The organism is Bradyrhizobium sp. AT1, from assembly GCF_001590795.1.
Classification (GTDB): Bacteria; Pseudomonadota; Alphaproteobacteria; order Rhizobiales; family Xanthobacteraceae; genus Bradyrhizobium.
Genome location: NZ_JXDL01000001.1, coordinates 2,625,690 through 2,667,162, shown reverse-complemented (window position 1 = coordinate 2,667,162; position 41,473 = coordinate 2,625,690). Strand labels below are relative to the sequence as shown.

The window sequence follows — 41,473 nt, the reverse complement described above, 5'->3', positions numbered from 1 at the left end:
ACCCCGAGCTGAGGCAGCGTCTGGAGACCGCCGTCGGCGGCGAGGTCCGCGGCAGCTCGCCGGAGGAGATGAAGACGTTGATCGAGACCGAGATCGCCAAATGGACCGGCGTGGTCGAGCGGGCGAAGATCCCGAAGATCTGAGCCGGGGAGGCGGCGGTGCGGGCCGGTCCCTCCCTCACGAATGCTTGATCCGGATCAACAAGCGCCGTTGGCATTGGTATATGGTATCGAGGAAGCGGTCCGTCTCCGAAAGGGAATTCGATATCGATGCGGTTCGTCCGTACCATCCTGGCATTTGCCATCGCCATCTCCTTGGCGATGCTGCCGGTTGGCGTGTCCGCATCAAGCCTTGCGATGTCGTCGGACGACACGCACGCGACCATGCAGATGGCCGTCGCCGCCGACATGTCGATGGATGATTGCTGCCCCGACATGAAGGCACCGGCTTCCAACACGGGCGGTTACAAATGTGGGATGGGCTTCTGCTGCGTCGGCGGGCTCGTTGCGCTCGATGACATCAGGCCCGTCGTCTTCGGGCATTTCGCCGTCGCGGCGAGCAAGATGACCCTCCCTGAGGATCAGGTCGTCTCTGTCAGCAGCAGCAGTCCTCCCTTCCGGCCTCCTCGAATCTGATCTCGCCAAGCCCAAAAACGCGTGCGGCATCCCCGCGCGCGAGGACTGACGTGCGCGCTTGCTGCGCCACGGCGAAAGATCAGATCATGAGGACAGCACAATGTTTGCCAAATTCAGCACAGCGGCGCTCGCCGCCACCCTTTCGCTTGCCGCTTCCGCCGCGATGGCGGGCGCCGGCGACTACGCCTTCGAGCCCGTCACCGCGCAAATGAAGAAGGGCGACGACGTCACGCTCTCGGTACGCCTCACCAACAAGCAGACCGGCAAGCCGGTGGCGGACGCCGTCATCTTCAATACCCGTGTCGACATGGCCCCGGACGGGATGGCCGAGATGGAATCTGCCGTCGCGCCGCTGCCGTCGCAGGAGCCGGGCGTCTACGCCTTCAGGACCGACCTGCCAATGGCCGGCCGTTACCAGGTCACGCTGTCGGCCAAGGTGCAGGGCGAGGCCGAGACCGTCACCGGCAAGGTGATCGTCACGGCGATCAAGTGAGCGTGCGGACGCCGCCCGCGGCGTCCGACCTTCCTCTTCCCATTCACATGGACGCGCGCTCGCCGCGCGAAGACACACCATGAAGACGCTGCGTCTCCTGACGATTCTCGCCCTCGGCGGTGGCCTCGCTGCGGGCGTGACCTGGTCCTCGAACGAGCGGAGCTGGTTCGTTCGTGCGGAAGTGACCCCGGCTGCGGTACCGGCGGACCGAACTCCGCTCTACTACCGCGATCCCAGCGGCGCGCCATTCTGGTCCGCTGCTCCGAAGAAGAATGACCACGGCCAGGACTATCTGCCGGTTTTCGACGACGATCGAGCCGCAGCCGCCCCGAAGCCGGCCCAGGCCGCGTCCTCGCGAAAGATCCTCTACTACCGCAATCCCATGGGCCTGCCCGACACCTCGCCGGTGCCGAAGAAGGATCCGATGGGGATGAACTATGTCCCAGTCTACGAAGGCGAGGAGGTCGACGACGGCACGGTAAAACTCTCGCCGGGCAAGATCCAGCGCACCGGCGTGAAATCCGAGCCGGTCGAACGGCGCGCGATCCACGTCGCGGTCAAGGCGCCCGGCACCATCCAGCTCGACGAGCGCCGCGTGTCGGTGATCGCGATGCGCGCCGAGAGTTTCGTGCAGAAGGTCGCTGACGTCACCACAGGCACGCGCGTGAAAGCGGGCCAGCCACTGATGGAGATCTACAGTTCCGCGGTCGCCTCCGCCGCGGCTGAATATCTCGCGACGATCACCTCTAAAACCACGGGAGGCGTCGAGGTGTACGGCCGCGGCTCACGGCAGCGGCTGGTCAATCTCGACGTCCCCGAGCAAGTCATCGCCGAGATGGAGCGGACGCGGGTCGCGCCCGTCACCGTGCATTGGTCGGCGCCGCGCGACGGCATCGTGCTCGAACGCAGCGCGATCGAAGGCATGCGCGCCAATCCCGGCGACGTGCTGTTTCGGATCGCGGACATCTCGCTGGTTTGGGCGCTGGTCGACGTCGCCGAGCGCGACCTCGGCAACGTTGCGGTCGGGCAGGGCGTCACGGTGCGCGCGCGCAGCTATCCCGACCGCGTATTCAGCGGCAGGATCGCCGTGGTCTATCCGCAGGTCAATCGCGACACCCGAACGGTGCGCGTTCGCATCGAGCTCGCCAACCCAGATGCAGCGCTGCTGCCTGACATGTATGTCGATGCCGACATCGACACGGCCGATCCCGCGCCCGTGCTGGCGATCCAGGACAGCTCGGTGCTCGACACCGGCACGCGCCAGGCCGTTCTCGTCGACAAGGGCGCGGGGCGCTTCGAGCCGCGCGAGGTGAAGCTTGGCCGCCGCGGCGGCGGCTATATCGAGGTGCGCGACGGACTCGCGGACGGCGAGGCAGTGGTCACCTCCGCCAACTTCCTGATCGATGCGGAAAGCAATCTGAAGGCCGCGCTCAAGGGCTTTGCGGAAGGAGCGCCGCCGGCGTCCGAACCCGGCCATGCCGCGGGAGAGCACAAATGATCGCCCGCATCATTGCCTGGTCGGCGCGCAATTTGCTGTTGGTGCTGTTCGGTACCGGTTTTGCGGCCGCGGCCGGCTTCTACGCGCTGATCCATCTGCCGCTCGATGCGATCCCGGATCTCTCGGACACCCAGGTCATCGTCTACACCGAATATCCCGGCCAGGCGCCGCAGGTGATCGAGGACCAGGTCACCTATCCCCTGACCACGGCGATGCTGACCGTGCCGAAGTCGAAGGTCGTGCGCGGCTTCTCGTTCTTCGGCGTGTCGTTCGTCTACGTGATCTTCGAGGACGGCACCGACATCTACTGGGCGCGCTCGCGCGTCCTGGAGTTTTTGAACGGCGCGGCGTCGCGGCTGCCCGCCGGCGTCAGCCCGACCATCGGGCCCGATGCGACCGGCGTCGGCTGGGTCTACCAGTACGCGGTGGTATCGAAAGAGTTGAATCTGGCGGACACCCGCACGATCCAGGACTGGAACCTGAAGTTCGCGCTGGCCAAGGCCGAAGGCGTCGCCGAGGTCGCCGGCATCGGCGGCTTCGTCAAGCAGTACAACGTGGTGCTCGATCCGCAGCGGATGCGCGACCGCGGCATCAGCATGCAGAAGATCCGTGACGCGATCCGCGCCAGCAACGCCGATGTCGGCGGGCGCACCGTCGAGCTCGCCGAGTTCGAATACGTCATCCGCGGCAAGGGCTACATCAAGAGCATCAACGATCTCGGCAACATCGTGCTGAAGACCTCTGGCGGCACGCCGGTGCTGCTCCGCGACGTCGCCCATGTCGAGCTCGGGCCGGACGAGCGCCGGGGCATCACCGAGCTGAACGGCGAGGGCGAGGTCGCAAGCGGCATCGTGCTGCAGCGCTTCGGCGTCAACGCCCTTGACGTCATCGAGAACGTCAAGAAGCGCTTCAAGGAGATCGCGAGCAGCCTGCCGAAATCGGTCGAGATCGTTCCGGTCTATGACCGCTCCAGCCTGATCTACGCGGCCATCGACACGCTCAAGCACACGCTGTTCGAGGAGAGCGTCGTCGTCGCGTTGGTCTGTATCGTGTTTCTGCTCCACGTCCGCAGCGCGCTGGTCGCGATCCTGATGCTGCCGGTCGGCGTGCTGATGGCGTTCGGCGCCATGAAGCTGCTCGGCCTCGGCTCGAACATCATGAGCCTGGGCGGCATCGCGATTGCGATCGGCGCCATGGTGGATGCCGCCATCGTCATGATCGAGAACGCCCACAAGCATCTCGAACGCGCCGAGCCCGGCCAATCGCGTGTGCAGATCCTGATCGATGCGGCGTCCGAAGTCGGTCCTGCGCTGTTCTTCAGCCTCTTGATCATCACCGTGTCGTTCATGCCGATCTTCACGCTGGAATCGCAGGAGGGGCGGCTGTTCAGCCCGCTCGCCTTCACCAAGACGTTCTCGATGGCGGCGGCGGCTCTGTTGTCCGTGACGCTCGTGCCGGCGCTGATGGTGATCTTCGTGCGCGGCAAAATCGTGCCGGAGAGCAGGAACGTCATCAATCGATTCCTGATCTGGATCTACCGGCCCGTGATCAAGGGCGTGCTGCGCGCCAAGATGGCGGTGATCCTCGCCTCGGTCGCCATTCTCGCCGTCACCGCATGGCCGGCTAGCCGGCTCGGCACCGAGTTCATGCCGACGTTGAACGAGGGCACGCTGCTCTACATGCCGACCACGCTGCCCGGCATTTCCGTCACCAAGGCGGCCGAGCTGATGCAGACCCAGGACCGCATCATCAAGTCGTTCCCCGAAGTCGCCTCGGTCTATGGCAAGGCGGGGCGGGCCGCGACCGCGACCGACCCGGCGCCAACCGAGATGTTCGAGACGGTGGTCAACCTGAAGCCGAAGGAGCAATGGCGTCCGGAGGTCACCGTCGACAGCCTGATCGCTGAGATGGACAAGGCGCTGCAGTTTCCCGGCGTCTCCAACGCCTGGACCATGCCGATCAAGGCGCGCATCGACATGCTCTCCACCGGCATCCGCACGCCTGTCGGCGTCAAGGTCATGGGCACCGATCTCGTCGAGATCGACCGCCTGGCGCGGCAGGTCGAACGCGTGATCAAGACGGTTCCGGGCACGTCATCGGCCTATGCCGAGCGCGGCATCGGCGGCTATTATCTCGAGATCGTGCCGGACCGCGAGGCGCTCGCCCGCTACGGCATCCTGATCCAGGACGTGCAGGACACCATCGCCGCCGCGCTCGGCGGCCAGACGGTGACGACGACCGTGGAGGGCCGGCAGCGCTTCACCGTGAACATGCGCTACCCGCGCGACCTCCGCGACAATCCCAAGGCGATCGCCAGCGATATCCTGGTGCCGATGCCGGCGGGCGGCGCGGTGCCGCTCGGCGAGGTCGCCAAGGTCGAGCCGGCGCGCGGTCCGACCTCGATCCGCACCGAGAACGGCCAGCTCGCGACCTACATCTATGTCGACATCCGCGACCGCGACATCGGCAGCTACGTCGCTGACGCGCAACGCGCGGTGACGGAGAGCATTCAGTTCCCGGCAGGCACCTACGTGGTCTGGAGCGGCCAGTACGAATATCTGCAGCGCGCGGCGGCGCGGCTCAAGATCGTCGTTCCCGTGACGCTCACGATCATCTTCCTGCTGCTGTACCTGAACTTCAGGGCGATGACCGAGACGCTGATCGTGATGCTGTCGCTGCCGTTCGCGCTGGTCGGCGGCATCTGGATGATGTGGTGGTTCGGCTTCAACCTGTCGGTCGCGGTCGCTGTCGGCTTCATCGCGCTCGCCGGTGTCGCCGCGGAGACTGGCGTCGTGATGCTGATCTATCTCGACCACGCACTGGCCGAGATGAAGGCAAGGCGCAACATCGAGGGCCGCGTCTTCACCCGACGCGATCTCCACGAGGCCATCATGGTGGGCGCCGTCGAGCGCGTCCGGCCCAAGATGATGACCGTGGTGGCCATCATGGCGGGCCTGCTGCCGATCATGTGGAGCACCGGAACGGGATCGGAGATCATGCAGCGCATCGCGCTGCCGATGATCGGCGGCATGATCTCATCGACGCTGCTGACCCTGATCGTGATCCCCGCGATCTTCGGGCTGGTGAAGGGGCGGGGACTGCCCGAGGGCGAGCAGCCGGCGCTCGCGGACGAGGCCGCCGTGGAAACGGTGAACGGCCTGCGCGCGTCGCAAGCGGCGGAGTAGCGTCGCGAGATGTCGTCCGCGAACGGAGCGCAGCACTGCGAGAGAAGACGATGTGGCCCTATCGCGCTTCCACCACTTCGCCGTCTTCCTTCACGAAACGGCCGACGGGATGATCGAGGAGATCGATGACCGCTTCCGATGGGCGGCACAAGCGTGTGCCCTTCGGCGTCACCACGATCGGACGGTTGATCAGGATGGGATGGGCGAGCATGTGGTCGATCAGCTCGTCGTCGGACCATTTGGGATCGTCGAGGCCGAGCTCCCTGTACGGTGTTCCCTTCTCGCGCAGCAGCGCGCGGACCGGAATGCCCAGCCCCGCGATCAGCTCCTTGAGCGTCTCCCGCGAGGGCGGCGTCTTCAGATACTCGACGACGACGGGCTCGACGCCGCTCTGCCGGATCATCGCCAGCGTATTGCGCGAGGTGCCGCAGGCGGGGTTGTGATAGATCGTGACGCTCATGATCGGTTCTCCGCGACTCACTGGCGCGCTTCCAGGGCCGTGGCAGCCTTGCCAGCGCCGGCTTCATACCAGCCCCGTGTCGCCTTGACGATGCGGACGACGGACAGCATCACGGGGACCTCGACCAGCACGCCGACCACGGTCGCGAGCGCAGCACCGGAGTCCAGGCCGAACAAGCTGATCGCGGCGGCGACCGCCAGCTCGAAGAAGTTGCTGGCGCCGATGAGGGCGGCTGGGGCGGCGACGCACCAGGCGACGCCAAATCGTCGGCTCAGCCAGTACGCCAGCCCCGCATTGAGATAGACCTGGACCAGGATCGGCACGGCGAGGATGGCAATGACGAGCGGCTGCCTGACGATCTGCTCTCCCTGGAATCCGAACAGCAGCACCAATGTGGCGAGCAGCGCAACCAGCGACAGGGGCTGCAGCATCCGCATGACGCGGTCGAAGCCGGCCACGCCGCTTCGCAGCAACGCTTTGCGCCAGAGCTGTGCGACGATCACGGGAACCACGATGTAAAGCAGGACGGAGAGCAGCAACGTCCCCCAGGGGACGGTGATCGATGCCACGCCGAGCAGCAGTCCCACCAGCGGCGCGAACAGGAACACCATGATCAAATCGTTCAGGGCGACCTGGCTCAGCGTGTAGTGCGGCTCGCCCTCGCACAGGTTCGACCACACGAACACCATCGCGGTGCAGGGCGCGGCCGCCAGCAGGATCAGGCCTGCGATATAGGAAGAGATCTGGCCGGCCGGCAGCAGCGGCGCGAAGAGGTGGCCGATGAAGAAGGAGCCGAGCAGCGCCATCGAGAACGGCTTCACGGCCCAATTGATGAAAAGGGTGACGCCGACGCCACGCCAGTGCTCCCGGACCTGACCGAGGGAGCCGAAGTCGATCTTCAGCAACATGGGCACGATCATGAGCCAGATCAGCACTGCGACCGGCAGGTTGACCTTGGCGACCTCGGCGGCTGCGACCGTGCCGAAGAAGCCGGGCATGACGTGCCCCAGGGCCACGCCGACGAGGATACAGAGCGCGACCCACAGAGTGAGGTATCGTTCGAAGATGCCCATCGTCACGCCACGTCGTTTCGGCTGGATGTCGCGCCGTCGGAGCGGCCGATCTCGCGCAGCCTGGTGCCGAGCGGAAGCTTGTCGATGCTCCTCAGCGGCAGGTTCACGAAGGTATCGATCCGATTCTTGAGATAGCGGAAGGCCGTGACGAACGCTGCCTGCCTCTCCAGCTCCGAACCTTCGGCCGCAGCGGGGTCTTCAATGCCCCAATGCGCCGTCATCGGCTGACCCGGCCAGATCGGGCACGACTCGCCGGCGGCGTTGTCGCAAACGGTGAAGACGAAATCCATCACGGGCGCGTCGGCGCCCGCAAACTCCAGCCAGCTCTTTGAGCGCATTCCGTCGCTCGGATAGTCCATGCTCTCGAGCGTGCGCAGCGCCAGCGGGTGAACTGCGCCTTTCGGCGTGCTGCCGGCGGAGAAGGACCGAAAGCGGCGGGCGCCGTCTTTGCGGAGGATCGATTCGGCGAGGATGGATCGGGCCGAATTGCCGGTACACAGGAACAACACGTTGTAGATCTGATCAGGCACGGCTTCGCTCCTTCCGTTTCGGCGAGCAGCAGGATTGCAGTGTCTCGACCACGGGGTTGCAGACTTCGGGGCGTCCGCCGCAGCAATCGCGCAGCAGGAAAACCGCGATGTCGCGGAATTCGTCGAGATTGGCGCGGTAGACGATCGAGCGGCTGTGCCGCTCGGACGAGACGAGGCGCGCCCGGCTCAGGATCGCCAGATGCGCGGAGAGCGTGTTCTGCGGGACCTCCAGCAGGCGGGCGAGATCGCCGGCGGCAAGTCCGTCGGGCTCGTGCCTGACCAGCGTCCGGAACGCTTCCAGGCGGGTCGGCTGGGCCAGGGCCGCGAGGGCGAGGACGGCTTCTTCATTTTCCATATATCCAGATTTATGGATTTAATGGAGAGGCGTCAACTTGAATCTCGTCCGCGGCCGCGCGATAATTCGAACATTCTAGAAATATGGTTTGACAGTCGGCGTGAACGGGCGCAACGTAGGCATCATGAAGATCGCCGACGCAGCAGCACGTCTGGAAGCCCTGGGTAATCAAACCCGGCTCCAGATCTATCGCGCCCTGGTTCGGGCCGGACACGCGGGCATGCCCGTCGGCCGCTTGCAGGAGAAGCTGAAGATCCCGGCGTCGACGCTGTCGCATCATATCAAGACCCTGGTTGCGGTCGGGCTCGTCAGCCAGGTCAGGGAATCCACGACGCTGATCTGCCACGCGAACTTCGACGCCATGCGGGGCTTGGTCGACTTCCTGGCGGCAGAGTGCTGTGCCGACGAAGTCGGATGCAAAGGTACGCAAACGGCGGCCTGATTTTTTTGCCGAGTTATTCCATGATTCTAGAAAGATGGGAGAAGCGGGATGAACGACAAGACGGTTGCGATCATCGGGGCAGGGCCGGTCGGCCTCGCGGCCGCCGCGCATGTGCTCGAGCGCGGCATGTCTCCCATCGTGCTCGAGGCCGGAGGTGAGGCTGCCCACGCGGTCCGCCAGTGGCAGCACGTGCAGCTTTTCTCGCCATGGGAATACAACGTCGACAAGGCGGCAGCGCGCCTGCTGGCGCCGACCGGATGGAATTCGCCGGACCCGCAATCCTATCCGACCGGCGGCGAGCTGATCGAGCGCTACCTCGCGCCGCTCGCGACGCGAACGCCGCTGCGCGAGACGATCCGGACCTCGAGCCGCGTCACCGCCATCAGCCGCGCCGGCTTCGACAAGGCGAAGACGAAGGGTCGGGAGCAGGCGCCGTTCGAGATCCGCTATCAGAACGGCAAGGGCCCGGAGGTGCTGCGCGCCGATGCCGTCATCGACGTGTCGGGCACGTGGTTCTCGCCCAATCCTGCCGGCAGCAACGGTCTGCCCGCGATCGGCGAGCGCGAGTGCGCGAGCCGCATCGCCTACGGCATGCCGGACGTGCGCGGCACAGATCGCGCCAGATATGCCGGGAAGACCGTCGCCGTGCTCGGTGCCGGCCATTCGGCGGTGGGCACGCTGATCGATCTTGCGCAGCTCGCCGAGGAAGTGCCCGGCACCAGGCCGGTCTGGCTCTTGCGCGGCACTGAACCGGCAAAGGCCTTTGGCGGCGGCAGCAATGACCAGCTTGCCGCGCGCTCTGAGCTCGGCTCGACCTTCGCTGCGCTGGTCGCGGCCGGCAAGATCGGGATCGAGACCGGGTTCGGCGTCACGCATGTGTCGGACGCCGAAGGCCGTCTCCGGATTTCGGCCGGCGCCTGCTGCGGCGCGCGCAGCGTGATTGCCGACGAGCTGGTCGTTGCGGCCGGATTCCGGCCCGATCTCTCGTTCCTGTCCGAGCTGCGCCTGCGTCTCGATCCCGCGATCGAAGCGCCGGTCGCGCTGGCGCCGCTGATCGATCCCAACGAGCACAGCTGCGGCACGGTCCGTCCGCACGGCGCGCGCGAGCTCGCGCATGACGAGCCGGGCTTCTACATCGCCGGCATGAAATCCTACGGCCGGGCGCCGACCTTCCTGATGATGACAGGCTACGAGCAGGTGCGCTCGATCGCCGCCGACATCGCCGGCGACAAGAAGGCTGCTGCTCGGGTCGAGCTGGTGCTGCCGGAGACCGGCGTCTGCACCCGCGGCGGCGTGGAGACGGCCGGTGCGGCGGGGTGCTGCGGCGGTCCGGCGAAGGAGGAGACGTCAGCCTGCTGCGCCGCCGATGAAACGGCCAAGAAGGAGGGCCGCGCCGGATGTGGCTGCTCGTGAGCAGCGTCGCTGCGGCCCGGACTGAGCGGCCGCTCGCCGTTGTTCTCGCTCTCGGCACCGCGCAGACCATTGCGTGGGCGTCGAGCTACTATCTTCCTGCCATCCTGGCGGCGCCGATTGCGAGCGATCTCGGTCTTGCGCCGACCCACGTGTTCGGTGCGCTGTCGGCCGCGCTCGTCATCTCCGGGTTGCTCGGCCCGCGCGTGGGGCATGCCATCGATACGTTCGGAGGGCGCAGCCTGCTTGCCACTTCGAATCTCGTCTTCGTGGCAGGTCTGCTCCTGCTGTCTGCGGCACATGGCGTGGTGGTGCTGATCGCAGCTTGGGTGTTGCTCGGGATCGGCATGGGGATGGGCCTGTATGAAGCAGCCTTCGCGACGCTTGCGCGCATCTATGGTGCCGATGCGCGACGATCGATCACCGGCATTACCCTGATCGCCGGTTTCGCCAGCACGCTCGGCTGGCCGCTTACGACGTGGCTGGCTTCGGAATATGGCTGGCGCGCGGCTTGCCAGGTGTGGGCGGCGATCCATATCTGTCTGGCATTTCCGCTCAATCTGTCGCTGCCGCGCGCCATTCCATTGGATCAGCAGCCTCGGCCGGATCCGGGCGCGAGCCAGAGATCCTGCCGGCAGAGCGAGACCTTCGCGATGGTGCTGCTGGCTTACATGTTCGCCGCGGCAAGCTTCGTCAGTTCGGGTGTCTCGGCAATTCTGCCGACCATGCTGGTTGCGTTCGGCGCGACCCCGGCGCAGGCCCTGCTCGCAGGAGCATTGGTCGGGCCGGCACAGGTCGGCGCCCGCCTTCTGGAAGCAGGATGGCTCGGCCGGTTTCATCCGCTGTTGTCGGCAAGGCTGGCCATGCTCATGAATCCGATCGGTGTGGTTGCATTGATCTTGGGTGGTCCCTTCCTCGCATCGACCTTCGCGGTGCTGTATGGCGCAGGCAACGGCATCATCACCATTGCCCGCGGTACGCTTCCCCTGGCACTGTTCGGACCATCAGGGTTCGGCAGGCGTGTCGGCATGATCTCGCTGCCCTCGCGGGTCACGGGCGCGCTCGCACCGCTCGCACTCGGGATGATGGTGGAGCATTTTGGCAGTAGCGCGCTATGGATCAGCGCACTGGCCTCGATCTCCGCGTTTTTCGCGCTGCTGATGCTGCGCACTGACCAGACGAGATAGGATCGACGGGAGGAGGGAAGCATTCGGAGCTTGAGCGGGGGGCCGCTGATTGCGGTGATGTGTGTCGGCCAGCTCGGCAATCTGCTGCCGCACGTGACGCTGTCCGCGAACCTGGCGCAGCATCTGATGCCGGCGTGGGGGCTGTCCGCCGCCGAAGGCGGGCTGATGGCAAGCGGCTACGCGTTCGGATACATGCTGGCCGTTCCGGTGCTGACGACGCTGACCGATCGCATCGACGCGCGGATCGTGCTGCTGTGCGGCTCCATCGTCAGCGGTCTCGCGACCCTGGCGTTCGGCATCTTCGCCGACGGGTTCTGGTCGGGCACCCTCATCTGGTCGCTCGCGGGGTTGGGCTTTGCCGGCGCCTACATGCCGGGGCTGAAGGCGTTGACTGACCGATTGCCGGCCGGCGACACCTCGCGTGCGGTGACGCTGTACACTTCGAGCTTCTCGGTCGGCGTCGGCCTGTCGTTCCTGGTTGCGCAAGTCCTCGCCGATCGCTGGGGTTGGCGGACCGCATTCTATGTCACCGGCGTCGGCCCGATCGCGATGGTGGCCGCGTGCTTTCTGATCGAGGAACGGCAGCCGGCGCCGAAGGCCGGACGTCTTCTGAACTTCGCACCCGTCTTCGCCAATCGCGAGGCGCTCGGCTACATCCTCGGTTACGGCGCCCACTGCTTCGAGCTCTATGGCATCCGCACCTGGCTGGTCGGGTTCTGGACCTTCGTCGTTGCGCATCAAGGCGCGCCGTCCTGGATGACGCCCGTGCTGATGAGCTTCTGCTTCGCCGTGATCTCGATGCCCGCCAGCATCCTCGGCAACGAGGCCGCTTTGAAGTTCGGACGGCACCGCGCGATCACGGTCGTGATGATCGCGTCGGCTTGCGTCGCGCTCGTGATCGGCTTCAACGCAACGGCCCCTTCATGGGTGCTCGCGCTGCTGCTGATGATCTACGGCCTGACGGTGCCGGCGGATTCGGGTGCGCTGACCGCAGGCATGTCTGCTGCGGCCGTCTCCGAGCATCGCGGTGCAACCTTGGCCCTGCACTCGACGGTCGGCTTCGGCCTGTCGGCGCTCGGCGCCTGGGGCACCGGCGTTGCGCTCGACATCGCCGGCGGCACACAAAGCGCGAGCGGCTGGCTGCTGGTGTTCATCGTGCTGGCGGCCGGAATCGCGCTGGGTCCGTTGGCGCTGCTCTGGGCGCGGCGGGCGATGCAGGACTAGAACTTCTCAGATCCATCGCCCGCAGCGTCCTCGTCAGCCTGGAGGATGGTTTCCGACAGCAGCGCGGCGGCTTTCTGAAGAGGCGCGATGAAGCGGTCCAGCTCGGCGAAGCTCACGCGGGCGACGGGAAGGGAGACGCCGAGACAGGCGATCAGTTCGCGGTCCGGAGACAGGATGGGGACGGCGCAGCCGACCACCCCTCGCACATATTCTTCGTTGGTCTTGGCCCAGCCGCGCTTGCGGGTCTCGTCGAGAACCTTCATCAGACCATCGACATCGACGATGGTAGTCTCCGTGTACTTGGTGAGTACAAGTGCACGGCACAGCTTCTCGCGCGCCCGCTCCGGCAACCGGCTCATATAGATCTTGCCGGTCGAGGTGCAGTGGAGCGGCGCCGCCTGGCCCGGATTGAATTGCAGCCCCTGCGGTTGCGACACGCGGACACTGTCGACATAGGCCACGACATTGTCCCGCACCACGCCGATCTCGCATTGCTCGCCGATCTCGGCCGCGACAGCGCGCAGCACGGCGTGCCGGCGCGCGGTGCGGAAGGCCGCGCCGATGACCTTGGCCGACAGCGTGACCAGTTGATTGCCGACCACGTAGCGCTTGGTCCCCAGCGCCTTCTGCAGAAGCCCGCGCTGCTCGAGATTGCCGATCAGGCGATGCGCGGTCGGCAGCGGGAGGGCCAGCGCGCTGGCGATTTCAGCGACCGAGACCGCTCTGACCTGGCCGGCGACGTGGCCCACGATGGCGAAGGCCCGGTCGAGCGGTCCATCGGCATTGATATCCGGCATCTGTCCTCCCTCGGCGACGTATTACGTAATTATCATTTTTCGGAATAAATACTATTGAAATATGAAAATTAGTCTCGACCGCTCGTCCGCATTGCTCATATCGTTGGCGTTGCCGACAAATGATCGGGATTTGTGCAGTGCGTCCACAGCTCCGGGCGCGCTCATCGGGAGAACGGGATGTCTCGCCATTACGACGTCGATGCCGTGCGGAAGGAATTTCCGGCCGTCGGGCGTATCACCTATCTCGACTCCGGCTTCCAGACCCCGCTCGCGCGGCCGGTCAAGGCGGCGATCGATCTTTTCCTCCGCGAGGGTCTTGAGACGGCCGGCCCGAAAAGCGTCTGGCTCGACCGGGTCGAGCAGACCCGCGAGAAGCTGGCGCGGTTTCTCGGCGTGACGGGCGATGAGATCGCCTTTACCAAGAACACCTCGGAAAGCATGAACATCGCCGCCAACGCGCTGCCGCTGCGCGCCGGCGACAAGGTGCTGATGATCCACGGCGATCATCCCAACAACGCCTATGCGTTCCTCAATCTCAGGCGCAAGGGCGTCACGGTCGATTTTGCGCCGATGACGGAGGTCGTGAACGCAGACAGCCTTCGTCCGCATATTGGCGAGAAGACCCGGGCGATCTCGATGTCGCAGGTGACCTTCCACGCCGGTCATCGTTTCGACGTCGACAGCGTCGGCGCGCTCTGCGCGGAGAAGGGGCTCTATTTCGTCGTCGACGTGATGCAGGCGATCGGCGTCGTGCCGATCGATGCGAGAGCGATGCGCGCGACCTTCATCGGGTCGGGCAGCCACAAGGGCCTGCTCGTGCCGCAGGGGCTGGGCCTGCTGGTCTGGGACAAGTCGAGGACCGAGCTCGCGCCTGCCTATCTCGCCGCCGCCGGCCTGGCGGAGGTTCCGGCCGATCTGATCGCCCGGCCCGACAAACTGGAGCTCGCCGCCAGCGCGCGCCGCTTCGAGCTCGGCAACTTCAATCTTCCGGCGATCCATGCGCTCGGCGCCTCGCTCGACATGATCGAAGCCCTGGGCGTGCAGAACATTCAGAACCATTGTCTCGATCTCGGCGATCATCTCATCGCTGGCCTCGACGCGCTGGATATCCGCCTCGTCGGTCCCCGCGAGCGGCGGCACCGCGCGCCGCACATCTACGTCATCGCGCTGCCTGCCTCCGAATGGCTCGGCCATTTCGAAGAGAACGGCATTCGCGTATCGCCCGAGCGCGACGGCATTCGCGTGTCGTTCGGGATGTTCAACGATTTCGCCGACGTCGATCGCCTGATCGACATCATCAAGCGGCGCGGCGTGAAGCCGTCATTCAGGGCCGCCTAGACTGTTTATTCAGAGGGGAGATGCACATGACTGGTTTTGCGCGTGTCTGGGGCGTTCTGTCCGGCCTTGCGGCCGCTACCGCCTTCGCTGCGCCGTCGATCGCGGCCGACAGTCCCACGCTCGCCAGGATCAAGTCGAGCGGGGCCGTCACCATCGGTCATCGCGAGGCGTCCATTCCGTTCTCCTATCTCGGTCCCGATCAAAAGCCGATCGGCTTCTCGATGGACCTCTGCGCGGCGATCGTCGAGAGGGTCAGGACGGAGCTGAACCTGCCCAATCTCGCCGTCAAATATACGCCGGTGAACTCGTCCAACCGGATCCCGCTCATTCAAAGCGGCACCATCGACATCGAGTGCGGCGGCACGGCGAACGACAGGAAGCGGCAGGAGCAGGTCTCGTTCTCGGTCGCCACCTTCGTCAGCCAGCCGCGCTGGCTGGTCAAGGCGGATAGCGGCCTGAAGACGGCGGGCGATCTCAAGGGCAAGACCATCGTCGTGACCCAGGGCTCCAATGCCGTCGGCTTCGCGCAAGGCGTAAACGCGAAGGAGCAACTCGGCTTCAATATCGTCCAGGCGAAAGACCACGCCGAATCCTTCCTGATGCTGAATACCGGCCGCGCGGCCGCCTTCATGGAAGACGATATCCTTCTCGCCGGCCTCAAGGCCGCGGCTCCGAAACCGGATGCGCTGATCTTTCTCCCCGAGGGCTACGCCAAGATCTATTATGGCTTGATGTTCACGAAGGGCGATGCGCCCTTCAAGGCGCTCGTCGACGACGTTCTGTCGAAGCAGATGGCCTCGGGCCAGTTTGAAAAGACTTACGCCAAATGGTTCACGCGGGCGATCCCGCACAAGGGCGAGAACCTCGCTTTCCCGCTGACGGACGAACTGCAGCAGCGGATCGCCCATCCCAGCGACGCGGTCGATTAGCCGGAGAACAGGAATGTCGGTCGCACGCTGATCCTCTCTCGCATCCGAAAGCTTCGAGGTTGGCCATGTTCGCAGTGCTCTTTGAACCGACGGCGGATGGTCAGCGCTATATCGACTGGCTGTTGTCGGGCCTCGGCTGGACCCTGGCACTGGCGTTCTTCGGCTGGTGGATTGCCTTTGCGGTCGGGATCGTCGTCGGCATCGGCCGCACCGTGCAGAATCGGGCGTTCGCGGCGCTTGCGCGGCTCTATGTCGAGGTCTTCCGCAACATCCCGGTCCTGGTGCAGATGTTCCTCTGGTACTTCGTCCTGCCGGAGATCCTTCCCACGACGCTTGGAAACGCGATCAAGCAGATTCCGCCGCCCTGGGGATCGTTCTTTCCGGCGCTCATTTGCCTCGGGCTCTACACCGCTGCCCGGATCGCCGAGCAGGTCCGTGCAGGGATCGAGGCCCTGCCGAAAGGACAGACCGAGGCGGCGAGCGCGCTCGGGCTCAGCCCGTATCTGACCTATCGCCACATCATCGTGCCGCAGGCACTGCGCTTGATCGTGCCGAGCCTGACCAGCGAGGTGATGGGCATCTACAAGAACACCTCGGTCGCACTCACGATCGGGCTGATGGAGCTCACGGCCCAGGCGCGCCAGATCAGCGAAGCGACGTTCCAGACCTTCACCGCGTTCGGCGCTGCAACGCTGATCTACCTCGCGCTGGCGCTGATTGCGTATCAGGGGATGGCGTTGATCGACCGGGCCGTGCGCATCCCCGGCACGGCGCGGACAGACGATGATATCGCGCCGAACCTCGCCGAGGACATTCAACAGGCCGGCGCGTTGCCCGCGGGGATGGAGATCGCGAAATGAACAGCCTCGATTTCTCGATCGTTCTGCAGGCGTGGCCCTATCTCTGGTCCGGATTGCTGTTTTCGTTGGCGCTCACCGCGGTCGCCTTCGTGGTCGGCATGGTCCTCGGCACCTGCTTTGCGCTGTTGCAGCATTTCGAGGTGCCGGTGATCGCAAAGATCGTGCGCGGCTACATCGCGCTGGTCCGCTCGATCCCGCTGATCCTCGTCCTGTTCTGGTTCTTCTTCCTGGTGCCGATCGTGCTTGGCCATCTCAGCGGAAGCGGGCGGCCGGTCCCGATCGGCGCCACCTGGACGGCCTTCATCACCTTCGGCCTGTTCGAGGCGGCCTATTATTCGGAGATCATCCGCGTCGGCCTGCGCGCCGTGAACCGCGGGCAGTTCGAGGCGTGCCAGGCGCTCGCATTGTCCACCTTCGAGACCTATCGCAGCGTGATCATGCCGCAGGTGCTCCGCGTGGCGAGCCCGATCATCCTGAGCCAGACCATCATCCTGTTCCAGGACACCTCGCTGGTCTACGTGCTCTCGCTCACCGATCTGCTCGGCGCAGCCTCGAAGCTGGCGCAGCTCAATGGCCGCCTCGTCGAGATGTATCTCGTGATCGTCGTGGTCTACCTCGCGATCAGCTCGGCGGCCTCGCAAGGTGTTGCGCTGCTGCGCAAGCGCTATGCGATCGCCGGAGCGCGTCGATAGGCAATCGGATGAGACATCCTGCTTCCTGGGAGACGAAAATGGTGCAGCAGACCGTTGTGGACGAGACGCGCCGACCGCCGGCCATCGTCGCCGTGGAGGGGGTGGTGAAGCGGTTCGGCCGCTTCACGGCCCTGAACGACATCAATCTCAGTGTGAGGGCAGGTGAGAAGATCGTGCTTTGCGGTCCGTCGGGTTCGGGCAAGTCGACGCTGATCCGCTGCATCAACCATATCGAGACGCATGATTCCGGCCGGATCGTCGTCGACGGCGTCGAACTGACGGACCGGATGGGGGACATCAACACCGTCCGCCGCGAGGTCGGCATGGTGTTCCAGAGCTTCAACCTGTTTCCGCATCTCTCGATCGTCGAGAATTGCATGCTGGCGCCGATGAAGGTGCGCGGCCTGTCACGCGCGCAGGCGCACGAGCGCGCACGGGGTTTCCTGCGCAAGGTGCGCATCCACGATCAGGCGGACAAATATCCGGGACAGCTGTCCGGCGGCCAGCAGCAGCGTGTCGCCATCGCGCGCGCCCTCTGCATGCAGCCGAAGATCATGCTGTTCGACGAGCCGACGTCCGCGCTCGACCCCGAGATGGTCAAGGAGGTGCTCGACATCATGGTGGAGCTCGCGCGGGACGGCATGACCATGGTCTGCGTCACGCACGAGATGGGCTTCGCCCGCGAAGTCGCGGACCGTGTGGTTTTCATGGACCACGGGGCGATTGTCGAGGAAGCCGATCCCGAAACCTTCTTCCGCGCGCCACGCACGGAGCGGGCGAGGGATTTCCTCGGCCAGATCATTCATTGATCGGGGAGGAGCGTTCCTCGCGATGATGCCGTTCTGCCTGCGTTTTGCCCGACGGGTCAAAGCAGCGTCATTGCGAGCCATCGTGTCGTCATCGACGACTGAAGACCCCAATGATTTCAATGCCCCCGCTACTGTGCATGGGGTTGTTTTCGCACTTTTGGTTATGAGGCTGCCGAGCCAGCCGCGCCTCACCGCCGGCCGCGCGGCGCCTCGGCCTTGGCGGGCTGCTCGGTCTGCGGTCCGCAGCTCGCGGCCGCAAGCGTTGCCTGCGCCTGCGGCATCAGGCCGGGCTCGGGAGCGAGCGCCTTCATTACGATCAGGCCGGTGGTCGAGGGAGAGTCGATGATCAGGCGGTCGGCCGCGGTGACCTCTTCGTCCTCAGGCAGCTCGTTGTGCTGCGCCTCCGTCATCAAATCGAGCTCGATCACCTTGCGACCCGCCGAGCGGTCGTTGATGGCGTAATAGGCGATCTCGTTGCGGGTGTAGAACGACACCGAAGTGTAGGCCTGGCTCACCGGCACCGTCAGCTTGATCGGCCCGCTTGTGAGGTCGTAGCGGCAGATCGCCAGCGCGAAGGCCGGGTCCATGAACGGCATCGGCGAGGTCTGGGGATCGGCGAGCGGAAGCTGGCTGACGCCGTTGAGTTTGGTCATCGGCGTCAGCCGCGAATAAGCGTCCTGCGTCGCGATCCGCGGCAGCGCCAGCACGCTGACGAGGTGGACCACGAGACCCAGCACGATGCCGGCAACGACGGTGAACAAGAGCCGGATCATGAGCAGCCCACCGTCGCGATGGAGGGCATCGGCGCATCGCGCTGGGTGCGCGTCGCCACCCCGACCGGGGTATCGTAGAGGCGCAGCATCAGCGCGTAGCGCTCGATGCCGCCGGTCGGCAGCCAGTTGCCGGCGCGCGAGCGCGAGGCGATGCGGATCTCGAACGATCCGTCGGAGGACCGCACGATCTCCTGGCTGGTGAAGCCGTAGCGCTGCAGCGAGTTGGCGACGAGGTGGCCCTTGCGGTCGTACAGCGTCAGCGTCCAGAACCGCGCCGGCGGCGTCACGCCGGAGACGATCACGTCGCAGCGGCCGTCGAGCGCCTTCTTCTTGTCGTCGGTGGTGGCGGTGAAGGCGACGCCGTCGCCGGTGCCGATCGGCAGCTCGCCGTTGCGCACGATGGTGGCGCGCGAATAGGGATCGACATCGGCGGTGCCGGTGCGCGGCCGCGCGGTCCAGGCGCCGATCGTCAGCGCGCCGATCTCGGTGCCACGCGTTGTCGTCATCCAGGTCGCGCCGACGCCAACCACGCCTGCGAGAAGGAGCGCCGTCAATGTGATCAGGATCAGACGCACTTGTTTCGATCAGTTCTTGCGCGGGACGGAGGCGTTGGCATTCTCTTCCGCATAGTTCTGCGGGAAGGCGAGTGCGCTCGTCGCCGAGGACGGCCCGGCTGGCTTGGTGTCGGCATCCGCCGATTTCTTGGCCGTCTTGGCGGCGTCATCGAGCAGCTTCTCGACGCGCACCAGGATGTCGGCGCCGCGCTTGGTCAGCACCGGCGGCGGACCCGGCTTGGTCTCCAGCACCTTCGGCGCCGCGTTGGCCTGGGCGTTGCTGACATGCTGCGGCGGCAGCTTCTGGCCCATGCCGATGCCGGGGATCTCCCGGACCTCGACGCCCTGATGCGCCGCGAGCATGATGTCGTGCCAGGTCTGCGCCGGCAGCGAGCCGCCGGTCATGCGGTTGGTCGGCGAATAGTCGTCGTTGCCGTACCACACCGCGCAGGTGAAATTGCCGGTGTAGCCGACGAACCAGGCGTCGCGATACGCGTTGGTCGTGCCTGTTTTGCCCGCGGTCGGAATGCCGTCGAGCGCGGCGCGGCGCGCGGTGCCTTCGCTGACGACGTGGCTCATCATGCCGGCCATGTCGGCGGCGACCGAGGCGGGGATCGCCTGTCGCGGCTTCGGCCCGTCGCGGTCCCAGCGCCAGACGAGATCACCCGCGCCGGTGCGCACTTCCAGCACGGAATGCGGCGTCACCGCCTTGCCGCGGTTGGGGAAGGTCGCATAAGCGACCGCGTGCTCGAGCACGGTGACTTCGTCCGAGCCGATCGGCAGCGACGGCGTGTCGGGCAGGGGGGCCTTGAGGCCGAAGCGGCGCGCGACCTCGACGATCTTGGCGCGGCCGACCTTGGCCGGGTTCGACGCCTTGGGCTCGTTCTTCTGGCCGATCGCGATCGACAGCTTCACCGGCACCACGTTGATCGAGCGCGTGATCGCCTGCGTCAGCGTCACCGAGCCGGAATAGGAATGGCCATAGTTCTGCGGGCACCAATTGCCGATGCAGACCGGGCCGTCGACCACGATCGAGTTCGGCGTGAAGCCGTTGAGCAGCGCGGTGGTGTAGACATAAGGCTTGAACGACGAACCCGGCTGGCGATAGGCGTCGGTGGCGCGGTTGAACTGGCTGGCGCCATAGTCGCGGCCGCCGACCATGGCGCGGATGCCGCCGTCGAGATCGGACACGACGGTTGCGGCCTGCGTCGCGTGATAGTCGCGGCCGAACTGGCGCAGCTGGTTCTCCACCGCGTCCTCCGCGGCCTTCTGCACGTTGGTGTCGATGGCGAGGCGCACCACGAAGACGCGCTCGGTGTACGACTTCGGGAAGGTGTCGACCAGCTTGCGCATCTCGTCGAAGGCGTAGTCGAGATAGTAGTTCGGCGAAGCCTCGTCGCGGCGGTCGACGGCGAAGGCCGGATTGCGGCGGGCACCGAACACCTGGCCCTCGGTCATGAAGCCGGCATCGACGAGGTTGTCGAGCACGACGTTGGCGCGGGCACGCGCCGCGGGCAGGTTGATGTGGGGAGCGTATTTGGTCGGCGCCTTGAACAGGCCGGCGAGCATCGCAGCTTCCGCCAGCGTCACGTCGCGGGCGGATTTGTTGAAGTAGAAATGCGCCGCGCCGTCGACGCCGAAGGTGCCGCCGCCCATATAGGCGCGGTCGAGATACAGCTTGAGGATCTCGTTCTTGGTCAGGCGCCATTCCAGCCAGACCGCGAGGAAGGCCTCGTTGACCTTGCGCTCGATGGTGCGCTCGTTGCTCAGGAACAGGTTCTTGGCGAGCTGCTGGGTGATCGAGGAGCCGCCCTGGCGGACGCCGCCTGCCTGCGCGTTGGTGACGAGGGCGCGCGCGGTGCCGGCGATGTCGATGCCGAAATGCTCGTAGAAGCGGCGGTCTTCGGTCGCCAGCGTCGCCTTGATCAGCACGTCAGGAAAATCTTCCAGCGGGATCGAGTCGTTGTGCTTGATGCCGCGGCTGCCGATCGGGTTGCCGTAGCGATCGAGGAAGGTCACCGCGAGGTCGGACTTCTTCAGCCAGTCCTCGTCCGCGGTCTCGCGGAAGGCGGGGATGGCGAGGGTCAGCATCACGACCAGGCCGCCGAGGCCCAAGGTCGCGGCCTCCGACAGCGGCTCGATGAACACCCAGCGCTTCCACCGCCCGACATAGAAGCGGTCCATGAAGGTCGAATAGCGCTCGTAGAGCTCGCGGATGCCCTTGGCCGAGGAGAACAGCGAGGAGTCGATGCGCGCATCGAGATCCAGGAAGAAATTCCGGATCCTCTGCTTCCAATGCGGTGGTATGATCTGGCGCACCTAGAACCCTTGAGGCTCGCTTCGAAAGCGTTCAAGCACCCGGCCGGGGCGGCATCGAGACGTCTTGGGGGAATGTTGCGGCAAACCCAAGGCGCCCGGCCGGCATCCGAGGGACTTGCTGTTCCTTCTAGCCGAGCGGGGGCCATAAACCAATGGTCACGCTCGCGATTTTGAACAACAGGCTGAATTGACCCCGGGTCATTACGGGCCTCAAAGGCGCATTGCTTGCACCACCCCGGCCGCTCGCCCTAGATGACCTTCGCCGTCACTCTTTCGAATCTTGTTGAGGCGCATGACCGCAGCTCCCAAACGACCTTCAAGCCAGGAAGGATTCTTCTGGAAAACCAAGACCTTGGAAGAGATGTCGGGGCCCGAATGGGAAAGCCTGTGCGACGGCTGCGGCCGCTGCTGCCTGAACAAGCTCGAGGACGAGGACACCGGGCACATCTATTTCACCCATATCGGCTGCAAGCTGCTCGATGGGATGAGCTGCGGCTGCAAGGACTATCCGAATCGGTCAGACAAGGTTCCGGATTGCGTCCGTCTGACCCCGGCCAATGTCCGCACCCTGAACTGGCTGCCGCCGAGCTGTGGCTACAAGCTCGTCGCCGAGGGCCGTGACCTCTATTGGTGGCATCCGCTGGTCTCCGGCGATCCCAATACCGTGCATGAGGCCGGCGTCTCCGTACGTGGCCGGGTCGAGGGCAGCGAGGAGGACACCCCCGACGAGGAACTCGAGGACCACATCGTGCAATGGCCGGCACTGCTGCCGAAGCGGGCCCGCCTGAAGAAGCGGCCCTGAGCCGCTGTGCGCAGCGGTCGCACGCCGAGGCACTTCACATTCAAAAGTTGAAGCGCTAAGGTGGTTGTAGATTTAAGACGATAATTATTCAGGTTGTTGCAAGTTATTGAGGTACCCTAAATTTTTGAGGGGTCCGATGAATACTGACCCGGTTCACCCGATACCGACCGACGACGAGAGCAAGCCACCAGAACCGACCACCGCGCTCTGCCTTTCCGGTGGAGGATATCGCGCGATGGTGTTTCACATCGGCGTCCTTTGGCGCCTCTACGAGACGGGGCTGCTGGAGGGCGTCAAGCGCATATCGAGCGTTTCAGGCGGGTCGATCACTGCCGGCATGTTGGCGCTGGCGTGGCCCGGCCTCAGTTTCAAACCCGGCAGCGTCAACAGCCATTTCATTCCTAAGTTTGTCGCGCCGTTGCGCGCCTTCGCCGGCATCACGATCGATGCCGAGTCGGTCATCCTGGGCGCGCTGTTACCGGGCAGCATCGGCGACCGTATCGCCGAGGCGTACGACGATCACCTGTTTCACGGCAAGACGTTGCAGGACATGCCTGACGAACCGCGCTTCGTGATCAACGCAACCAATGTGCAATCGGGCGTTCTCTGGCGTTTCATGAAGCCCTATATGCGCGACTATCGGGTTGGCGAGGTGAAGAATCCGAGGATTCCCCTGGCGCAGGCGGTCGCTGCGTCGTCCGCGTTTCCGCCGGTCCTGTCCCCGTTTGAACTGCATCTGAAGGACACGGACTTCGTGCCGGGTACCGGGCTCGATCTCCAGCGACCGCCATTCACGACGCGCGTCGTTCTCAGCGACGGCGGGGTCTATGACAATCTCGGGTTGGAGACAGCATGGAAGCGGCACCAGACCGTTCTGGTCAGTGATGCCGGCGGCAAGACCCGAGAGGAGGAGCAGCCGGAGACGGACTGGCCGCGGCATTCCTACAGAGTTCTCAACCTGATCGACAACCAAGTGCGTTCTCTGCGCAAGCGCCAGGTCGTCGACTCCTTCAAGTCGGGAACGCGCAAGGGCGCCTATTGGGGCATCCGCACCGACATTACCGATTACCAGCTGCCGGATGCACTCAACTGTCCGCTGGATCGCACGATGCGGCTTGCCGAACTGCCGACGCGGCTGAAGAAGCTCGACCCGAAGACCCAGGAACAGCTGATCAACTGGGGTTACGCGGTTTGCGATGCGGCTGTGCGCAAGCATGTCGCGGCGGTCGGGCCGCCGCCGGCCTTTCCCTATCCGCAGTCTGGGGTCTGACGCAGAGGTCCGAACGTGGCAAAGCAACGCAAGCAGGGACGCGGATCGCGTCGGGGCACGCCGAAATCGGCAGATGCGCCCCTATCGACCGCGACGGAGGGAGCCGAATCCGGTTCGAGCGCAGCTGAAAATGCACCGGCTGCCAAGCCGCAGTCCGGCACGGCGCAGCCTCCGCCGAGCGATGCTGCCACCAAGGCGGACAGGCCCCTGCAGTTCTCGGTTCCGGCGGAACTCGTCGAGCATATCCTGTTAGGTCCGGTCGACGACCGCCGCGTGCTCCAGGATTCCCCCTTGCTGGGTGACGTCTGGGCCGCCTATGCGCTTGATCCGGGCCTCGTTCAGGACGTGTTGATAACACCGCACAAGAACGTCACGGCCGCGGCCGTTGCCCAAATCATCCCGCGGGGGATAGATCTGCGCCAGCAGGAGCGCCAGGCCGAAAATCCACCGCCATCGAAGCGGCCGAAGGTGAGGGCGAAGGTCGCCTATCTGCAGGGCCTCGTGGGAGCGAGGCTGTATTTCGACGAAGTGCTCCGCATCCTCGTGCCTCTGACGCAATGGTGGAGCCAGTCGAAGCTTCAGGAACGAATACTGAAGATCGACCAGGCCAACCTGTACGCGTTGCTCCAACGAGAGCCCGATCAGCGCGGCGACGATCATAGGAATTTTACGTCACTCGAAAGGTACATCGCGCTCGCGGGCTTGATTTATTGGATCGGCAAGCTCGAGCGTCCGACCATTCCGGGCAGCGCCCCGCCTGAGCCGGTACCGCATCTGCCGCGGCTGCAGATCGATGAGGCATTCCGCGCCTATCTGCCCCACGTCCCCGAAATCATCGCGGGCATGTTCGAGCTTTACGGAGTGATTCAGGCCAATCCCAAAGCGCTTGCATCGGACGATCCCGACGACGACGAAGCCGGGAGCGAAGGCTACATCTTCCAGGTCTCGCTCAACCGCGTCGCGGCGGCGGCGCTCGACCGCTCCGTGCCAGCCGTGAAGGCCGATGCCGCGCACTCCCTGTTCAAAGTGAACTGCAAGAACATCATTTGGGCGGTGCTCGATTCCGGCATCGACGCCGACCACGAGGCCTTCGCCGAGCACGACAACCCCGACAGATCGCGCGTCAGGAAGACGTTCGACTTCACGAGAATTCGCGAGATCGTCAGCAACGACGAGGGCGACATCGCCGCGGCCGAACTCGAGGACATTGCGAATGCCGCCGGCATCGAACCCGCCGTGGCGTCGGACTATCTGAAGGAGATTGCCGCGAACGCAAGGGCAAAGCGTCCCATCAACTGGGGGGTCGTCGAAAAGCTGATCACGCTCAAGAACCCGCCGCAGCCGGTCAGTCTGCATGGTACCCACGTCGCGGGCATCATCGGCGCCGATGGACGCAGGACTGGCCATCCCGACGGGATGTGTCCCGACATCCGCATCTACGATTTCCGCGTTCTGGGCAAGACCATCGATGACACTGAATTCGCGGTCATCGCCGCTCTGCAATACATCCGCTACGTGAACGAACGGCACAACTACATCACGATTCACGGCGCCAATCTCAGCCTGTCGATCCCGCACAACGTTCGCAATTACGCCTGTGGGCGCACGCCGGTGTGCAACGAATGCGAGAGGCTCGTGGAGAGCGGGGTCGTGGTCGTGGCCGCGGCGGGTAATCGCGGCTTCCAGAAGCTCACGACCACCGACGGCGGCGTTTTCGAAAGCTATGCCGCGTTCAGCATCACGGATCCCGGAAATAGCGAGAGCGTCATCACGGTCGGGTCCACGCACGGCAATTGGCCGCACACCTATGGCGTGAGCTTCTTCTCGAGCCGCGGCCCGACGGGCGATGGTCGCCTCAAGCCCGATCTGGTGGCGCCGGGGGAGCGGGTGCAATCATGCATCATCGGAGGCAATCACCAGGAATGGGGCCCTGAATCCGGTACCAGCATGGCCGCGCCGCACGTCAGTGGCGCCGCGGCGATGCTGCTGGCGCGCTACGAGGAACTGATCGGCCAGCCTCGGCGGGTCAAGCGCATCCTGTGCGAGAGCGCGACCGATCTCGGTCGCGAACGAAGTTTCCAGGGCCACGGCATGCTCGACGTGCTGCGCGCCTTTCAATCCATTTAGGGGAGGCGGACATGTTCTTCAGTCTCGATGTCTTGCGGGCGCGCAAGGGCGATTGTCTGATGCTTCATTTCGGATCGGAGCAGGATCCACATCTGATCTTGATCGATGGCGGTCCCTCGGATGTGTACGAGCCCTTTCTCAAGCCGCGGCTGCAAAAGATCCATGAAACACGCGATCTGGGCGAGGAGGCGCTACCGGTCGACGTCGTCATGGTAAGTCATGTCGACGACGACCACATCAAGGGAATTCTCGACCTCACCAGGGAGCAGCGCACCAACAGCCCCGACGTGCGTCTCGCCGTGACCAGCCTGTGGCACAACAGTTTCGACGACTTGCTCAAGACCAAGCCCGATCAGTTGGTGGCGGGTTTTGGCGTCGCCTCGGTCGAGGCGACGGCCGCGGGAGGCGAGGCGGGCCTGGATTCCGGAAGCGTGCTGGCCAGCATCGGGCAGAGCATGCTCAGGGATGAGACCGCCATCGAAAACGAGGATATGCATCAAACGGTCGAAGTGCTGTCCAGCATTCCGCAGGGGCGCACCTTGCGGGACGATGCCAAGGCCCTCGGCTGGAAGCCCAACCACAAATTCAAGGGCAAGCTGATCCTTGCGGCCGAAACCGCGAAGCCAGTGACGCTCGGCGATCTGACGATAACGGTGGTTGGGCCGATGCAGCCGGAACTGCTGGCCTTGCAGGAAGAGCATGACAAATGGCTGCGCGCGCAAAAGGAGAAGAAAAAGAAATCGCCCGAAGCCGCGCTGGCGGCTTTCGTCGACGAATCCATTCCGAACCTGTCCAGCATCGTCGTCCTCGCCGAACTCGGGGGCAAGACGATGCTGCTGACGGGCGACGCCCGAGGCGACAAGATTTTGGAGGGAATGGAGCAGGCCGGGCTGTTGAAAGCGGGCGGCAAGAAGCACGTTGATCTCTTGAAGGTTCCGCACCACGGCAGCGACAACAACATGGAGACGATCTTCTTCAACCGCCTGCCGGCCGATCACTACGTCTTCTCCGGGGATGGCGAGCATGGCAATCCCGAACGTGCCACGCTCGAGATGCTGCTGCAGGCTCGGGGCGCCGACGCTGACTACACGATCCACCTTACGTATCCGGTCGAGGAAATAGATATCGCGCGACAAGCAGACTGGGAAAAGGAGCAAGCCAAAGAAAAGGCCAGAAAGAAGAAAAATCCGGCGTCAAAAAAGCCGGTCAGGGAGAATTGGTCGCCGGCAAAACACAGCCTTGCCGCTCTCTTCAAAAACAATCCCAAGCTCGCCGGGAAAGTGGTGATCGTCGATCCCGACAAGCCGCATCTGATCGATCTGCTCAAGCCGCTGGACCTGTAGGGTCCGGGACTTTACGGGGGCTGCTTTCGGAAGCCGTCCCGAGCCGCCCGGACCTGGGAGGCCAGAAACGTCACTCACGCAATCGCGATGGTGCGTCGGTGGGATGCACCCATGCGCGGCGGTGCCTGCCGGAGAAGGACTTTGCCGTCTATGTTGCTACTATAGAACGAATCCTTCGCGGCGTTGCGCCGCCACACGACGTCCGAGCGAAATGAACAAGTTCGACCGGCAGAGCAGTTCTGCCGACACCCAGACTTTGCCTGACGATATCGCCGAAGAGCTGTCCCGGCTTCCGAGCGAGGTGATCAGCGTCGATGACGCGCCGTCCATCGCGCCGCCGGTGCCGCTGTCGCAGGACGAGGTCCGCACCATCGTCATGAGCCTGATGCTGACGATGTTCCTGGCCGCCCTCGACCAGACCATCGTGGCGACCGCGCTGCCGACCATCGGGCGCCAGTTTCAGGACGTCTCCAATCTCTCCTGGGTGATCACCGCCTATCTGCTCGCCTCGACCGCGGTCGCGCCGGTGTTCGGGACCTTGAGCGACATCTACGGCCGGCGCGCCATGATCATCATCTCGCTCAGCCTGTTCGTGGCGGGCTCGGTGCTGTGCGCGATCGCCCCGAACATGCCCATGCTGATCCTGGCGCGCGGCCTTCAGGGCCTCGGCGGCGGCGGCATCATGCCTGTCGTGCAGACCGTGATTTCGGATGTCGTCTCCCCGCGCGAGCGCGGCCAGTACCAGGCCTATTTCTCCAGCGTCTGGATGGTCGGCGGCATTTTGGGCCCGGTGATCGGCGGCGTCTTCGCCGAGCATCTGCACTGGTCGATGATCTTCTGGATTAACCTGCCGCTGACCGCCGCGGCGCTCGCGCTGCTGCTGCCGAAGATGAAGAAGATTCCGGTGTTCCACCGCAAGCGCAAGGTCGACTGGCTCGGCGGCGTGCTGCTGATGGCCTCCGCCGTCGTCTTCATGCTGGTGCTGACCTGGGGCGGCACGCGCTTTCCCTGGCTCTCGCCGACGGTGCTTGCGATGGTCGGCGGCGCGGTCGCGCTCGTCGTCAGCTTCGTCTGGCACGCGCGTCGCGCGGATGAGCCGTTCCTGCCGCTGCCGTTGCTCGGCGGAAGCGTCGTGCCGTTCGGGCTGATGGCCGGCGGTTGCGCGCTCGGCGCCATCACGGGTCTCACGGTCCAGCTCCCGCTCTATTACGAATCCGTCTATCACCTCAGCGCCAGCGAGGCGGGCCTCGCGCTGATTCCGCTCGCGGCCGTCTCCACCTGCGGTGCAGCCATCGCCGGCCGTACCATGGCGCGGGCCAAGCATTACAAGCGCGTCGCCATCGTCGGCACGTCCTGGGCCGCGCTGTGCGGCCTTGGCCTCACGCTGACGACGCTTCCGCTATGGGGCCTGTTGACGCTGATGGCTGCGTTCGCACTCGGCCTCGGCACCACCTTTCCGGTTTGCGTCGTCTCAATCCAGAATTCGGTCGCACGGCCGCAGGTCGGCACCATCACGGGTGCGTTGAACTTCTTCCGCTCGCTGATGTCGTCCTTCACGGTCGCCGCTTTCGCAGCCATCCTGCTTATCGCGCTCGGCATCGACGTTCCGCTTGCCGGCGAGCATCACGCCGCAGGCGCCGTTGCGATTCCCACAGAGGACATGCGCCACGCCTTCCGCTACGTGTTCGGCGCCGCCACCGCGCTGATGACCGGGGCCGCGCTCTGCCTGATCGCGATGGAGGAGCGGCCGCTGGCCGGCCCCTCGGCGCAGCAACCCGTCGAGATGGCGGAATAGGGCTCAGCCGCCCCGATCGGTATAAGGCTGCTCTGCGACGTTGCCCCCGGCGGCCTGTCGCGCCGCCGCTGCAAGATGGGCCTTGAGCTGCGCCAGCGACTCGGCGGACCAATCATGGACATCGGTGACGGCGACCCAGGCATCAACGTAGTGCTCGGGCGCGTAGACATGGCCAAAGCCCATTGGCGTATGGGTCGCGACCGCCATGTCGAGGGCGAGCTGCAGCATCGTCACGACGGGATACCATCGCAGCTCCGGTGACACATCCGGCCCGCGTGGCAACGACATCCAGTCAGGGGCTCGATAGGCGTCGCGATAGGCGAAGAAGCTGATCGCGTCGCTGGCATATTGCAGATAGACGACGCGCATCGGGCCCCAAGGCGCATCTGCCGGTACCGTCGGCCCATCCTGGTTCATGAAGCGCACGAAGCGGCCGTCGCGGAATTCCGGCAGCCAGGCCGGCGTGCCCGGATTGCGGTTCGCGGTGATCCAGCGCCAGATGCGACTTTCGAACGGCGCGCCGCTCCAAAGGGCGCCCGCAATGGGATCGCCGATCGTCTCGAACAGCTCTGCGGATTTTTCCGAGTTCATCGCGCCGAGGCTCAGTCCATGCAGGTAAAGCTTCGGCCGCCGGTCCTTCGGCAGCGTGGTCCAGTAGCCGTAGATTTCGGCAAACAAAGCGCGCGCGGCTTCCGCACCGAACTCGGGCTGAAACAGCAGCGACAGCGGACTGTTGAGATAGGAATACTGCATCGCGACACTGGCGATGTCGCCATGGTGGAGATATTCGACGGTATCCATCGCGGCGGGGTCGATCCAGCCGGTTCCGGTCGGCGTGACCACGATCAGGATCTTGCGGTCGAAGCCGTGCTGCCGCTTCAGCTCGTCGAGAGCGAGCCTGGCGCGCGCTTGCGCCGTGTCGGCGCCACCGAGGCCCACATAGACCCGCACCGGCTCCTTCGCGGGCCGTCCCGTCACGGCGTTGATCTCCGTTGCGGTCGGCCCCGAGGCAATGAACCTGCGCCCCATGCGTCCGAGCTGCTTCCACTTCACCAGCGAGGCGGGACTTCCCGTCCGTTCCGGCGCGGTCGGCTGCGGCCGTTCGGGCTCAAGCAAGGCGTCGACTTCGCGAAAGGACGAATCGAGTGCGTTGAACGCCGTGCGGATCAGGACATTGGTGGCGATCGACCAGAACAGCAGGCCCGCGGCGAGCACGCCGAGGACGTTCGCGATTCTCTTCGGAACGATGCGCCTGGTCCGCGCGGCAATGAAGCCGGCGGCGAGCACGAACAGCCGCGCCAGCACCAGCAGCACGACGAACGTGATCAAGGCGACGACGCAGACCTTGAGCGGATGGGCGGTCTCGACCGGTGCCATCTTCATCACGGCGCGGATCGAGTTCTGCCATCCGGCCGCCCGCCATAGAAAGAGGATGACGACGAGCAGGCAGGCGACCGCGACCAGCGCATTTGCGGTCGATCTCACGCGTGCCGACGGCTCGGGCAATTCGAGATAGTGCCACAGCCAGCGCCAGACATTGCCGGCGAGATAGCCGATCCCGAAGCAGGCGCCGGCGACGGCGCCCTGCGTGAGATAGCTCCGCGGGACCAGCGTCGGCGTCAGCGAGGCCGCAAAGAACAGGGCACCCAGCATGAGGCCGACGCCGGACAACGACAGCAATTGCTGCCGCATGAGCCACGCAAGTTTGCTGAAAGCACCCACGGGGCGATTATCCTCAGCTGTTGTCGGACAGACCACTCTTGCGCGGCAACCGAATCGTGAATTCAGTGAACTTGCCCGGCTCGGTCGCGACGTCGATCGTGCCGCCGTGCTGCTTCACCACGATGTCGTGGCTCATCGACAGTCCGAGCCCGGTGCCTTCGCCGGCCGGCTTGGTGGTGAAGAACGGATTGAACATCTTCTCCTTCACCGCGTCCGGGATGCCGGTGCCGTTGTCGCGAATGCGGATCTCGATGTGATCGCCGCGGTCGCGGGTCGCGGCGGTCACGACCGGCGCGTAGCCGGCCGCCGCGTTCTCCGCCTTGCGCTTGGCGACCGCATGGAATCCGTTCGAGATCAGGTTCAGCAGCACCCGGGTGATCTCCTGCGGGAACACATCGGCCGAGCCTGCCGCGGGATCGAAATCGCGTTCGAGCGTCACGTCGAACTGCGGCTTCTCGGCCCGCGCGCCATGATAGGCGAGGTTGAGGCTCTCCTCGACCACCGCATTGATGTCGCTCAGGCGATGCTCGCCGCCGCCCTCGCGCGAATGCAGCAGCATGTTCTTGACGATGGAATCGGCGCGCCGCCCATGCTGCACGATCTTGCCCAGATTGTCCTTCAGCAGCCCGGTGAGCTCGCCGATCTCGGCGCGAACGTCGTCTGCGAGGCCGACAGGTGCGAGCACCTCGTTCAGCTCGTCGGTCAATTCGGCGGAGAGCGAGGCGAAATTGTTGACGAAGTTGAGCGGGTTCTTGATCTCGTGCGCGATGCCGGCGGTGAGCTGGCCGAGCGAGGCGAGCTTCTCGGTCTGGACCAGCCGGTCCTGCGCGGCGCGCAGATCGTCGAGCGAGCGGGCGAGCTCCCCGGTGCGGGTCGCGACCTCGTTGAACAGGCTGACATTCTTGATTGCGATCACCGCCTGGTCGGCAAAAGTCTGCAGCAGCCGCACGTGATGATCGGCGAACGCACCGGTCGCGCGTCGCGTCGCGATGATGATTCCGATCGCCTCGCCCTCGCTCATCAAGGGCGCGAACAGCATGCTGCGATAGCCCCGCGCACGCGCGATGTCGCGCGCCGCCGGCTCGAGCTCGGTGTCGGGCAACTGCGCCGCCGTGCCATTCGCCACGAGCGAATAGGGTGGAAATTGCGCGAACGGCACCGGGAACGACGCCTGCAGCACCTGGTCGCCGGCCGGATCGGTCGGCGTGAAGGCGGCAAGGTGCGCGGCACCGTCGGCATAGCGCAGCACCGCGGTGGAGAAGCCGCCGATCAGCCGGTTGGCGTTGGCGGCGATGGCGTCGAACACCGGCTGCACGTTCGAGGGCGAGGCCGCCATCACCTTCAAAATGTCCGCCGTGGCGGTCTGCCGCTCCAGCGCTTCGCGCGTCTCGTTGAACAGCCGCGCATTCTCGATTGCGATCACGGCCTGGTCGGCGAAGGTCTGCAGCAGTTGCACGAGGTCGGGCGCGAATGCGCCGGGCTGGGCGCGCGTGACGCTGATCATGCCGACCGGCGTTCCCCGGTTCATCAGCGGCATGAACAACACGCTGCGAAAGCCGCGCAGCCGGGCCAGCGCGCGGTTCAGCTCGGGGACGTCATCGGCCTCACTGTCCGGAAACTGGATGGTCTCGCCGCCGCGCACCAGGGCGAAGGTCGGAAAGTCCGCGATCTTGCGCGGGAAAGAAGCCTTCAGCCCTTCGTCCGCCTCCGGGCTGGTCGGTGTGAACGCCACGAGATGCAGCTCGTCGCCGATGAACCGGAGCACGGTGGCGGAGAAGCCGTCGAGCAAGCGCCTGGAACTGGACGCGATCGCCGCGAACACCGGCCGGGCATCGGAGGGGGAGGCCGCGATATTACGCAGGATCTCGGCGCTGGCGCTCTGGCGATCCCGCGCAATCGCCAGCTCGCTGCGCAGCCGGGCGTTCTCGGCTGCGAGTTCCTCGGCGATATCGTTGGGACGGTCAGTCATCCGCAATCCGGCTCGATGCCGCGAGCTGCGCGGCACCAAGCCGGATTATCACATCCCCCGTAGCTGGAGCCAGCTTTCGACGGGCCTCACGTGCCCGGCCGCGACACCTCGGTTTCCTTGCTGGTGATGAACTCCAGCAGCACGGGCACGCCTTCTTTGGTCTTCTGGATGCCCCGCCTGATCGCGGGGATGATGTCCTCGGGCCTCGACACCCGCTCGCCATAGCCGCCGAAGGCGCGCGCCATTGTGGCGTAGTCGCCGGAGATGTCGGTCGAGCGGTATTTTTCGGTCGAGATCGGCATCACTTTCAGTTCGATCGCCATCGAGAAATTGTTGAGCAGGATCGACATGATCGGGATGCGTTCGCGCACCGCCGTCTCGAAATCCATTCCCGTGAAGCCGATGGCCGCATCGCCCCAGACATTGATGCAGAGCTTGTCGGGCCTTGCGAGCTTGGCGCCCATCGCGAGCCCGAGGCCGTAGCCGAGTTGCGTCGTCTTGCCCCAGCCGAGATAGGTGAGGGGTTTTGTCGATTTCCAGAACGGCGAGAGCTGGTCGCGCGGGCTGCCGGCGTCGTGCGTGATGATGGTGTTGTCGATGTCGACGGTGTGCTGCAGGTCCCACAGCACGCGATAGGGGCTGAGCGGCGCGTCGTTGCTGGTGAGCTTCGGCATCCATTTCGCCAGCCATTCCTCGTGCGAGGTCGCGATCTCGGCCGCAACGGCGGAGGCATCGCGATCGGATGTGACGGTCTTGCCGATCTCCTCCAGCAGCGCGTCGAGCACGAGGCCGGCGTCGCCGACCAGGCCGATTTTCGCTTCCACATCCTTGTTGAGATGATTGGGATCGAGCGTGGAATGGATGATGGTCTTGCCCTTCGGCATCGCGATGCCGAAATTGGTCTCGGTGAATGAGCAGCCGATGCCGAAGATGACGTCGGCTTCAGTGAGGAATTTCGGCACCGCACGCGGCACGGCGAGGCCGCCGGAGCCGAGCGAGAGCGGATGCGTTTCCGGGAACGATGATTTGCCGCCGAGGCTGGTGGTCACCGGGATCGCCAACCGCTCGGCGAGCCGCTTCAATTGCGGCCAGGCCTGCGCGTAATGCACGCCCTGGCCGGCATAGATCACCGGACGCTTGGCGTTGACGAGCAGGCTGGCCGCCTCCTTCACATGCACGGGATCGGCGCCGTAGCGCGTGCGCAGCACCGGCGTGTAGTCGAGCGGCTCCGGCACCTCCTCGTTCCACATGTCCGAGGGGATCTCGACGATGACGGGACCGCCGCGGCCGTTCTTCAATTTCGTGAAGGCGCGGCGGAATATGTTGGCGACTTCCGCGGCGAGGATGATCGGCTCGGACGATTTCGAAAACGGCTTCATCGCCTCGCTGGAATTGAAGTTCGGCTCAATATGCGCAAGCCGGCGCTGATAGCCCATCGGCAGCACCAGCACCGGAACGGATTCGCCGAAGCACTGCGCGACGCCGCCCATCGCGTTCTCTGCGCCGGGCCCATGCTGCATGCAGAACGCGCCGATGCTGCGTCCCGACGTCACGCGCGAGATCGCATCCGCCATGTGGATGCCTACGCGCTCCTGCCGCACCATCACCGGGCGGATCTCGGCCTTGGCCGCGTGCTCGATCAGATGGTTGACGGGATAGCCGCAGAGGATCTCGATCCCCTCGCGCCGCATGATTTCCGCAATGGCGGTGCCGAGCTTCATGACGTCTCTCTCCCTGGCGAGGCCGGTTGATCCGGCTGGTTGGGGAGAGAGGATCAGGAATTACCCTGGGCGTAAAGCGCGTGCGGCAGGTGCGGCGGTAGGCCAGCTATGCATCGCGGGCGTGCACTGGCTTCGGCTGGCGATAGTGGCCGCGGCCGATCGCCCTCGGCGGCTCGCGCTCCAGCAGGCGCGAGGCCGCAACCAGATCCGGCGTCTCGAAGCCCTCGGCGAAGCCTTCATAGATCGGGGCCAGCAGTCGGACAGCCTTGATCCTGCGGTCGGTCCCGATCCAGTGTGCGGCGAGATCGGTGGCGATGCGCAATTCGAATGTCGCCGCTCCGATGGCGCGTGCTTCGGCGAGTGCCTGTTGCAGCCGTTTTTCAGCGCGTAGCGGCTCCCCGGAATGAAGAAGGACCGCTGCGTCGACCCGCTGAAGTTCTGACCGGCACCAGCGCTCGCCCTGACGTTCCTGATGGCCGATCGCCCGCGTGATGGCCTCGCGCGCCTCCGCGATCCGCCCTTGCTGCAAATAGGCGCGGGCGAGGACCGCGAGATAGCTGCCTATCCGCATCAGGAAGCGGCATTCGATCAACTCTTCGATCGCGGTTCGAATATGCTCCACCGCGCGCGGATCGCCACGCAAGTCGCGAAGGCAGGCGGAGAAATAGCGCTCGACCGGAACCCAGCGCGAGATGCGCTCGCGTTCCAGGTTGCGACGCAGCCGCATCGTGTAGCTCTCGAGCGCGTCGAGATTGCCGGTTTCGAACGCGACAGGAAGGGCGGCGAGGCCAAGTGCGTTCGATTGCGATACCCAATGACCACTGCGGTCCGCGGCATCGACCGCGTCTTGGGCCAGCCTCGCCGCGTAGTCGGGTTGTCCCTGCATCCAGGCCACGAAGGGCAGGTTGAAGCGGACGGTGATGAACCGGTAGACCTCGTTCGCGTCTTTGCGCGAACGGCCCTCTGCCAGGGAATAGTTTGCCGCAAGACGATCCAGAACCGGGCGGCTCTTGCTCAATTGGCCGGCAAAGGCGCGGGCCCAGGCCAGTGCCCGGTCGGCTTCGGACGTTGCCGTCAGGTCGCGTTCCCGGTCGGCCAGCGCGGTGGCCTCCTCGAGATAGGTTATGGCGCGCGGGAGCTGGCCGATCTGCAACAGGTAAAAGGCAAAGCCCACCAGCGCACGTTGCTGATACTCGATGTTGCCGGCCCGCCGTGCAAAGGCGATCGCATCGAGCCAGGCAACCTCGTTTTCATTCGACATGTTGCGGGCGTAGAACAGGCTCCATCCAAGGGCGCAGGCGAGCTTTGCCTTCGACAGATCATCGCACGCGACCGTCTTGGCCAAAGCGAGCGCACCGTTCAACCGTGCCTGCGCTTCCGACAGGATGGAGGTTTCCGACCACAGGGTGATCGCCGCAACCGTGAGCTTGATTCCCAGATGGGCATCGCCTGCCTCTCCGAATGCCCAAGAAAGCGCAGCTCTCAGATCGGCGATGCGACCGAGGTAGCGCTGGGTCCAATCGGTCGGCTCGCGCCAGTTCCACTCCTCCTCGGACTGCTCGAACAGCGCGAGGACGCATTCTGCATGGCGGCGCAGTGCCCGGCCGCAGGCCGGATCGGCCAAGCGTCGCTCGGCGGCATACCGCCGCGTGCTGTCGAGCAGCCGATAGCGCAGGCTTGCGCCGCGCGCCTGTGCACTCAACAGCGATTTGGCGACGAGACTGCCGAGGCCGGTGACGACGTCGACCGGGGTGATCCCCGCCGCCTCTGCGACGAAAACCGCATCGCCGGCGTCAAACGCCTCACTGAACACCGACAGCAGGCAGAATAGTCTCGCCTCGTTCTGCGGCAACAGACGAAAGCTCCAGTCGATTGTCGCCATCAGGGTTTCATGGCGCGGCGGTGCGCCCTCGGCGTCGGAGGCGCGAAAACCCAATTTCCGATCGAGCAGCGCCACCAATTCGCGAGGGGTGAACTTGCCGATCTGGGCCGCCGCCAGTTCGATCGCCAGCGGAAGGCCGTCGAGCGCGTGACAGATCGAGGCGACGTCCTCGCAATCGTCACCGGCGAACTGGTAGTCCGACCATTCGGCCGCGCGACGGACGAACAGCTGCACCGCCGGAAACCTGACGGCCTGATCGACGGTGAGGGCGAGGCCGGGTTTCGGTGAGGCCAGCGAACCTAGCCGCACGATATGCTCGGCGGCGGTGCCGAGCGGCTCGCGACTCGTCGCAAGCAGCCTGGACGGCGATGTATCCGTCATGAACTTGCCGGCAAAGATCGTGGCGGCGGGCAGCACATGCTCGCAATTGTCCAGGATGAGCAGCATCTGCCGCGGCCTCAAATAATCGAGAGCCGCAGCCAGACCGTTGTCCGTGTTGCCTCTGATGCCCAGCGCCGTCAGCAGCGCCGCGCCGAACAGCGTCGGATCGGAGATCGTGGCGAGGTCGACGAAGCAGACGCCGTCGCGGCACCGTGGTGCAAACGCCTGGGCGACGGCCACCGCAACCGTCGTCTTGCCGATCCCTCCCGTGCCAGCCAGCGTCACGTGCCTGTTGTCAGCCAACAGATCAGCGATTTCGGCGATGTCCGCTTCGCGACCAACGATGCCGCGCAACAATGGCGGATTGGACAGGGAAGGCGGATCGGCAAGCGCCAGATCGTCCTCGACCTCGCCGATACCGATTTGCACGTCCGCGATGAACTTGTACCCGCGGCGCGCCACGGTCGCGATGTAGAGGGGCTCGATCTGGGTATCTCCCAGCGAGCGCCGCAGGCTCCACATGTTGACCTTGAGATTGCTGTCGTGGAGGAAGGTGCCCGGCCAGGCCGCAGCCATCAGCTCATTCTTGCTGACCAGATCGCCGCAGCGCTGTACCAGCACCTGCAGGAGCTCGAATGCGCGTCCGCCCAGCTTGACGGGGCGCCCCTCGAGAAGGAGCAATTGGCGGCGGGGAACCAGTCGAAATGGGCCGAAGCAGTAAGTGAGTTCCCGTCGGCGTGTGCCCCGTTGTTGTGTTTCCGTGGCAGCCCGCATTGACCATTGCCAGTCGATCGAAAGGATCGCTTGCAATTATCATGCGCTGCAAAGCTGTTGAAGTGACCGGTTCTGAATTCGCACGATTGCTGCCGGCGGAATGGCTGCGACAAAACCGCTCGCGCGGGCCGGCTATTTCTTAGGCACGCCGAGAACCGCCATGTGCAGGACTTCGACTCCGCCATCGGCAAGTTCCGGAAGCTTGGCGAACCACGCCTGCACATAAGGCATGGCATTATGTGCGTCGAAATCGGCCTGGCTGGCGAACACCTCGTAGAAGATGAAATGACCCGGTTTGGCGCGGTCTTCCTGGAGAAAATAGACCAGGTTCTTGGGATCGCCGCGAACCAGGTCGATCAGCGGAAGCGTGACCGCACGCAACGCGTCTTCCTTCCCGGCCTTGGCGCGCACCTGGGCGACCACCGAATAGGCGCCTTCCGGAATCTCCTGATAGCGCACGCGCGGGGCTTCCTGCGCGACGACCGATGCCGTCGGCATGGCCATCGCGGCAGCGAAGAGCAGGGCGCCAAGCAAATTGCGGACGAGCTTTTGCATGATGCAATCCTCCACATTGAGATCATGGATGCCTTGTCGGGCGACCAGCGGAAGCCGGTCGCCCGACGATTGATGGTCAGCGCACGATTGTCTGCTGGCGCTTCGCCAGGGCCTCGCTGAAGCGCTGCTTGACCGGGCCGAGCGCTTTGACGAATTCGAGCTGCTCGCCCTCCGGCCCCTTGCAATAGATCAGCTCCCAGCCGTTCGAGGGTTCCGCGGTCACCCGGTTGGTGTTGGCGCTGCGAGGAGCGGCCTTGCGATCCGCCTCTGTCATGACGCGGATGGTACGGTTCGCTCTCACCTGCGTCATGCCGCGGCGCGCGGATTCGGCTTCGAGGTCGGCAATGAACTTGTTGAAGTCGACATCGTCGCGAACATGGAAGCAGATGTGCATCATGCGCGGGAAAGCCGGACTCATGTGCTCCAACGGTTCGGCAAAGCTCTTCGCGCTGCCCATGGGCTGGTCGGCCTCGCGATATTGCAACAGTTCGAGCACCATGTTGTCGAACTGGATGAAGCGGACATCGAGCCGTTGCGCTCCGCTTCTGAGGTCGGGAACCCCGATGGTCCGCGGATTGATCCCGCGCACGTTCGCCTCGATCTCCTGGTCGGCCAGCAGCGTGTTCTGTACGCCGTCGCCCTGGAAGTCGCCGTGACGGAAGACCTCGGTGCCGCCCAGCACCTCCGTATAGAATTGATAAGCCCGCTCCATGTTCTGCACCGTCAGCCCGAAATGCTGGACGCCCTGCAGCCGCGCACCGAGCGGCGCCTCGTCGCGCTCGGTTGACGACATGCCGCCCGGCACCGCGGACGCGGCTGACGGGATGCTGCCGACCGCAAGACCGGTGATCATCGCGGCGCCTGCCGTGCGAAGCAGGGTGCGGCGCTCGATCTCGGCAACGTTGCAGGTTTCGTTGGTCATTCTCGTCTCCTCGGTCTGTGGGTGATGTCATGTGCCGGTCAGCCGGCGTCCGGAAGCGGAGCCGCCGGATTGACGAGACCGGCCGATCGAAGTTCGCGCCAGAAATCGCCGGGTATTGATTGGTCAAGCGCCGCGCGGTCCTCGGCGATGCGGCCGGGCCGGCTCGCCCCGGGGATCACGGCGGCGACGACCGGGTTTGCCAGCGCGAACTGCAGGCCAGCCGCCTTCATGCCGATGCCGTAGCGGTCGGCGATGGCCTTGATCCGCGCCACCTTGTCGAGGATTTCCGGGGGCGCCGGCGCATATTCGAAATTCGGGCCGCCGACGAGCGCGCCCGAACTGTAGGGGCCGCCGACGATGATCGCGAGCTCGTGTTCCGCCACCATCGGCATCACCCGCTGAAGAGCCCGCGCATGGTCGAGCAGCGTATAGCGCCCCGCGAGCAGGAAGCCATCGGGGCGCGGCTCTTCGAGCGCGAGCAGCAGCTCGATCGGCTCGACCCGGTTGACGCCGAGGCCCCATGCCTTGATCACGCCCTCGTCGCGCAGCCGGTCCAGCGTCCTGAACGCGCCCTTGCGCGCGCTTTCGAACACCGACAGCCACTCGTCGCCGTAAAAATCCTGCGCGACGTCATGCACGAAGGCGATATCGATGTGGTCGATGCCGAGTCGCTTCAGGCTGTCCTCGATCGAACGCAACGTCGCATCGGCGGAGTAATCGTTCACGATCCGGTTCGGACGGCCGTATTTGAAGACGCCGCCCTTCTCGCCGAGGTCGCGTGCACCGACATCCTCGACCTCGTCCAGGATCAGGCGGCCGACCTTGGTGCTGACGATGTAGTCATTCCGCGGCCGGCCGGCGAGCGCCGCGCCCAAGCGGATCTCGGCGAGGCCCGCGCCGTAGAACGGCGCGGTGTCGAAATAGCGGATGCCGTCATCCCAGGCCGCTTTCACCGTCGCGAGCGCTTCCTGCTCCGGGATGTCGCGAAACATGTTGCCGAGCGGCGCTGCACCGAAGCCGAGCTTGCCCGGCAGAATAGTCTTGAGGGCCATGTTGCGAATCCTTGCGTGTGACGGCCGTGGGACCGATCTCAATCGGCCGGGGAGGTGTCTGCGCTTCTGATGAAGGCCGCGACCTCGCGCGGATGCGCCAGCATCACCGCGTGGCTGCTCTTGATTTCCGTCACCTTCGCGCCCGAGCGCTTGGCCATCATGCGCAGCAAGGACGGAGGGATAATGTGATCCTCCATCGTCACCATGTAATGGGTCGGCTTCGTCTTCCAGGCCACGCGGTCGACCTTGGTCTGCACCGCCTGCAATCCAAACGGCAATTGCGCCGCAGCCATGAAGCGGGCCGTTGCGGCATCGACGCCGGCGGCGAACGCGGTCGGGAATTTATCGTGGTCGACGAAGAGATAATTGCCCTCCTTGACCAGCGGACCCGCGTGCTCGCCGGGCGGCACGGGTATTTCCGACAGCGTGCTGACCGACTCCCCAGCCTCGGGCGCATATGCGGCGAGATAGACGAGGCTGCGAACCTTCGGGTTGTCGCCGGCCTCGGTGATGACCATTCCACCATAGGAGTGCCCGACGAGAATCACCGGATGCCGCGCCTTGGCGATCACACGCTCGGTCTCCGCGACATCGTCACGCAGCGAGATCGTCGGCTGCTGGACGACGAGCACTTCATAGCCTGCCTTCGAGAGAATGTCGTAGGTGTCCTTCCAGCCCGAGCCATCGACGAAGGCGCCATGGACCAGGACGATGGAGACGGTCTTCTCGGCGGCCACCGCGGGGGCGGCCGTTGCGATCGACATTGCGGCAAGTGCAGAGATAGCAGAGATAGCAGAGATAAGCGTCTTCATACCAGGCTCCAATCCTCGATGCGGCGGCATTGCCGTTGAAGAGCCTTTCACTAGCGCAGGCAGGCGTTGCGGTATTTCCGATTCCTGCGCGATGACGGACGCATCTTGCTGATCTCGGCTTTGGCAGCCGATCGCGCTGCGTTTCAAGTCTTTGCTGTGCCTGCGTTTTACCTCTTTTAACCGCGCCGCCTCTGGACTTCGCTATCGCCGCTTGTGAGAAATTCAGAGATCGGCGTGGCAGCGGCCCGGGCTGCAACTCATCACCGGATGGAATGATCGCTCGCTCGCGATACGGAGCCGGGATTCGCCGCAACGAAGCGGAGGTCATATGGCGCTCGTGACGCACGGAGATCAGAAATATCAGAACAGCGAGAAGCTCGCGGCGGCCAGCGACTGGCCGGGACTGAGCATCGAGCATCGCAAGTTCGAGGCGGGGCGCCAGGCAACGCCTGTCCCCATCTGCACCGAGCTCGTGATGTTGCTGTCAGGCGGCGGCATGGTGTGCCGCGCCGGCAATGGCGAAGTCCAGCAGAGCCTCGCCCGGCCGGGCATGAGCTACCTCGTGCCGGTGGGGACGCAGGAGAGTCACCTCGAGCTTTCGGACCGGATGGAATGCCTTCATCTCTATCTGCCGCCGGCGCTGCTGGACCAGGCCGCGCTCGCGGACTTCGATATCGATCCGGCCAAGGTCGAGATTGCTTATGCCCACGGTCTGGCGGACCAGATCCTCTTCCACATCTGCTCGCCGCTTCGCGACCTGCTCCATCGCCCGCGCCAGCCGAC

General features: G+C 64.9%; 35 protein-coding genes (1 of these 35 running past the window's edge). 19 read left to right on the top strand and 16 right to left on the bottom strand.

All coding sequences use genetic code 11. The features are described 5' to 3' along the window. The first annotated feature begins 269 nt into the window (after positions 1-269). The 4 genes from SE92_RS12665 (at position 270) to SE92_RS12650 (ending at position 5,811) form a co-directional block, all read left to right on the top strand. A complete protein-coding gene (locus tag SE92_RS12665; protein ID WP_063196003.1) occupies positions 270-635 on the top strand; it encodes a hypothetical protein in 366 nt (121 codons plus the stop codon). A gap of 100 nt (positions 636-735) precedes the next feature. Further along, the gene (locus SE92_RS12660; protein ID WP_063196002.1) at positions 736-1,128 is read left to right on the top strand and encodes a FixH family protein; all 393 of its coding nucleotides are present in this window, start codon (positions 736-738) and stop codon (positions 1,126-1,128) included. A gap of 79 nt (positions 1,129-1,207) precedes the next feature. After that, positions 1,208-2,626, top strand: a complete 1,419-nt coding sequence (locus tag SE92_RS12655) for an efflux RND transporter periplasmic adaptor subunit (protein ID WP_063196001.1) — start codon at positions 1,208-1,210, stop codon at positions 2,624-2,626. Then, positions 2,623-5,811 (top strand): efflux RND transporter permease subunit, encoded by a 3,189-nt coding sequence (locus tag SE92_RS12650; protein WP_063196000.1) that lies wholly within the window; start codon positions 2,623-2,625, stop codon positions 5,809-5,811. The genes SE92_RS12655 and SE92_RS12650 overlap by 4 nt, the downstream gene beginning before the upstream one ends. A gap of 58 nt (positions 5,812-5,869) precedes the next feature. On the opposite strand, the gene arsC is transcribed toward SE92_RS12650, so the two are convergent. Genes arsC through SE92_RS12630 form a run of 4 tightly spaced genes read right to left on the bottom strand, consistent with a single transcriptional unit; the run spans position 5,870 to position 8,229 of the window. Beyond that, positions 5,870-6,271 (bottom strand): arsenate reductase (glutaredoxin), encoded by a 402-nt coding sequence (arsC, locus tag SE92_RS12645; RefSeq protein WP_063195999.1) that lies wholly within the window; start codon positions 6,269-6,271, stop codon positions 5,870-5,872. Positions 6,272-6,288: 17 nt separating this feature from the next. Then, the gene (gene arsB / locus SE92_RS12640; protein WP_063195998.1) at positions 6,289-7,344 is read right to left on the bottom strand and encodes an ACR3 family arsenite efflux transporter; all 1,056 of its coding nucleotides are present in this window, start codon (positions 7,342-7,344) and stop codon (positions 6,289-6,291) included. Positions 7,345-7,346: 2 nt separating this feature from the next. After that, positions 7,347-7,874, bottom strand: a complete 528-nt coding sequence (locus tag SE92_RS12635) for an arsenate reductase ArsC (protein ID WP_063195997.1) — start codon at positions 7,872-7,874, stop codon at positions 7,347-7,349. Continuing rightward, positions 7,867-8,229, bottom strand: coding sequence for an ArsR/SmtB family transcription factor (locus SE92_RS12630; RefSeq protein WP_063195996.1), 363 nt, complete (start codon positions 8,227-8,229; stop codon positions 7,867-7,869). Before SE92_RS12630 ends, SE92_RS12635 begins: the two co-directional genes overlap by 8 nt. Positions 8,230-8,353: 124 nt before the next feature. Here SE92_RS12630 and SE92_RS12625 point away from each other — a divergent pair, with 124 nt between their 5' ends. Genes SE92_RS12625 through SE92_RS12610 form a run of 4 tightly spaced genes read left to right on the top strand, consistent with a single transcriptional unit; the run spans position 8,354 to position 12,492 of the window. Beyond that, positions 8,354-8,671 (top strand): ArsR/SmtB family transcription factor, encoded by a 318-nt coding sequence (locus tag SE92_RS12625; RefSeq protein WP_063203492.1) that lies wholly within the window; start codon positions 8,354-8,356, stop codon positions 8,669-8,671. Positions 8,672-8,719: 48 nt separating this feature from the next. After that, positions 8,720-10,084, top strand: a complete 1,365-nt coding sequence (locus SE92_RS12620) for an NAD(P)-binding domain-containing protein (protein ID WP_063195995.1) — start codon at positions 8,720-8,722, stop codon at positions 10,082-10,084. Further along, positions 10,069-11,268, top strand: a complete 1,200-nt coding sequence (locus SE92_RS12615; RefSeq protein ID WP_063195994.1) for an MFS transporter — start codon at positions 10,069-10,071, stop codon at positions 11,266-11,268. The genes SE92_RS12620 and SE92_RS12615 overlap by 16 nt, the downstream gene beginning before the upstream one ends. Before the next feature lie 57 nt (positions 11,269-11,325). After that, the gene (locus tag SE92_RS12610; protein WP_063195993.1) at positions 11,326-12,492 is read left to right on the top strand and encodes an MFS transporter; all 1,167 of its coding nucleotides are present in this window, start codon (positions 11,326-11,328) and stop codon (positions 12,490-12,492) included. Here SE92_RS12610 and SE92_RS12605 read toward each other — a convergent pair. Continuing rightward, complete coding sequence (locus tag SE92_RS12605; RefSeq protein WP_063195992.1) at positions 12,489-13,289, bottom strand: IclR family transcriptional regulator; 801 nt, start codon at positions 13,287-13,289, stop codon at positions 12,489-12,491. The two genes, SE92_RS12610 and SE92_RS12605, sit on opposite strands and share 4 nt — an antisense overlap. A 177-nt stretch (positions 13,290-13,466) precedes the next feature. On the opposite strand from SE92_RS12605, the gene SE92_RS12600 reads away from it, so the two are divergent. The 5 genes from SE92_RS12600 (at position 13,467) to SE92_RS12580 (ending at position 17,917) form a co-directional block, all read left to right on the top strand. After that, the gene (locus SE92_RS12600) at positions 13,467-14,627 is read left to right on the top strand and encodes an aminotransferase class V-fold PLP-dependent enzyme (protein WP_157095376.1); all 1,161 of its coding nucleotides are present in this window, start codon (positions 13,467-13,469) and stop codon (positions 14,625-14,627) included. A 20-nt stretch (positions 14,628-14,647) separates the two neighbouring features. Further along, complete coding sequence (locus SE92_RS12595; protein WP_157095374.1) at positions 14,648-15,556, top strand: amino acid ABC transporter substrate-binding protein; 909 nt, start codon at positions 14,648-14,650, stop codon at positions 15,554-15,556. 65 nt (positions 15,557-15,621) lie between these two features. Continuing rightward, positions 15,622-16,416, top strand: a complete 795-nt coding sequence (locus SE92_RS12590; protein WP_063195989.1) for an amino acid ABC transporter permease — start codon at positions 15,622-15,624, stop codon at positions 16,414-16,416. Beyond that, complete coding sequence (locus SE92_RS12585) at positions 16,413-17,108, top strand: amino acid ABC transporter permease (protein ID WP_063195988.1); 696 nt, start codon at positions 16,413-16,415, stop codon at positions 17,106-17,108. The genes SE92_RS12590 and SE92_RS12585 overlap by 4 nt, the downstream gene beginning before the upstream one ends. Positions 17,109-17,146: 38 nt before the next feature. Continuing rightward, entirely contained in the window at positions 17,147-17,917 is a 771-nt protein-coding gene (locus SE92_RS12580) for an amino acid ABC transporter ATP-binding protein (RefSeq protein WP_063195987.1), read from the top strand. A 188-nt stretch (positions 17,918-18,105) separates the two neighbouring features. Here the strand turns inward: SE92_RS12580 and SE92_RS12575 are convergent, their stop codons facing one another. The 3 genes from SE92_RS12575 to SE92_RS12565 are packed head-to-tail and all read right to left on the bottom strand — an operon-like array spanning position 18,106 to position 21,563. Continuing rightward, on the bottom strand, positions 18,106-18,690 hold the full coding sequence (locus SE92_RS12575) for a DUF1254 domain-containing protein (protein ID WP_063195986.1): 585 nt from the start codon (positions 18,688-18,690) through the stop codon (positions 18,106-18,108). Next, positions 18,687-19,265, bottom strand: coding sequence for a DUF1214 domain-containing protein (locus tag SE92_RS12570; protein WP_063195985.1), 579 nt, complete (start codon positions 19,263-19,265; stop codon positions 18,687-18,689). Before SE92_RS12570 ends, SE92_RS12575 begins: the two co-directional genes overlap by 4 nt. 9 nt (positions 19,266-19,274) lie before the next feature. After that, on the bottom strand, positions 19,275-21,563 hold the full coding sequence (locus SE92_RS12565) for a transglycosylase domain-containing protein (protein WP_063195984.1): 2,289 nt from the start codon (positions 21,561-21,563) through the stop codon (positions 19,275-19,277). Positions 21,564-21,855: 292 nt separating this feature from the next. On the opposite strand from SE92_RS12565, the gene SE92_RS12560 reads away from it, so the two are divergent. The 5 genes from SE92_RS12560 to SE92_RS12540 all read left to right on the top strand — a co-directional run bounded on the left by SE92_RS12560 (position 21,856) and on the right by SE92_RS12540 (position 28,900). Next, positions 21,856-22,365: a YcgN family cysteine cluster protein gene (locus tag SE92_RS12560; protein ID WP_063195983.1), complete on the top strand. Its 510-nt coding sequence runs from the start codon at positions 21,856-21,858 to the stop codon at positions 22,363-22,365. A gap of 136 nt (positions 22,366-22,501) precedes the next feature. Then, positions 22,502-23,635 carry a patatin-like phospholipase family protein gene (locus SE92_RS12555; RefSeq protein ID WP_063195982.1) on the top strand — a complete coding sequence of 378 codons (1,134 nt, stop codon included), beginning with the start codon at positions 22,502-22,504 and terminating at the stop codon, positions 23,633-23,635. Positions 23,636-23,650: 15 nt separating this feature from the next. After that, positions 23,651-25,762 carry a S8 family peptidase gene (locus SE92_RS12550; RefSeq protein WP_245324556.1) on the top strand — a complete coding sequence of 704 codons (2,112 nt, stop codon included), beginning with the start codon at positions 23,651-23,653 and terminating at the stop codon, positions 25,760-25,762. 11 nt (positions 25,763-25,773) lie between these two features. Further along, a complete protein-coding gene (locus SE92_RS12545; protein WP_063195981.1) occupies positions 25,774-27,105 on the top strand; it encodes a ComEC/Rec2 family competence protein in 1,332 nt (443 codons plus the stop codon). Positions 27,106-27,316: 211 nt separating this feature from the next. Next, entirely contained in the window at positions 27,317-28,900 is a 1,584-nt protein-coding gene (locus SE92_RS12540) for an MDR family MFS transporter (RefSeq protein WP_063195980.1), read from the top strand. A 3-nt stretch (positions 28,901-28,903) separates the two neighbouring features. Here the strand turns inward: SE92_RS12540 and SE92_RS12535 are convergent, their stop codons facing one another. From SE92_RS12535 to SE92_RS12500, 8 genes are all read right to left on the bottom strand, one after another. Then, positions 28,904-30,592 (bottom strand): alpha/beta hydrolase, encoded by a 1,689-nt coding sequence (locus SE92_RS12535; protein ID WP_063195979.1) that lies wholly within the window; start codon positions 30,590-30,592, stop codon positions 28,904-28,906. 43 nt (positions 30,593-30,635) lie between these two features. Further along, on the bottom strand, positions 30,636-32,591 hold the full coding sequence (locus SE92_RS12530; RefSeq protein WP_063195978.1) for a GAF domain-containing sensor histidine kinase: 1,956 nt from the start codon (positions 32,589-32,591) through the stop codon (positions 30,636-30,638). A gap of 86 nt (positions 32,592-32,677) precedes the next feature. Further along, positions 32,678-34,366: a thiamine pyrophosphate-requiring protein gene (locus SE92_RS12525; RefSeq protein ID WP_283806816.1), complete on the bottom strand. Its 1,689-nt coding sequence runs from the start codon at positions 34,364-34,366 to the stop codon at positions 32,678-32,680. Between the two features lie 52 nt (positions 34,367-34,418). Continuing rightward, a complete protein-coding gene (locus SE92_RS12520) occupies positions 34,419-37,385 on the bottom strand; it encodes an ATP-binding protein (RefSeq protein WP_245324555.1) in 2,967 nt (988 codons plus the stop codon). Positions 37,386-37,481: 96 nt separating this feature from the next. Continuing rightward, complete coding sequence (locus SE92_RS12515) at positions 37,482-37,904, bottom strand: putative quinol monooxygenase (RefSeq protein WP_084251963.1); 423 nt, start codon at positions 37,902-37,904, stop codon at positions 37,482-37,484. Positions 37,905-37,980: 76 nt separating this feature from the next. Continuing rightward, complete coding sequence (locus SE92_RS12510) at positions 37,981-38,826, bottom strand: VOC family protein (protein WP_063195975.1); 846 nt, start codon at positions 38,824-38,826, stop codon at positions 37,981-37,983. A gap of 38 nt (positions 38,827-38,864) precedes the next feature. Further along, positions 38,865-39,878, bottom strand: a complete 1,014-nt coding sequence (locus tag SE92_RS12505; protein WP_063195974.1) for an aldo/keto reductase — start codon at positions 39,876-39,878, stop codon at positions 38,865-38,867. Positions 39,879-39,916: 38 nt separating this feature from the next. After that, entirely contained in the window at positions 39,917-40,642 is a 726-nt protein-coding gene (locus SE92_RS12500) for an alpha/beta fold hydrolase (RefSeq protein ID WP_084251802.1), read from the bottom strand. Positions 40,643-41,018: 376 nt separating this feature from the next. On the opposite strand from SE92_RS12500, the gene SE92_RS12495 reads away from it, so the two are divergent. Further along, positions 41,019-41,473, top strand: the beginning of a protein-coding gene (locus tag SE92_RS12495) for a helix-turn-helix domain-containing protein (RefSeq protein WP_063195972.1). 472 nt of this gene lie beyond the right edge of the window; the window shows 455 of its 927 coding nt (coding positions 1-455); it begins with the start codon at positions 41,019-41,021; its stop codon lies off the right edge, out of view.

Excerpts from the sequence above, each read along its gene's own strand:
- SE92_RS12510 (WP_063195975.1), bottom strand. The coding sequence starts at position 38,826 with ATGACCAACGAAACCTGCAACGTTGCCGAGATCGAGCGCCGCACCCTG.
- SE92_RS12630 (WP_063195996.1), bottom strand. The coding sequence starts at position 8,229 with ATGGAAAATGAAGAAGCCGTCCTCGCCCTCGCGGCCCTGGCCCAGCCG.
- SE92_RS12575 (WP_063195986.1), bottom strand. The coding sequence starts at position 18,690 with ATGATCCGGCTCTTGTTCACCGTCGTTGCCGGCATCGTGCTGGGTCTC.
- SE92_RS12655 (WP_063196001.1), top strand. The coding sequence starts at position 1,208 with ATGAAGACGCTGCGTCTCCTGACGATTCTCGCCCTCGGCGGTGGCCTC.
- SE92_RS12660 (WP_063196002.1), top strand. The coding sequence starts at position 736 with ATGTTTGCCAAATTCAGCACAGCGGCGCTCGCCGCCACCCTTTCGCTT.
- SE92_RS12540 (WP_063195980.1), top strand. The coding sequence starts at position 27,317 with ATGAACAAGTTCGACCGGCAGAGCAGTTCTGCCGACACCCAGACTTTG.
- SE92_RS12625 (WP_063203492.1), top strand. The coding sequence starts at position 8,354 with ATGAAGATCGCCGACGCAGCAGCACGTCTGGAAGCCCTGGGTAATCAA.
- SE92_RS12590 (WP_063195989.1), top strand. The coding sequence starts at position 15,622 with ATGTTCGCAGTGCTCTTTGAACCGACGGCGGATGGTCAGCGCTATATC.
- SE92_RS12595 (WP_157095374.1), top strand. The coding sequence starts at position 14,648 with ATGCACATGACTGGTTTTGCGCGTGTCTGGGGCGTTCTGTCCGGCCTT.
- SE92_RS12515 (WP_084251963.1), bottom strand. The coding sequence starts at position 37,904 with ATGCAAAAGCTCGTCCGCAATTTGCTTGGCGCCCTGCTCTTCGCTGCC.
- SE92_RS12505 (WP_063195974.1), bottom strand. The coding sequence starts at position 39,878 with ATGGCCCTCAAGACTATTCTGCCGGGCAAGCTCGGCTTCGGTGCAGCG.
- SE92_RS12605 (WP_063195992.1), bottom strand. The coding sequence starts at position 13,289 with ATGCCGGATATCAATGCCGATGGACCGCTCGACCGGGCCTTCGCCATC.
- SE92_RS12585 (WP_063195988.1), top strand. The coding sequence starts at position 16,413 with ATGAACAGCCTCGATTTCTCGATCGTTCTGCAGGCGTGGCCCTATCTC.
- SE92_RS12545 (WP_063195981.1), top strand. The coding sequence starts at position 25,774 with ATGTTCTTCAGTCTCGATGTCTTGCGGGCGCGCAAGGGCGATTGTCTG.
- arsB (WP_063195998.1), bottom strand. The coding sequence starts at position 7,344 with ATGGGCATCTTCGAACGATACCTCACTCTGTGGGTCGCGCTCTGTATC.
- SE92_RS12665 (WP_063196003.1), top strand. The coding sequence starts at position 270 with ATGCGGTTCGTCCGTACCATCCTGGCATTTGCCATCGCCATCTCCTTG.
- SE92_RS12615 (WP_063195994.1), top strand. The coding sequence starts at position 10,069 with ATGTGGCTGCTCGTGAGCAGCGTCGCTGCGGCCCGGACTGAGCGGCCG.
- SE92_RS12650 (WP_063196000.1), top strand. The coding sequence starts at position 2,623 with ATGATCGCCCGCATCATTGCCTGGTCGGCGCGCAATTTGCTGTTGGTG.
- SE92_RS12555 (WP_063195982.1), top strand. The coding sequence starts at position 22,502 with ATGAATACTGACCCGGTTCACCCGATACCGACCGACGACGAGAGCAAG.
- SE92_RS12610 (WP_063195993.1), top strand. The coding sequence starts at position 11,326 with ATGTGTGTCGGCCAGCTCGGCAATCTGCTGCCGCACGTGACGCTGTCC.
- SE92_RS12600 (WP_157095376.1), top strand. The coding sequence starts at position 13,467 with ATGTCTCGCCATTACGACGTCGATGCCGTGCGGAAGGAATTTCCGGCC.
- SE92_RS12500 (WP_084251802.1), bottom strand. The coding sequence starts at position 40,642 with ATGTCGATCGCAACGGCCGCCCCCGCGGTGGCCGCCGAGAAGACCGTC.
- SE92_RS12580 (WP_063195987.1), top strand. The coding sequence starts at position 17,147 with ATGGTGCAGCAGACCGTTGTGGACGAGACGCGCCGACCGCCGGCCATC.
- SE92_RS12530 (WP_063195978.1), bottom strand. The coding sequence starts at position 32,591 with ATGACTGACCGTCCCAACGATATCGCCGAGGAACTCGCAGCCGAGAAC.
- SE92_RS12560 (WP_063195983.1), top strand. The coding sequence starts at position 21,856 with ATGACCGCAGCTCCCAAACGACCTTCAAGCCAGGAAGGATTCTTCTGG.
- SE92_RS12620 (WP_063195995.1), top strand. The coding sequence starts at position 8,720 with ATGAACGACAAGACGGTTGCGATCATCGGGGCAGGGCCGGTCGGCCTC.
- SE92_RS12535 (WP_063195979.1), bottom strand. The coding sequence starts at position 30,592 with ATGCGGCAGCAATTGCTGTCGTTGTCCGGCGTCGGCCTCATGCTGGGT.
- arsC (WP_063195999.1), bottom strand. The coding sequence starts at position 6,271 with ATGAGCGTCACGATCTATCACAACCCCGCCTGCGGCACCTCGCGCAAT.